Consider the following 57671-nt stretch of genomic DNA (forward strand, 5'->3'; position numbering starts at 1 on the left):
AAATCCAAAAAGGAAATAAGGAGATTTGGTTAATTGGAGAGCGGGAGGACCAAGCTGAAGATAATGGGTATTTCTTCTTTAAATATTGCCGAGAAAATCATACACGACAAAAAGTGTATTACATTATTAATAAAGATTCACCTCACGTAGAAAAGGTTAAGAAATATGGGAACGTCATTTATCATTCCTCTTTAAAACATAAAGTATATATGTTAGCAGCAGATATGTATTTAAGTGCTTGGGTGTTTGAAGAATGTTCTTATCCAAAACCAAACGATAAATTTATTAGATTGTTTAAGAAAAACATTGCTAATAAACGTAATATTTGTTTACAGCATGGGGTTATTATTCAAAATATTTCCCCGTACCTGCGTAAGGATAAGTACAATCAAGATTTTATTATTTCTAGTTCGGAAGCCGAGAAAAAAATTATTATGCAAACATTAGGATACGAAGATGAGGACGTTTTGGTAACAGGACTAGCAAGGTTTGATAATTTACAAAATAGAAAAACAAAAAAGCAAATATTAATTATGCCAACATGGCGTAGGGAATTATCTAATGTAAGTAGGGCACAATTTGTACAATCGGAATATTATCAAACATATAGAAATTTACTTACAAGAAAATCATTTTTAGACATGATAGAACAACACAATATTTCAGTGAAATTTTATGTGCATAGCCAAATGCAAAAGTTTATGAGTGAATTTGAAGTCGATCATCCTAATATAGAATTTTTAATAAAGGCCAATTCTATAGTATCGGAATTGTTGAAGGAAAGTGCACTATTAATTACAGATTATTCATCTGTATCATTGGATTTCTTGTATATGGATAAACCAGTTGTGTTGTATCAATTTGATCCTCACAATAATCACCATGTGCCAACTAAGGAAATAAAGTACAGTGATATCGGTAAAATTGTTTCAACGGAAGATGATTTAATCAAAAATGTAAAGGAAATAGTGGATAATAAATTTAAAACAAATAAGCAGTATCTTAAAAATTCTAATAGAATTTTTAAGTATAAAGATGGTCATAATAGTGAAAGAATTTATGAGTTAATTAAACAAAAAAAATCTTAAGGGAAAAAGTGTATATGGACAAACCAGTTACAATATCAGTTTTAGGCCCTTGTGTAACGAGAGATAATTTTAATAGCAAGTTTAATTATGATTATAAGCGTTACTATAATTGCATATCATTACAAAAACAAACTTCGATTATTAGTTTGATGGCTGAACCAACTCCTTTTTCAGCTGATAAATTGAGTAACTTAAATGAGTGGGACACTAAAGAAGTTAAAGCGGATTTTGAAAAAATTATTTAGATGTTTTAGAAGAACAAAAAACAGATTATGTAATTATAGATTTTTTTAGTGATGTTTATTTTGGATGTATAGATTTAGGGGGGACTTTCTTAACAAATAATCATTGGAAAATAGGGAGAACACAGTATTTCAAAGAACTTAAAAATTATAAAAACATTAGCCTTATGAATCAAACAGAAGCATATTTTCGATATGGAAAGGTGCTATTCATAGATTGTTTGAATTTTTAAGAACGAAATTACCAAGTTGTAAAATTATTTTGCATAAAGCTAGGTTTACAAATTTTTATTATAATAAGGAAGATGAATTACAAAGAATAGGCTCTAGTTTAGATGTGGAAAGATTGAATGAAGATTGGGAAATGTTAGATAGGTATGTGTTGGAAAACTTTGATTTACAGTATATAGATTTAGGTTATAAGAATTATGCTGCATATGAAGACCATCCATGGGGATTATTTGGTGTTCATTATGAACTGAAATATTATAATGAATTCTTAAATAATTTACATCAAATTGTATTAACAAATTATCTTTCGAACCATGCACCAGTGTATAAAAATATTTTAGAGGCTTTAAAGAAATAGAGCGTAAAGTTTATTAATGATGTATATGGAGAGGATACAATCTATGAAAGTTTGTGTAATAGGACTAGGCTATATCGGTCTCCCTACTTCCGCCATGTTTGCGAAACATGGTGCTGAAGTAGTGGGGGTTGATATTAATCCAGAAGTTGTAGATAAGCTAAATCAAGGAGAAATTCATATTGAAGAGCCAGGTCTTGGGGAAGTTGTAAAAAGAGTAGTAAATGAAGGGAAGTTACGTGCTTCACTTACTCCAGAAATGGCAGATGTTTTTATTATTTCTGTTCCAACGCCAAATCATGAAGATGAATATAAATCATGTGATTTAAGTGGAGTATTGATGGCGGTAGAAAAAATGCTTCCGCATGTTAAACGTGGGAACATACTAATTGTAGAATCAACAATTGCCCCACGTAGCATGGATGATTATATAAGGCCTTTAGTTGAAGAGGCTGGTTTTATAGTTGGGAAAGATATATATTTAGTACATTGTCCAGAGCGTGTACTTCCGGGTAAAATTATGGAAGAAATTGTTTTTAATAATAGAATTGTAGGTGGAATCACACCAGCTTGTGCTCGGATGGGTGCAAAGGTATATGAAATGTTTGTACAAGGTGAAATAGTTGAAACAGATGCAAAAACAGCAGAGATGTCTAAGTTAATGGAAAATACGTTTAGAGATGTTAATATTGCACTGTCAAATGAATTAGCAAAGGTGTGTAATAGACTAGAAATTAATGTATTGGATGTTATTGAAATGGCAAATAAACACCCTCGTGTAAACTTACATCAGCCGGGACCAGGTGTAGGAGGACATTGCTTAGCTGTTGATCCATATTTTATTGTGGCGAAGGCACCAGAGTTGACAAATATTATTCGGATGTCCCGGGATACAAATATTTCTATGCCTTTTTATGTCGTAGAAAAGGTAAGAAAATTACTTAAGGGGATTGAAAAACCAAAAGTTGCTGTATTTGGTGTAACTTATAAAGGAAATACAGATGACATGAGAGAAAGCCCAGCACTAGAAATTCTGGATTTACTTCGTCATCAAAGATACACGGTTACAATCCATGATCCATATATTCAATCAAATTTCTTTAACACATTATCTGCAGAAGAAGCGGTAGAAGAAGCTGACTTAATCCTTATATTAGCAGATCATGATGAATTTAAGAATATGGATTATAATCGGTTAGCTCCTAAAATGAGACAACCATTTCTTTTTGATACGCGTAACTGTATAAAAGAAAATCCAGAAAGTAAGATGAAAATTATTCATTTTGGGAACTTATACAAGGTATTGCAGGAAAATGGGGTTACTGTATGAACGCAATAAAGAGTGTTTTTCATGAACAATTAGATAATTTATATTTAATGGGCAGGCTTTCTTTGTATGAGATTAAGCAACAATATGCGGCAAGTACGTTAGGTATCATATGGGTATTTTTAAATCCATTAACGCAAATTTTAGTATATTGGTTAGTATTTGGTTTAGGCATTCGGGGTGGAGCGCCTGTAGAAGAGGTTCCTTTCTTTGTTTGGATGATATGTGGAATTATTCCGTGGTTTTTCATTAATGGTTCCATTATTCAAGGTTCAAACTCTATTTATGCTAAACTGAGTACAGTTTCTAAAATGAATTTTCCGTTGAGTGTAATCCCAACTTATGTCATACTGTCGCAATTATATACACATATAATTTTACTTGGCGTGTTATTAATTATTATTTTATTTATTAAAGGGCTAAGTTTTCTTAGTATCGTTGGATTGATATATTGTATATTTTCTACTTTTTGTTTTTTAATTGCATTAGCTTTTATTACTTCCACAATTTCTACTATTTCAAGAGATATACATTTATTTATTCAATCAATTACAAGAATGTTATTTTATTTAACACCAGTATTATGGAAACCAAGTGAGCATATGAGTGGAATTTTTGCGTACTTAATGAAAGTAAACCCTTTTTACTATGTGGTGGAAGGGTATAGACTATCGTTATTACACGGCGATACTAGCTTTATATGGTCACTATACACATTATACTTCTGGGGAATCGCTATTGTTTTGTTTGTGGTTGGATCAATGTTTCATATAAGATTCCGCAAACAGTTTGTTGACTACTTATAAAAGGTGAATGATTCAATGAATTATAAAGTGAAGTTCGAACATGTTACAAAAAAATATAAGATGTACAAAAAGTCTTCTGATAAGTTAAAAGACTTATTTTTTAAGAGTGAAGATGGTGAGTACCATTATGCGTTAAATAATATATCATTTGAGGTTCCAGAGGGAGAAATTGTTGGAATTATAGGTTTAAATGGTTCTGGTAAGAGTACATTATCAAATTTAATTGCGGGCGTGACAATTCCAAATAAAGGAAAAGTGAATGTTAATGGTTCAGCAGCACTAATTGCTATTTCTTCAGGGCTAAATAACCAACTAACAGGGATTGAGAATATTGAGTTAAAAGGTTTAATGATGGGACTTACGAAAGAGCAGATTCGAGAAATTACGCCTAAGGTTATTGAATTTGCTGATATTGGAAAATTTATATATCAACCTGTTAAAACATATTCAAGTGGGATGAAGTCAAGGATTGGGTTTGCTATTTCGGTTCATATTAATCCAGATATTTTAGTAATTGATGAGGCGCTTTCGGTTGGGGATCAGACATTTACTCAAAAGTGTTTAGATAAAATGAATGAATTTAAAGAGAAGGGGAAAACTATCTTCTTTATTAGTCATTCGCTTTCTCAAGTACAAAATTTCTGTACAAAAGCCCTTTGGCTACATTATGGTCAGGTAAAAGAGTACGGCGATGTAAAAGAAGTGGTTGGTAATTATGGGGGATTTTTGAAACGGTATAATCAAATGAATGCAGAAGAAAGGAGGAAATTAAGGGAAGAACAGACTTTGCAATTTCAACATGGCTTACTACAGGAACAACAATTTAAAGTACCAAAGGGCTATTATAGAAGGAAATCAAATTTTCATAAAGTAAAAAAGAAAAATTTTATAATTTTAGGTGTTTGCATAGCCGTTGTTGTAGGAATGTTGACAACAGGAACTTATTATAAGGATTTAATTCCAGTCAACAAAGGTAATAGAGAGATAGGAAAGACTGTTTCAAGTAAGATGGAGACTGAGGATAAGCGAGTAGCAAAAGCAAAGAAAAAAGAAGAGAAATATATAGTAACAAGCAATGAAATTAGTATTCGTAAAGAAGCAAGTAAAAGTAGTGAGCGCATAGTTATAGCAAACTTTGGAGATATCTTTACTATATCTGATCGTAGTAAAAAGGATGCGGAAGCAAATAATGAATGGGTACAAGTTAAATTGCTAAGTGGTGAAACGGGATGGATGAGTGCACAATATATTACACCATTTACACAACAGAAAAGTACAATTGAAGATTCGAAATTAGATGATTTACTTTCGTTGCTAAAGCGTGTGTATGGGGCACAATTTCAGAATGCACCTTCTTATTTAGGAAAGACAGAAAATGAGTTGCAGACAACATATCCGAATGCATTAAATCCATTACAGACAGTAGCAGGAAAAAGAATTATTAAAGATGGAAATATTCAATTTGGCATTTTAAAAGAGAATGTAGTAGATGTTACGTTCCAAAATATCTCACTATCTGTTAAAAAGCTTCATGAGTTATTAGGAAAAGAAGGTATAAGCAATAAGGAAGAAAATAATTACTTCTATGAAACCAATAGTTATTATATTGCTGCACGTTCAGATCAAACACATATGGAGATTCAATCTATAGCAATTATGAAGAAATGATTGTATTTTTCTTTAGAGATTTATCTTTCTTAGTAATAAAGATAAATCTCTTTTTTATGAGGTATGTGAGAAGACAATAGTTAAGTATTACAAGTTGAATTATATTGTTCCGCCATCTTGTTAGCGATGGCATTTGCTAACTTTTTTATTATTCAGTAATGAATTTGAGTCAATATTTTGGACAAAAAAAATTAAGTTTATGCTACCTCTTTAGCTGGATCTTCTATTGCTTGGGGAGTTTTATAACCAATGCTACTATGAATTCTCTTGCGGTTATACTATCCCTCGATGTATTGAAATAGTGTCAATTTGGCTTGTTCAAATGTAATATATTTTGTAAAATATACTTCTTCTTTATTTAAAATAGCATGAAACGACTCGATACATGCAATATCTTGCTGAAATAAGATTTGATTATATAATTTGTAAGTAAGCTTTAAAATTCCTGACTTGTATATTATGTTCCTAAGCCAGTATGTAGAATGAGATCCTTTGGTGGCTTTTGTGTATAGTAAGCGTTCTCTAACGCTTTTACCACAAGATTTGTTTTTATATTTCGTGAAAATGAATACCCAACTATTTTTTAGAATACAAATCCACCAAAGACGCTAGGTAACACCAACTATCTTTTGGTATATGAATATAGGTGATATCCGCTACCCACTCTTCATTGTAGTTGTAAAGAAATTTTGTTTTAATAGATTTGTCCGCTTCTCTACAGTTGACTCTGATGAATGTGGTTTGTATTTTTTTAAGATAATGGAACGGATATATTTTTTTGAGCCGCCCTACACGTCTTATACTTAATGGTAATCCTTGCTCTAAAAGTGGTTGTTGAATCTTTGTCGTACCATAACGTGCTCTGCTATCTTGATGAATTTGTTTAATTTTTGGGGTTAATTCTTTATTTTCTCGCGAATATGGCCATAGCCTTTTTTAATATTTCATTTTCTTTTTTTAACGAAGCATTTCTTTTTTCATTCGTTTTAAATCTTCTAGCGTCGCTTCTTCTTTATCAACTGATGTGATAAGAAAATGTGTTTTTATTCATTTATAAACTTTTATTTCTGATACGCTATACTTACTGCTTCATTCTTTTACAGATCGCCTTGAACGATATGATTTAACCATTTTTTTGAATTTTTCATTAGATTTTTTTATTATCATATGGAAACTTCCTCCTTGAAATTGATTGTAGGAAGGAAGCATCCATATGACTATACTAACTTCATTAGCGGTATAAGGACTTGCCTTAAATATATAATCGAATGCTGTATTTTTTATTAAAATTATAATTTCAAAATATAACATTTAAGAAAACGGAAGGAAAATAAAGAAATATATACTAAAAACAAGAAATAAATAGAAAAACGAGTGTAAATTGGATTTTTCTTTCTTATTTTTGTCATATATAATAAATTGTGAATACGACACTTAAGGCAACCAATGTTTTGGTACATATATTGCCTTTCCCTAACTTGGGCACACACTCCTTTCTACCTCCGTGTCAGCTGTAATTATTTTTATTATAAGAAGCTTGTTATTGAGAGAAGAGTGTGTGCATTTTTTTTGAAATCAATGGCGTTTCTTTTTTTATAATGACAAACCACTGGCAAAATGGGATAATAACATATATCCTAGTGGTAAGACCAATATGGAAGAAGGAGCGATATTTTCATGTTAAATATAGAACAAATTAAAGAAATCATTCCGCACCGTTACCCATTCTTGCTAGTTGATAAAGTACTAGAAGTAGAAGAGGGAAAGCGCGCAGTTGGTATTAAAAATGTATCTGCAAATGAAGAATTCTTTAATGGGCATTTTCCTGACTATGCAGTCATGCCGGGAGTGTTAATTGTGGAAGCATTGGCTCAAGTCGGAGCAATTGCGATATTAAAGAAAGAAGAAAATCGTGGACGCCTTGCTTTCTTTGGAGGTATTGATCATTGCCGTTTTAAAAAGCAAGTACGCCCAGGAGATCAACTCCGATTAGAAGTAGAAATGACACGCGTACGCGGTCCAATTGGAAAAGGAAAAGCTGTTGCAACAGTAGATGGCGAAATTGCTTGTGAAGCAGAAATTACATTTGCTCTTGGAGAAAAGAAGGAATAAGAGATAATAATAAATTTAAATAGACGAATAACGAAAAATATTTTTGTTATTCGTCTATTTTTTTAGATGAAACTATTAGTGTAGTGGAAGAGGAATGTTTTGAGGTTAAATGATAAAAAGGCAAATATATCGTATAATAGGTATGGTCTTAAATTTGGGGACTGAATCCTTATAATTATGGAGTTATTGTTGGTTAAAGAAAGAAAGGTGAAAGAATGAAAAAGAAGATTTTATTATGGATATTAGGAGTTATAGGAATCATGATTATAGGCGGAGGAATTTATGCCTACAACATTTATTCCTCAGTTTCAAAAACATTAGATGAAGTTCATAAACCCTTAAAACGTGACGAAAACAATAAACAGGAAGAAAAAATTAGTAAATCTAAACCTATTTCAATTTTATTACTAGGAGCAGATGAGCGTGGAGCTGATAAAGGGCGTTCAGACTCTCTTATGGTTATTACACTCAATCCACAAACGAACTCTATGAAAACGCTAAGTATTCCTCGTGATACGTACACAGAGATTGTGGGAAAAGGAAAGAAAGATAAGATTAACCATGCTTATGCGTTCGGTGGAGTAGATATGTCTGTTGCGACAGTAGAGAAGTTCTTAAACATTCCTATTAACTACTATATAGAAGTGAACATGGAAGGATTTAAGGATATTGTTGATGCGGTTGATGGAGTAGATGTAAATAATGATTTAGAATTTACACAGGATAAGCATCATTTTGCGAAAGGAAACATCCACTTAACAGGTGATGAGGCTCTAGCTTATACACGTATGCGTAAAGCGGATCCACGTGGGGACTTTGGGCGTCAAATGCGTCAGCGCCAAGTGATGCAAGCGGTTGTTAAAAAAGGAGCAAGCTTCTCTTCACTTACAAGCTATGGTGATGTGCTAAATGCGATTCAAAAGAACGTGAAGACGAATTTAACACAGGATCAAATGTTTGATATGCAGAAAAACTATAAAGATTGTTTGAAAAATAGCGAGGATATTCAAATCCCAGGTGATGGACATAAAGCTGCTGATGGTATTTGGTACTATTATGTTACAGATCATGCAAAACAAGAGTTAACAAATAAATTAAAAGCGCATCTTGAATTAACACAATGATGAAAAAAGAGAAGCGATCATCGACAAAATATGTTCGATGATCGCCTCTCTTTTTTTGTAGGATATTTGCTATACTAAAATATGCGATGAAAGGAGGAGACAGATGAAAATTCTCGTGGTGGATGATGAATCGAGCATTCGGAATTTGATTCGGATGCAGCTGGAGATCGAAGGATATGAGGTACTGACGGCAGCTAGTGGGAAAGAGGCGCTAGAGAGATGGGAAGATGGGCCGGATGTGCTCATTTTAGATGTGATGCTTCCGGATACGGATGGGTATGAGTTGCTTCGTTTGTTTCGGGAGAGGGACCATGATATTCCGGTGCTGATGTTGACAGCGAAGAGTCAGATGAATGATAAGTTGCTTGGGCTTCAGCTTGGCGCTGATGATTATGTGACGAAGCCATTTAATTATGCCGAGCTCATTCTTCGAGTGAAGAATATGGCGCGGCGTGTGACGAAGAGGGAAGTGCCTCAGAATCATGAGGTGATTCGTGCTGGCGAGATTGTCGTTTGTCCAAAGGAACGGAAGGTGCATGTGAATGGAGAGGAAGTGCAGCTGACGTACCGGGAGTTTAATTTATGTAAGTTGTTTGTTTCGAATCCGCAGCGCGTATTTATGAGGGATGAATTGCTTGAGAAGGTGTGGGGCTTTGAGTATATCGGAAATACAAGAGCGGTGGATATTATGGTGCAGCGCCTGAGAAAGAAACTTAAGGCGAGCGGTGAGCATATTAAGACAATTTACGGCGTTGGATATAAGCTGGATTGTTAGGTGATGAGATGTCGTTAAAACGAAATATGGTGTTTGGCATTGTCGGATTGTTGATTCCGATTCTTTGTCTTTTATATACAGTGATTTATATTGCGCTTGAGAAGAATATGTATCGTAATGCAGCGGCTTCTTTAGAGAAGTTAAGTGTAGAAGCGCAAATGTATACGATGAATTATGTAGAGAAGGAAGCAGAAGTCGAGAAAATTGGACAGAGCTCTCTTCTAGTTGCTTCTTATTTAGCAAAGCGCATGGATGTTCGCGTTCAGATGATCGGGAGAAATGGAGATGTTGTGGCAGATACGGAGAAAGGGGCATTGCTTCATAAGAACGTCGATATTGAGAAGTCATTACAAGGAAAGAAAGCGTATGTGTTTGAAGAGAATGAACCAGCGCCGCTCCTTTTATTTTCAAGTCCAGTTTATTATGGAAACGATGTCATTGGCTCCATTCGCTTTATTAGTGAGCTGAAGGATGAGAAAGAGATTTTAACAAATGTGAGCTGGACGTTTTTGGTGACATCGCTTTGTTTAGTTGCAGGAGGAATTTTCTTTGCGATTCGATTAGCGAATTCACTTCATAAGCCAATTGATCAGTTAAGACAAATGGCGCAGCGACTCGCAAATGGTGATTATCAAAGTAAGATTGAGCTGAGTGAATATGTGGAAATTGCGCAGCTTTCTGCGTCTTTTAATGCGATGGCGGATGGGATTGAGCTTCATATTTCACAGCTGAAGGAAGAGAAAGAAAAGCAAAAGGACTTTTTAGATCGAATTACGCATGAGTTAAAAACACCTCTTACAGCGATTATTGGATATGTAGATTTAATTCCAAAGCTAAAGGAAAGGGAAGATATAAAGGAAAGTCTCCGTTATATTTCGGTGGAAAGTCAGCGATTATTATCGCTTGTGGAGGAACTCCTGCAATCTTCAAAATATGGCACGAGTACGTTTGAAGTGTCGCCAACGATTGTGAATATAAGGGAGTTAGCAGACGAAGCCATTTCCATTGTTACGCCGCGCTTACAGCAATTTGAGATTAAGGCGATGAATGAGTTATCGGAAATACATGTTGTGGCGGATTTTGATAAGACAAAGCAAATCTTCTTAAATGTGCTTGATAATGCGATTAAGTATAGCGATGCTTCAAAGGTAAGTTTGAATGTTACGATGAATGAACGGGAAGCAAACGTAATGATTTATGATGACGGAATTGGCATGGATGAAGAAGTACTAGCTGAATGGAATCGTTCTTCAAAAGGGACAAAGCTTACTTCTAGTTATGGAAATGGTTATGGCTTATCCATTTGCCAAGAGATTATGAATAAGCAAGGCGGAAGTATGCAGATTAAAAGCAGCGCGGAAGAGGGAACGATTGTGACGCTGACATTTTTATTGCCAAGGCACATGGAAGATATAAAAAGTTTGAAAGCGGTTGAATGATACATTTATGAAACAATTATGCGATATTTTCGAAACAACGTTTTTTTATCTTGGAGGTAGGCAGAAATGAAAAGGCTATCATTTCAAATTCTTTTCTTTGTCTTTTGTATAATCGCTTCTCTCATATTGTTTTATGTGTTAGAAGAACAGTTATATAACCGCGTTACAATTGTGGATGACAAAGAAGCCGTTTTAGAAAAATCGAATGAATCCCTTCCAACTGAAGTGAGAGTAAAGCATGAGAAGTGGGGAGAAGTCGTTGTAACGGATGAAGTTCGTCTACATGCGATTGTTTCATTCTTCGATCGAATGAAAGTACAGCAAACGGAAGCGAAGATCCAGGAACAAGTATTTACTGGAGAAGTAACGTACTTGAATGGACATAAGCTTACTTTTGCAGTAGGTGACTTGTTCCAGTATGGGGCCGAAGTATACGGGAAGAAAGGTATGGATACGATGGTTTCCGCGTTTCAAACGTATTTATTAAGCCTTTATTATACGCCGGAGATGATTCACCATTTCTTTGCATCGGCGCAAGAAGTTGTGGTAAGGCAAGGCGAAAGAGTGCGTACGATGGATCTTCCGCCGATTTTGGATTCGATTCGGCAGGCAAAGCAAATGACAGATTATGGAGAAATTCAGAAGTTATTGCAATCGCAGAATGAACCGATTGCTTATGTGACCGCTTATCACAGAGGAAAGCGCGTTACGAATGATCGCGAGGATATATTGACGATTTCTGTCTATCCTTCGTACTTCGTTGTGCAATATCTTGGTGATAATAATGGGAATGTCATGTATATGAAAGGCTCCCTAGCTGATTTGCTTGTAAAGGAGAATGTTTTATGAGAAAGATAGCCTTTTTTCTTTTCTTGCTTGTAATAGGAGGAGCGATGTCTAGTTGCTCTCGAGATACAACCTCTATTCCATATTATAAAAATGGTCTTCCGAATTTAAAGGACCGTCATCTTGTTGCGTATGTAGCGGCTCGTGAAGAAGTAGGTGAAGCACTTCTTTCATCATTTTGTAAGCCGCGCGGGTGTACGTATGAGTTTATTCGTTTGTCGACAGAAGAGATCCTGCGGAGAGTAGAAGAGGAATCGAAAAGTCCGAAGGCGGATATTATTATTGGCGGTACACTAGATGCGCATCAAACGATGAAGCGAAAAAAGCTATCAATTCCAGTTACAAGTCAGCATGCAAGTCGTCTTTCTACAGCTGTTAAAGATAAAGATGACTTTTGGTATGGCTATGAAGTAGAACAACTTGCGATTATGGTGAATAAGGAGCGGTGGAATGAGGAAATTGCGCCCCTCGGACTTTCTTATCCGAAGGAGTGGAAAGATTTATTACACCCTGCCTATGCCCAGAAAATTGTCATGCCGAATCCAAATATTTCAGGAACTGCCTACACGTTGTTCCAATCATTTATTGATACATTTGGTGAAGAAGAAGCAAAAGGGTATGTGAAGAACCTTGCCCATCAAGTTGCGAAAGTGACAATCAATGGATATATGCCGGCTGAGTATGTAGCAAGTGGGGAATATTTGATCGGAATTAACTTTATAGGAGATCAGCGAATGCTTCAAAAACAGGGCTTTCCAATTGTAAGTCAAGTGCCGGGGCAGACAGGGTTATCTGTTAACGCCGTTTCGAAACTAAAAGATGCACCAAGTGGTATTATAGCGGATTTATTTATTGATTATTGTTTATCGGAAGAAGCGGGGCATATTTTAGAGAAAGTTTCGTTTGGCGTACCGACTATGCTTGCGAAGAATCAGAAAGAAATAGAAGGTCAGCCTGTTAGAAGAACAAATAAAGATATATCAAATAGTGGTCTTATCGAGATTTGGAATAGACAGCGTCTCTCTCAAAGTAGATAAAGGAGAAGATGGTATGTTTAAGTGGTTAAAGCCAGCACCAATTATAGAACGATTACCAGCGGATATGATTGATAAAGTATACACACTGTTACGTATCCGTGTGTTAATTGGGATTTCAGTTGGATATGCAGCGTATTATTTAGTTCGTAGTAACTTTACGTTATCAAGTACGTATTTAATGAAAGAATACGGTTTTAGCGCCTCTCAAATTGGATTATTAGGTTCAGTGATGGCAATTGTCTATGGATTTAGTAAATTCTTTATGGGAAACTTGTCGGATAAAGCTTTTGCGCAGCGATTTATCGCAGTTGGTTTATTCTTATCAGGGCTTGTAAATATTTGCTTTGGTTTTGCGAATTCATTTGGATTAATTATTACGTTACTTGTACTGAACGGTATTGTACAAGGTATGGGGGCACCACCTTGTAGTATTGTTATGACAAAGTGGTTCTCAAAGAAAGAGCGCGGTACAAAGACAGGGATTTGGAATATTTCACATAACGTCGGCGGAATGCTTGTACCACCACTTGTTGGTATCGGTGTAGGTATTTTCGGTGAAAGTCATTGGCAAGGCGGCGTCTTTATTTTCCCAGCGATTATTGCGATGGTAATTGCTGTTCTTGTTTGGATCAATGCGAAGGATACACCAGAATCTGCTGGTCTTCCGCCAATTGATGAATATCGTAATGACTATGAAAATCTTGAAAAAGCAGATAATGCAAACAAAATGTCACCAAAAGAGATTTTGATGAAATATGTTGTGAAAAATAAATTTGTTTGGTACTTATGTATTGCAAATGCATTCGTATACTTAATTCGCTTTGGTGTTATTAACTGGGTACCAATTTACTTAACGACTGTAAAAGGATTTACGCAAGCGCAGTCTCATGCAGCGTATTCTATTTTTGAAGGAATGGCAATTCCAAGTTCCTTACTAGTTGGTTTTTTAAGTGATAAATTATTTAAAGGAAAACGTATGCCGCTATGTGTAATTAGTATGGCGGGTGTTGTTATCGGAACGCTTGTATATTGGCAAGCAACTAGCATGCTTGTTGTAAGTATTGCCGTTTCTGTTATCGGTTGCTTAATTTATGTACCACAGTTCTTAATTGGTTTAAGTGCAATGGAATTAGTACCGAAATTTGCAGTAGGTACAACAGTTGGTATGTGCGGTCTATTTGCTTATGTAGGAGGAAGCTTAACAGCGAACTTAATCATCGGTTTCATCGTTGATCACTCTGGTTGGGATGGTTGCTTTATCTTACTACTTGCAGGTGGTATTCTATCAACATTATTCCTATTAATCGTACAACTTGGACACGAAAGAAAAAGTCCAGCAAACAAAACAGCATAATGATGTATAGAAAAGAGCAATCCAAAAACGAACTGTTTTTGGATTGCTCTTTTTATAATGGTGTAAGATTTATATGAATGAATATGACTCTACTCGTGAATTTTTAAGTTATATTTCATTCTTAGCGTATATAGGCTGACTTAGTAATAAGCAGACATGTTATGGCCTTTCCATTCATAGTAATCTAGAATACCCGCATAGATGGCTTCAGCTGCGCGTTGTCTCCACTCAGGTGAAGCTAATTTTTTTCCGTCTGCTTCATTATCTACAAAGCCAAGCTCTGTTAATACAGCTGGCATTGTATTTTCGCGAAGGACGTATAAATTTCCTACTTTTGTACCTCTGTCACGCGTTTTAAGAGCTGCTATCAGACGGTTTTGAATTTTTTCAGCGAGTACACGACTATCACTTACATATGGATTTGCTTCTTTTGTTGGAGCTTTGTAGTAGAAAGTTTCTGTACCATGTGCGTTACCGTTGAAACCATTTGCATGAATACTTACAAAGATATCACCTTTATTTTTTTGAGCAAATTCCACTCGTTTTGCTAGAGAGTCTTTTGAATTGTTTCCTGGTCTTGAATGTGCATCACGTGTCAGCAGTGCAGTAAACGGTGTTTTTTGAGCAAATAGTTTTTGCACGCGTACTGCTGTGTCATATACAACTGGGCTTTCATTCATATAAATTCCTTTATGGCCGCCATCGATCCCGCCATGACCTGGATCAATAATAATTGCTTTTCCTTCTAAGAAATTATTTTGTTTGTCTTGTTTATTTTGTTTATCTTGTTTATTTTGAGGGGTTAATTGATTTTTATCTACCCATTGGAAACCAGCATTTGTACGAATACGAATCCAACTTCCCTTTTCCTCAATAACAGTTACTGTTTGCGCAGTATATGTACCTAATACTCTAGATGAATGCGATGCTTCTTGATACGTGGTAAATGTACGATGAATCGTTTCTTTCTTTTCATGTAACGGTGTCCATTTTTCTCCTTTAGACGTTACAATCTTTAGCCAACCATCTGTACGCTGTTCTTTTACCACGATGATTTGCGGTGCATGCTGATTCGCTGTAATCCCTGAGGATAAGGATGGCTGGTGATATGTAATGAAATATCTGTTCATATACATTCTTTTTGCTGTGTCTGCTTTTTTCATATCTGTTTGTGCAATAAATTGCGCTGCTTCTGCACGAGTCACAATACCACGTGGTTTCCAGCCGTCACCAGTACCTTTTGAGATTTCTAGTGCAACTAATGTATTCGCCAACTTTTCGCCCCAATGTCCTTTTAAATCACTAAACTGCGTTGGTAAATCACCAATAATTTTATTGTTTAATTTATAAGCTTCAACAAGCATAGAGGCCATAGAAGCACGATCAATGTGTTTAGACGGGTTAAAGTTACCGCTCCCATCTCCTTTAATGACACCAGCTTTCTCAACCGCTGCAATATACGGAGCTGCCCAATGATTTTTCGCATCCTGGAACGACGGTTTTGCTTCTTTGTTAACCTGTAAACCTAGTACCATAGCCATTAACTTTGCTGCTGAACCACGGTCAATTTGTTCAGATGGTGAAAACGTTCCATCTGGTTTTCCATCAAGTGCTTTTTTCTCCACTAAGTAGTTAACGGATTGTTTCGCCCAGTCTGGTACATCTGGAAAGGTCTTTTTTGCTGCTGAAGTACTTGCTGGAGAAATGAGTAAGTTCGCTGCCAAAATTCCTACTGTAAGTTTTGCTGTAATTCCCTTATAGTTCACTTGATTCGCTTCCTTTCTAAAATATTAGTAAATGTATTTTGTTATATTGTAATAGTTGCGGTAAATCTATTTTTTATTATCTTCTATAAATTGATAGATAAAAAGAGAGAAAAGTTCCTTTAATAAAGGGAGATTCATGCAATGAGCTGGAACTGAGGAAACTTACATATCAAAAGATTCCCCCCATGCATAGATGAAGAAAACCTCTGTTTTATGATCTACCTTTCAAGCATATAAGTGTTTCATGGCTTCTACATATAAACTTAATGTATACTTTACAAATTCTTCAAAAATAAATGTTAAAATTTAGTAGGATATGAAAGGCAAATTATATGTATAAAGGAGATGCAGGCGTTGGGGATTTTTGTATCGGAAGTTGAGACGTTCTATTTTTGTTCAGCAACTGTCACAGAAGAGGATTGTACATTTGATTTTGTCGTTCGTAGCACACCGGTTGGGATTTCAATTTGTTTCGTGGAGAATGGTTATGAGGATGAGTGGTTTCCGATGAATGTGGAGACTTATTTAAGAGTAAATGAAGGGATGTTTCCAAATGAGAAAGCAAAAGAAGAGTTCCGGAGACAATTAAAGAGTGAAACAGGCTGGATGCTTGATAAACAAGGGGAAAGCGAAGGGTGTACGATTCAAAGAGCAATGAATGCTGCTGAATATGAAGCCTTTCAGCTTGTGAAAAGGAATATACCTAAAAAAATGAGAAAAGATGATTCGAGATTTTTAGTGGAAGATGAGCCGAGAAATCATCTTTTTAAAAATCGCTCAGGTCACCTTATGTAAGGTGACTTTTTTACGCGATTCTTCCTTAAAACTTGCTTAAATGATAAGATGTCATATTTCTAAACATTACTATTTTTGTTACAATAGAATTGTTAGTGTAAAACTTTGTAAAAAAAGCGTAATAGTAGGAGAGGGTTCATTGCGTTTTTCTGAAAGTTTTGTATAATGATACGATTATTATATCAATATAAAAAGGAGAGAAAATATGTTACCAAACACGGTTCGTACTCCAAACAAAAAAAAGAAATGGATTATCATTGGGGTTATTGCATTAATTGTTGTCGTTGCAGCGATTAACATTTTCGTCATGCAAAATAAGAAGAAGGGCGAGGCGAAGGCGGATGCTGTTAGTTTCGAAAAAGTAACAGAGCGTAAGCTAAATAATACGAAACTAATTGCAGGACAAGTAAAGCCCGGAAATATTGAAAGTTTCTATGCAGATCCAACAAAAGGGAAAGTGAAAGATATTGCAGTAAAAGAAGGGCAAGAAGTTGAAAAGGGAACGAAGTTATTCTCTTATGATAATGAAGAAATCAATTTACAAATGAAACAAGTCGAGCTTGAGCAAAAAATGGCAACGATGCGTTATGATCAAGCGAAGAAGAAAATAGATTCATTGAAGAAAGAGATTAAGAAAGCGAAAGATAGCGGCGCTGGAAAAGAAGTGACAGAGCCGATGGAAGAGCAAGTAAGTGAATTAGAATTACAGCAAAAAACAACGGATCTTGAAAAAGAAAAAGGTCAGTTGCAGGTAGAAGAATTACAGAAAAAACAGAAAGAACTTACGATTTATAGCAATTTTGCAGGTGTTGTGCAAAAGCTAGATAAAGATGCAGCACAAAGTTCCGCACAAGCGATGGGTGGGCAAGGAAAAGCGTTTTTACAAATTGCTTCTAAAGATCCATTCCAAATTCAAGGAACATTAACTGAGCTTCAAAAATCACAAATTCAAAAAGATCAAACATTTACTGTAACAGCAAAAGCAAACAGTAAGAAAAAATGGACAGGTAAGATTATAGAGGTAAGTGAGTTCCCAACAAGTGCAGAGATGGCACAAGCGGCAGGAGCGGGTGAAGCGACTCAAAGTATGTCTCAATATACATATAAAGCAAGTCTTGATAGTCAAGATGGTTTATCTCCAGGTTATCATGTGTCACTTCAAGTAAATTTAGAAAATAAGAAAATGATTGCTGTTCCGACTAAGAGCATTGTTGAAAAAGGTGACGACGCATTTGTATACATAGAAGAAAAAGGAAAGCTTCGTAAGCAAAATGTGAAGAAAGGGTCTACTGATGGAGACTGGACAGAAGTTCTTGAAGGCGTAACAGTGGGACAAAAGGTGGTTAAAAATCCTTCCGACAAAGTGTATGACGGAATGGAAGTGAAAGAAAAATGATTACACTAAATAATATTCAAAAAACGTATTATCAAGGAAAATTGGCAGTACCCATTTTACACGGCATTAGTTTAACGATTCAAAATGGTGAATTTGTATCGATTATGGGCCCGTCTGGTTCTGGTAAATCGACACTTATGAATATTATTGGTTGTTTAGATCGTCCGACAGAAGGTGAATATATGTTGAACGATGTGAATATCTTAACAGCAGACGAGTCAAAACTTGCTCTCATTCGCAATGAGTATATTGGCTTTGTCTTTCAACATTTTAACTTATTGCCGCGTCTTTCAGCGGTGGAAAATGTTGAGCTTCCACTCGTGTACGGTGGTGTGAAGAAAGCTGAGCGTCGTAAGCGTGCCCTTGAGGCCCTTAGCAAGGTAGGATTAGCAGATCGAGTGCACCATTTACCGAATGAATTGTCAGGTGGACAAAAGCAGCGTGTCGCAATTGCAAGGGCAATTGCGAATGACCCAACGTTTATTATGGCCGATGAGCCAACGGGTGCTCTTGATACGAAATCTGGCGAACAAGTGATGGATATCTTCACAAAATTAAATGCAGAAGGTACAACAATTGTTATGGTTACACATGAAGAAGAAGTAGCGGCATATTCTTCACGCCGCATTGTGCTGCGAGATGGAAAAATTACAGAAGATAGAAGGTGTGCGGTATGAGTTTATTAGATAGTATAAAAATCGCCCTATCTTCTATCCTAGCGCATAAACTTCGTTCCGCACTTACGATGCTTGGTATTATTATCGGTGTCGGTTCTATTATTACCGTTGTTGCCATTGGGCAGGGCGGGGAAGCGATGTTAAAGTCGAAAATTGCGGGTTCTGGTAATAACTTGATGCCGATTCACTTTGTTCCTGATATCAATGATCCATTTGGGGCAGAACAAGAAGCACCGAAAATTACAGATGAAGATATTTTTGAAGTGAAAAATATTAAAGAAGTTTCACATGTCATTACAACGAATAATACGATGGAACCACTTGAGATGAATGATAAAAAAGAAATGGTTACAGTTATAGGGCTAGACAGCGAATACTTTTCGGTCAATAAAGTAAAGGTTGTGAAAGGGCGCTCGTTAAATGAAGCGGATATTTCACAAGGAAATAACGCGGTCATGATTAGTACAAAGACAGAAGAAGTATTATTCAAAGATGAAAATCCTGTTGGGAAAATTCTCGAGATGAAAGGTCAGCCAATGCAAGTTATTGGTGTATATAAAACCGATAATGAAATTATGGGATTTGAAAATTCAGAAGTGTTAATTCCGATTACATTGTGGCCAATCTTATATGGAACAGATGAAATTCAAAGTATTGCGATTCAATCTAAAAACGTAGATGACCTAGAAGAAGCAGGTAAAAAGGCTGTTGAAGTATTAAATAGTCGTAAGCCAAGTGAAAGTTCAGGTAAGTATGAGATGTTGAACTTAAAAGAATTCCAAGAAGGAGTTTCTAAAGTAACCAATATCATGACAATGATTATTGGAGGAATCGCTGGTATTTCTCTAGTTGTTGGTGGTATTGGTGTGATGAACATTATGCTTGTATCTGTCACAGAGCGTACGCGTGAAATTGGTATACGTAAGGCGCTTGGAGCAACGCGCAGCAAAATTTTGCTACAATTCTTAATTGAAGCTGTTATGTTAACGTTGCTTGGTGGATTAATTGGGATTTGTCTTGGCTATGGCGGGGCATATATTGTTTCTACATTCGCGAAATGGCCACCGCTTGTCTCATGGGAAGTTGTCGTTGGCGGCGTCGTATTCTCCATGACACTCGGTATCATTTTCGGATTAATTCCGGCGAACAAGGCTGCGAAATTAGACCCAATTGAAGCACTTCGTTACGAGTAGTTTGCTAGTGTAGTAGAGAGGTACTCTCTACTACACATATATTGTTCTAGTGGGCGGTTCGTAGTCTCTTAAGTAGAGAAGGTGAACCGCCCGGTAGAACGGGTGATATACATTATAAGGAGGCGTTACAATGGAGCCAAATATTAATACGCAAGATGTAAGTGGGAAAAAGCCATCATTATTCGGAATGATTACATCTCCTAGCGTACAGTTTGAACGAATGAAAACGAAGAGTCCGGTTTGGGGAGCATTCTTTCTTTTCGTTATCATAACGGCGATTGTAGCTAGTGTTACTACGTATCAAGCGATGACTAGTCCAGAAGTATTGGCAAATGTTCCGGATCCAGAAGCTGCTAAAATGGCAGGGTATTTTGGGATTGGACTTGGAGCTATCGGAGGAATAATTGGTACAGCATTTTGGTTTTTTGTTGCAGCAGGGGTTTATAAAATTATTATGATGTTTATGAGCAATGATACACCATATATGAAGGTATTATCTATTTACTTATATACGTATACCATTGCAATTTTAGGAGCTATTGTAAATCTTATTTTAAAATTGATAATTGGTGGATCTGCAGAAACTTCTTACACAAGTTTAGCACCTTTATTTGAACCAGGTACGTATCTTCATGGTGCTGCTTCAGCGTTTGAGGTTTTCAATATTTGGGGATTAGTTGTTATGGGATTAGGGTTACAAATTGTAGCAGGATTAAGCAAGAAACAAGCAACAATACTGATTGTAATCTTCTTTATCCTTTCTGTTGCATTTAGTAGTTTAAGTGGTATTGGTTCTAGCTTCTCTAACTTAGGTCAATAAGATTATGAAAGCGGCTCTTTTTAGGGTCGCTTTTTTTATTTGCACTTACTTCATATAGCGGTATGGAAATTTCAAATTTAGCTTGTCTAAATTTGAAATTTGCGAGATAGAACTTGAAATAACCTGCCATGAAATTCCCTTTTTCTTTTTATATTGTAAAAGTACCGCGGAATAACAAAAAGGTATACCTTTTAGAAATGGGTATGAGATGAAGCCGGTCACTTTTACTGAGGCAGTTACTTTGTATGAGAAAATGATTAAGAATCAAATGAAGCGGCTCTGTTTATATAAGGATTATGAGGAGTTTTATCAGTGCGGTTTAATTGGATTATGGAGGGCATATGAAAGATATGAGGAAGAGAAAGGAAGTTTTTCGAATTATGCATTTGTGACAGTGCGTGGGTATTTACTAGAGAAATTAAAGAAGGAGAATCGATTTCAAACATACCACACTTGCTTTGAACAAGAGCATTTAGAACATGTATGTGGAGTAGTAGAGGGATCATCGGAGGTTCACGAGTATATGAGTTTGTTAAATGAACGGGAAAAGTATGTGATTACCGAATCTTTTTTTGGGGGAAAGACCATGAATGAAATTGCAGACGAGATGGAGTTAACGTACTATCAAGTGAGGTGGATATATCGGCAGGCGCTCAAAAAGATGCGTACAGAGGTGTAGTGGGCAGAAAGTGGAGGCAGGTTAAACAGACTGACTCCACTTTCGTATCCATTTTAAAAATCGTTATGAAAATCTTCAAGCATCATTTGAGCTAAAAGATTACCAGCTTTTCTCCATTGTAATTTCATTTGATAAGCACTAATGGAGAGAGTGGTACTGTCTCCATTGCAAAAATATACGATAGCCCGGTTGTTAGCACCTTTTTCTATGTATGCGATGTTTTTATAAAATAACCATGTGCAGTCCCAAGTATGAGGAGAATGAGTAGGAATGGCGCAGATGAAACGGCGGTGATCAATAGGAATTGGTGTGTTTTGATATAATTTCCATTTTGCAACGATTGCCTTTCGTCTTCCCTCGTATGTAGAATAATTGTGTGAGATAATGAGTTCCTTTATGATTTCAAACGGTGTTTTTGGTGAGTAAAAAATTTCATCCGTAGTATAGATTTGAGTGCGAAAAAAAAGATCCCTATGCGGTAACAGCATCATTATCATATTCGAAATAGTATGAATCTTTGCTATCTCCAGCAATGGAAGACCTCCTTTAAAATTAAGATGGTTTACACATTTTATAATAAAGACCAAATATAAAATTAGATTTAAAATAATGTAAAAAATTGTAAAGTTATAGAGATTTTTAGAGAATTTCTTCTATAATCATTTTTATAATTTGCATCGCTTGGACATATATATGAGAATAGAAAGTGTTAGGCGGGTGATAAACGTATGAAAAAGAAATATATCATTGCGGCTCTCATTGTTCTTTTGTTTGTTTATTTAGCCAATAGTAATCCGAGCAAAGGAGAATATACAGAGTGGGCAGCAAAGCAATTTATGAATCGAAATGATATTAGTAAAAAGCTTACAGAAGTTGAAAAAGAGGATCCAGATGGATTGATCGGGGAACTTGCAACAATCGGTAAGAAATTAGCGAACAAATATGTACAACCTCAAGTAGGAGTGTTAATTGATCATTATACAAAACGAAATGATTATCTGTTCTTCTCGACGTATACAACGGAGTTTACGCTTGGAAAGGAACAGTATAAATATGTTTCAGTTGGCTTTTCCCATATTTTCATTCCAATTGAAATGCCGAAGAAAAAAGACGAAGCCGCAGCGTAAGGCAGCTTCGTCTTTTTTGTATTAAGGAGCAATATTTACTTCTGTTACTGTCTTTTCAACAAGTCGTGCTCCTTTTTTTTGTGCATTTTCTCCAAGTGATAAGAAGATGGAAGAAGAAAGAATTGTATCCATCACTTGACCAATGGTTTGCTCATTGACAGGCGTAACGGGATGATCGAGAGAGAAAACAACCGTTTTCCCATCTTCTTTCGAAAAAATTAATTCTAGCGTTTGCATAAGTTATACCTCCTTTATAGGTTTGAAAGATCAGCTGTGCTGACAACTTGTACAGCGTGAAGTTTTAATTCTTGTAAGGAAGAAAGCGCGCGTGCAACGTCATGTACTTTTTCTAAATCAGCGTTTGGCTTAACTTGTTTCAACTGTTTGTTTTTAAATACTGTTTTTCCATTTTTGTCTAGACCAGCGTTTAGAACAAGTCGTAAAGTTAAATCCGTTACAATTGTTTCCACTGCCATGTTCTCACCCCCTTTTCACCATATATATAGGAGGTAATAGTAAGATTTTGGCGTGAATTTTTTTATTTTTTTTGGTACGCTTAGGAGAAGAAGAGAGGGGTTACAAAAATGAAGAGAAAGTGGTTATTTTGGATTCCCGTTTTATTATGGATGGGAATTATTTTTTATTCTTCAGCACAACCGTATAAGAAGCAAGATATGCGTTCAGATATTGAGCAGTACGTGAATGTGGAGTTTGTGAAAGAGCACTTTTCATGGGTATCGATTGATTATGGCGGAGGAACCCCAGTTAGTATTGCGAACAAAGGGGTCGGTGGTTTTATTGAATTTTTCCTTCGCAAAGGTGCCCATTTCATGGTTTTCTTTATGCTTGGTGCATTGACATATTACGCGCTTTATCGCTCTGGTTATTCAAGGAAGCGATCGTTTCTTTTTGCGCTACTTTTTGTTGCTGGTTATGCAACATTTGATGAGATTCATCAGTGGTTTACAGGGGACCGTACACCGATGTGGCAAGATTCCTTGTTAGATACGTGTGGTGGGCTGACAGGTATTCTGATTAGCAATTGGTTTTGGCATAGAAAAAGGAGCTCATCCTATTAAGGATGGCTCCTTTTTCTGTTTTATACGCCAAGAAGTGTTTTCAGTTCGTCTGTAGATAGCTCTGTTATCCAATTGTCGCTTGTGATAACAGCATTGTTGAGCGATTGTTTACGTTCCAGCATTTCATCAATCTTTTCTTCCAGTGTTCCTGTTGTGATCAGTTTATGCACATGGACGAATCGTTTTTGACCGATGCGATAAGCTCGGTCTGTTGCTTGATTTTCTACAGCTGGATTCCACCAGCGATCATAGTGAATGACATGGTTAGCTGCAGTTAAGTTTAGTCCTGTCCCCCCAGCTTTTAAGGATAGAATAAAGATATCATATGTTCTATTTTGGAATTGTTCAATCATTTTATCGCGCTCTTTCTTTGGTACACTTCCATTTAAGTAAAGAACGCGCTGACCAAATGTTTCTTCTAATACAGTCTGTAACATGTGCCCCATCCCGATATATTGTGTGAAAATAAGGCAGCTTTCATTTTGATTCTTTATATTTTCAATTAAATCCATTAATGTTTGCATTTTCATGGAACGCTGTACAATATCTTTTGGTACATCTTCTTTTAAATAGAGAGCAGGATGATTACAAATTTGTTTTAGCTTATTTAGCATAAGTAAAATAAAGCCACGTCTTTCGATTCCATTTAAGTTTTCTACATTTTTTAATGTATCTTGTACAAGTTGTTCATATAGTGATGCTTGCTCACCAGTTAATGGACAGTATGCTTTTTGTTCTTGTTTATCCGGTAAGTTCAATGAGACTGTTTGATCTTGTTTTGTACGACGTAGTAAGAATGGTGAAATGAATCGCTGTACTTGCTGGATTTTGGCTTCATCTCGATCCTTTTCAATCGGTGTAACGAAGCGGCGCTGGAATTGTCCAAGGCTTCCAAGGTATCCATGATTTAAAAAGTCAAAGATCGACCATAGCTCAGCAAGACGATTCTCCATCGGTGTTCCTGTTAACGCAATTTTATGGTTCGCCTTTAAATTGCGAACTGCTTTCGATTGCTTCGTATGTGGATTCTTAATATTTTGTGCTTCATCTAAAATAATAGAATCCCAACATAATGTGCTTAATTCTTCTTCATCAAGTTGCGATAGTGCATAAGAAGTTAGTACAACATCTGCATCTTGTAGAAATTCTTTAAAAGCTTCTCCTTTCGCGCGATTGCTACCATAATGTAATGTTACTTTTAAATGGGGGGCGAAGCGCTCGAATTCTTTCTGCCAATTCCCAAGAACAGATGTTGGTGCAACAATTAAAGCGGGACCTGTTTGAAGCTTGTTTTCTTTTACATAGAGTAAGTAAGTAATTGTTTGGATACTTTTCCCAAGACCCATATCATCTGCCAATAATGCTCCAAATCCAAGCTGGCGTAAATATAATAGCCAACTAACGCCATGTTCTTGATACGGGCGAAGTGTTGCTTGTAAGGAGGATGGTATTTCAATTTTTGGAATGTCACCGATATGCAGCAATTTTTGGAAAAGCTCTTCATAATAGTCATCTAGCTCAATTTCCATATCAGCAAATGGACTCTCTTCTTGGTCCATTTCTATTTCGGCTGAACTAGATAAGTGCTGCTGCAACACATCTTTCATTTCCAGTCCGTATTTGTCCGCATGTTTCATCAGTTTTTTTACTTCTTCAATAAAGGCAGGATCAAGCCTCATCCATTGTCCATTTAAATTGAACAGTCGTTTATTTTGCTCGACAAGTTCAAAAAATTCGCTTTCTGAAAGATCAATTCCTTGTGTAGAAACACGCCAATCAAAATTCACGAGTGTGTTCATACCAAAGAATGATTGTGTTTGCGCTTTATTTTGCTTTAATTGGATGCGCAGTTTTGGTTTCGTTGCTTTTAAATTTTGCCACCAAGATGGTAATAAAATCGTAACACCAGCGGCTAATAATTCATTACTTGCTTCCGTTAAAAAGTTCCAAGCCTCTGTTTCATAGAGTTCATCTCGAAAATGATCCTCTTCTTTCAGCCAGGGAACGAGCTTGCTGAACCCTTCCTGCGTTTCTTTAATTCGGTCTTCATAGCCTTTCCATCTCTTTGGCAATGATTGAGTGTCCGTATATATATAGATGCGATGTGCTCCGCGTTTTGGCGTAAGAATTGTTTCCAATTTCCACATTTCAAAGTCATCATGTGGCTCTTGTAAACGAAGACCGATTGTGAAGGGAAGGTCGTCTTCCATATAACCAATTTTGCGGAGCCAGTCTTCTTCATGAAGTGCCGTCTCTAGTTGTTTTTTTGAAAACTCATAATGCTCATATAATCGCTTCGCATTTTCCCATCCGTCCCCTGAGCGAGTATCTTGTAAAATACTTTCATTAACAGCTTCGGAGAATAAGGTTGCTAGCGTGCGATCTTCAATAGAATGTTTTGCTACCTTCCAGGATGGAGAATGAGCCCATCGCTCCATATCAGGGAGGAAATCTCCGGTTAAAAAGGCATCCCATAGTTCTTTTGCATCTGGCGTTAGTAGGGTAGTTGGTCCATTCCATTGCAGATTGGCAAAGGAGTTCATCGGTTTATTTGCAATGTATTCAAATGCCTGGAGGTTCGTTAAGATAAACCCATGTCGTCCGTCATAACTTGCTTCTTTTAAAAAAGTACCGTAAAAGGAAGTTGAGTGCCATGTAAAGGCATTTTGTCTCCAAGCCACCTCAGATAATGGATGCCCGGTTTCATTCTCTCCCCAAAGGAACCAACCTTGATTGACATATTGGAGCCGAATTGTTACTTCAATTTGTTTGATCATCGATTAATTTTCCTTTCCGCAATTCCTCTTGTAGGGCTCGTAAGCGTGAATGTAAATTGGCAATTTGAATGATGAAGGCACTCCATTCCTCTGTTCGCTTTAGACGTTTATACAGCATGCGTAATTTTTTTAAATAACGAACAGCGCGGCGATAAGACTTTCGATTTCGTTCCTCAATTGCTTGTACTGTGGCAAGATGATAAAGAGGGAGCGCTGCTTCAGGTGCTTCTTTTTCAATTTCTTTTAGCGGCTCCTTCAATAATTCAATGGCCTCAAGACCATGCAGGAGGTGTAATTCCGTCCAGGTGCGATACTGTTTTTTTGCCAATGCATATTGTTCATAATTCGCGAAGCTGTACGGTAATAAATCTTGCAAAATCATTTCCAGCCCAGCTTGTTCATTCATTTGTGTCGCATATGTTTCATACATCATGACAAATAAACGAACGATATCTCTCACAAACATCGTACCGGGTTGCTCTTGGATTGTTTTTTTCACTTGTTTATATGTGAAAGACAGCCAATTTTTTGCACGATCCCACTGCATCGTACTTAGCAATTCCTCTAGCCAATCAAAATAAAGACTAACGACTAACGCGGGTTGTTTTTCTAATCGTTCCATAGCCCCTTCATCATTTCGCTGTAGAAAGAGTAGGTGTGAAGATGCGAGTGCTTTTGAGAGCGGGTGCATCTTTGTATCAATACGTTCCTTCTCTTCCTCAAGGAGAAGGTTCTCTGTTAAGAGTTCTCCCCATATATGACGATAAATAAAGAATCTTTCTTGTGTATAGGAGTCTACTGAGAAGAACATAGTATGTACGAGCTGGGCCGTTTCCTGCAAAATGGGTTTACATTCAGCAGGTGCAGGTTCTGATTTGAAATCTCGTACAATGGACTCCACTTTATCTACAAATAGATGAATGACGTTAACGGGTTGATGATAAGAATAGATTTTTCGTGTTTCAAACTCTTCAATTTCTTCTAATAGTTTTTGAAAAGAATATAGCGCACCATGCAGTTTATATAACTCATGGATCGCAACAACGCGCGGAGCTTTCCGTTCCAATTTCATATAAAAATCTGTAAAAATGCTCATTAGAAAATACATTTGTTTATAAGTAAGACGCGCTTGTTCTTTCTTAAACGTTTCATATTCAGAGTCAAAGTATGAATACCAACTTGTATAATCCGTTTCTGCAAAAGAGGAGGATTGTAGCAGTTGTCGTGCCGTTCGAATGGGTGTCTGCGATGGTTTCGTTTTATTTTTAAATAATTTTAATACATCTCCCACTTTTCCAAAACTAGAAGCAGCTGATAATAAGACGGCAAGCATATGCTCGCATTGTGTTGGTGCGAAACAATCGCAATAACTGTCTGATACATTGCGAATGGGAATATGAACGCTATATATGTTTCTTTCAGCTTCTACCGTTCCTGATAGCGTATACCCATCAAAATCTACATTATAGACAACACCGCTGCGATATAAATGACGAGCATTCGCAACATGTTCTTGATCAGCCGCTTGCTGCGGATCTAATCCTTGAACAAATTCACTTGCAATCATCATAATTTCATCTTTTGTAATTGAATGTTGCAGCATAATTTTCCTCCGTACAAAAATTTTCGTTCCTTTACCATTATAAACAAAAATGTAGGAAAACAGAAAAAAAGGAATTACAGAAGAATGATTCATAATAGATGTCCGCAATGTAGAAAGGCAAAGTGCTACGAAGTATAGTAATGACGTATGAGGAATATCATATTCGTTATGGTGATGGGTCAGTGAAGTTTAAAAGCCTTAGTAATGACCATATGGTTACGGTAAATGAAGATGGAAAAGTACTATATCATTCACTTGTAGTAAATAATACGTGAAAGTCTGAGGAAATTGCTGGTCCGATGCATGAACTAGAAAAGAAACGATCTCGTTAACGGGATCGTTTCTTTTCATAAGGTTGATTTTAGGATAATACGGCTTGTACATAAGGATCTTGTAGAATTTTGTTAATGAATGGAAGCATGTCCGTGCGGAAGGGAATATCGATTGGAAATGGTTTTTGTGACCCGGGCTTAACACCGTATTGGACCATTTTATAATGTGTCTTTTCCTCATGCTTCAGCATGATGAATTTATAGCGGTTGTCATCTTGTTCAATCGAGAAATCAATGGAGATTGCATCATATGTCACACCACCATCTTTATATATGTAAGACTTTGGAGTTCCAATCCAGTCTATTTTTGCTTGTAAGTTCATATTTCTACCTCCTTACTGTCATTATAGAAAAATAAAAGCCAGCTCTCAAATATAAGAGAACTGGCTTATTATTTAGCAGTTATTGATTATTTTAAAATTTTCACTTTTACCGTTTTACGTCCCCATTTGTTAGCAACACTATCTGAACCAACTAGAACGTCGATACGGTTTCCTTTAATTGCACCGCCAGTATCACCAGCGATTGCTTCTCCATAACCTTCTACCCATACTTTTGATCCTAATGGAATCACTTTTGGGTCAACAGCAATCATTTTCATATTTGGATTCGCTGTTAGGTCATGACCCATTGCAGTTAATACACGGCCACCATATGTGCCGCCGTTTTCACTTGGATGAGCTGTATATGCTGTCGCTACAACCGTTAACTCACGGCCGCCAGCAGGCGCACTTGTAGCAGCTGCTTTTACTTGCATGGCAGGTTTTGCTTGCGCAGCTGATTTAGCAGGAGCTTGTGTTTCTTGTTTTTCTATTACAGGAGCTTTACCTGTTAAGAAAGGAACATGAACATAAGCTGTTTTCCCGTTATATTCAAATTGTAACCATCCATTTTGTACTTGGTTCGTCGTTTCGATTTTATCATCTTTCTTTAACGTACCAAGAATTTCTGAATTTGTGTTTGCTTCTGCACGTACATTTAATACGTTAGCAGTTACATAGTAGATGCTTTTTGTGAACTCTGCACTTACGAATACGTCTTTATCATTAAATTTGATTTGTGACCATCCGTTTTCTGTATTTATAACATCTAGTTTATGACCATTTAATACTTTTCCTACAACTTTTGATTCCGTAGTTGGGTTTTCTCGTACATTTAGTACGTCTGTTGTTACAACAGTTTCTGCACTAGCAGAAGTAGTGAAAATCCCAAGACCAAAAACTGCTGCTGTTGCTATACCAATTAATTTTTTCATGATAGCCTCCATTGCGTTTGTTTTCGTGTCCTCATTATAGCAACAGATTTTTTTAGAATTGGGGAAATCACAGAATTACAAACCATTCGTAAAGAATCATTAATACTTTGTAACATAGCAAAAAAGAATAGAAAGCGTTTTTCATTCCTTATTTTTAAGTAGTTTATATTATATATCCTTCATTTTTGATATAGTAGCTATTTTTCGGTAGAGATAAAAATATTACAAGGATATTACGAAAGTTTTACTAATAGGTTACATTCCTTGAGTATTTTACTAATTTATGACTAATATAGTTATATAAACATAAATATTTTATGTGTAGATTTAAAAATACGTAATATATCTCAACAAAAAACCGCATAATTGTTACAAAAAGAAAGAGTAAACATCCATGCATTTTCTCTTTTTTTACAACTGTAACACATCTTTTTTTAGGGAAGTAAATTCCTATCCGCATTTATCTCGCATCATTTGACATTGTAATCTTTACCTTTTGCTTTTCAAGGAAGTAAAAGATGATTTAAGGAGATACAAATTGTCTATAAGAATTCTAATTGGTGGCAATTATTTTACACATTTGTAGAAAGATATCGGCAGTATTACTGTAATTTATCCGATTTAACACATTGGAATTAATGTCATTTACAAAGCGAAAGAAACCTACGAAGGGGGATTTGATGAGGAAACTGACGAAAACATTTATTGTCTCATTGGTATTATGTCTTGCATTTACGATTTGGGGGATTATTCCTGAATCAATAATTGGAAAAGGAAGTTTAGGAAATGTCACAACCGCTATCCAGAATGTGTTAGTTAGTAAGTTTGGTTGGTTTTATATTATTTCTGTTTCTATTTTCCTAGGGATTTCTATCTTTTTAATTGTTTCAAAATACGGTTCGATCCGTTTAGGGAAAGATGATGATGAACCTGATTATAGTTATTTAACATGGTTTGCCATGTTATTTAGTGCTGGTATGGGAATTGGACTGATTTTCTGGGGCGTTGCGGAACCATTAAATCATTTATATGCACCACCATATGGAGAAAGTGCTACAGAACAAAGTGCACGTCTGGCGCTTCGCTTCTCATTTTTCCATTGGGGATTACATCCGTGGGGGCTATATGCGCTTGTAGCGCTTTGTATTGCGTATTTTACATTCCGAAAAGGAAAACCAAGTACCATTAGTGCGACCGTAGGCTCTTTATTTAAGAGTGGAGAGCATGGGCGCGTTGCACATATATTTGATGTATTAGCTGTCTTTGCAACAGTGTTTGGTGTTGCAACTTCGTTAGGACTTGGTGCACAACAAATCGCGGGCGGTATTGGGTATTTAACTCCTATACCGAATTCATTAACAACACAACTCGTGATTATTGGAATTGTAACAGTTCTGTTTATGTTATCTGCCCAAACAGGTTTGGATAAAGGGATTAAATATTTAAGTAATACGAATATTATTTTAGCTTTTGCACTGATGGCAATTTTATTATTTGCAGGTCCAACGAACTTTATTATGAATTATTTTACTTCGACAATTGGAGCCTACATTCAGGAGTTACCAAGCATGAGTTTCCGATTAAGTCCATTAGATAAAAGCGGAAATCAATGGATTCAATCATGGACAATTTTCTATTGGGCATGGTGGATTGCATGGTCACCATTCGTTGGGACTTTTATTGCTCGTGTATCGCGCGGACGTACGATTCGAGAGTTTGTAATTGGTGTACTGCTCGTTCCAACATTAATTGGGGCACTTTGGTTCTCTGTTTTTGGTGGTACTGGTATTCATATGGAATTATTTGACCATGCAAATATTTATGAACAAATTAAAGAGATGGGAACAGAAGTTGGATTATTCGCTGTGTTCGATCATATGGGTAGTATCGGTCCTGTGTTATCGGTACTTGCAATTCTGCTGATTTCAACGTTCTTTATTACATCGGCGGATTCTGCGACATTTGTTCTTGGTATGCTAACAACACATGGTAGTTTGAATCCACCAAATCGCATTAAGTTGATTTGGGGTATTGTTCAAGCAGCATTAGCAGCAATTTTACTCTATGTCGGTGGTTTAGCTGCATTACAGACAGCTTCCATTATTGCGGCGTTTCCATTTGCATTTGTTATCTTCTTTATGGTAGCCTCATTATTTAAAGAGTTGCAAAAAGAAGGGCGAAATCGCCAACGTAAATGATTGGAAAAAGAGCTGATTGGATCAGCTCTTTTTTTACGGAAAATAATATCGATAATTCGACAGAGAAGGTCGATCAGCTAATGAATTTTTTGTTTTTTTGCATTATTTTCATAAGTTATTCATGTTTTTGACAAAAAATTGTCAGAAATGTGTTGTCACTTTTCCATATATATGTTATATTATTTCCTGTAAGCGATTTCAATAAAGTTTTAAGCGTATTCAAGGGGGACAACTAGAACAATGAAACGTTACGAAAGAAAGTGGAAGCATATTTGTTTGAAACGTGTAGCACATCGCAATGTGCAAGAAAGCACGGAACCAAAGACGCAAGTAGTGAAAGAGCAACAAGACAAGCAATTGGTTTTACAAAAATAGCAGTCACTTTTTCGTATATAAATGAAAGTAGATCGTTCGTTGGGGGATGGACGTGAAACTTACTTTCGGCTAAGGGGTATTTGTCCGATATATAGACTTTTGGTCAAAAAATAAGCACAGAGCATACGGCGCTCTGTGCTTATTTTTTAATCAAACGTTTGTTTAAATAGGGCTACTTCTCTTTTTTGAACCGAACCGTTTTATCCCAACCGATGACTTGTTTTTTACTTTTTGCACGCAAATAAAGAATAAGGCTACGAATAAATAAGTAAGTAAAGAGCTGTGCATAGGTAAAGTACATCATGATACTAATGAAAATATTTATTGGTGTAAATGTTCTTTCAACACTTTGCGAACTAAATAGTTGGGCAGTATACGTAATATATGCGACATACCACATAAATAGTAACGGAATCGTATATTGAATGTGAAATAGACCAAGTAATCCTACAATGAACCAAACATTCGAGATGATTAGAAATAACCAAAAGACAAGGTACACGAGTACTTGCTGTAAGGAATGGACAAGCAACTTTCCTTTAAAGAAACTGAATGAAGAAAGTATCTTTTCTAAAATGTATAAGTTTCCTTGTAGCCAGCGTGTTCGTTGTTTAATCAAAATTTTTAAGTGCTCTGGTTCTTGTTCCCAGGTAACAGATTCAGGGACGATCGGTAATACATAGCCCTTTTGCGTAATTCGTAATGTCAGTTCCGCATCTTCTGCAATTGCATATGGATCATAGCCGCCGAGTTCTTCTACAGCAGACCGGCGAAGGAGCATATTTGTCCCTGTAAGAGAGCCAGTTTGAAATAACAGCCAGCGTCCGGATTGCATGAGCAGCTGGAAAATTTGAAATTCTAGCGAAATCATTCGGGTTAACCAATTTCGTTTCTCATTTATCGTTCGAACATGTCCCACTGCACCAACTGCATCCTCGGTTGTTTCAGCATATTCTACAAGCATTCGTAATGCATGTGGTTCGGGTTGATTGTCGGCATCATATACACAAAAATATTTACCATTAGAAATGCTAAGGCCATAATTTAATACGCGTGATTTCCCTTTTGGTTCGCCTGGAGGAACGCGAATATGACGAATATGAGCATAAGCTTTATCGAATGCATCTCCAATCTCGGGTGTTTCGTCTTTTGAGTTATCATTTAATAGATAAATGGTTAGTTGACCCGGATATTCAATCTTTGCCATTGCTTCTAGCGTATCTTTCATAACGATTCCTTCGTTATGTGCTGGAATGAAAATATCGACACTCGGATAATGTTCCAATACACGTTCTTTCTTCCTTCTATTTCGATGAATCAGCCCTGCAATCGTTAATAATGAATAATAAGCAAGTAGGGCTGAAAATAAGAAAGCAGTACAAATTAAAACATATTTAATAGAGAAGACGATGCTAATGAAAAGGGCAAGTATGCAAAATAGGAGAAAGAATAGCAAAATAATGAGTGTCATCATAAGGTTCTAGACTCCTGTCCATTCACTTGCTTTTGTGTGATTTGAATTTGTTGTATTGCATCGTCGGTTAGCCATTCTTTCATTTTCGGATGCAGTCGATTTATGACAATTTCAGCGCCAGCTATATCTGTATTTTGAAGTAAAGTCACGAAAGTATTATGATCATATTTTCCCACAAGGTCAAAATCTTGTCGTACAGTAGAAAGTAATAAAGAAGCGATGCGATCCATAACACTTTTCTTTGTATGTTTACTAAAAGATGTGAAATCGAAATAGATAATCATTCCTGTTTCTCTGCGACGTTTCATGGCAGCAATTAACAAAGTTTGGCGTCTTTCAAATTCTGTTCTTGTTAGGAGCTTTGATTCACCGATGTACTGTTCTAACACTTGTATTCGTTCGGTTAATTTTTTATTTTCCAGAATCACTTGTTTTAACATATAAGTTGAAATATATACAAAGAAGAAGTTAGCTACCATAAGGAAATGTGTAATCATATACTCCAATTGTAGGGGTGTGCTCCATAAGTAAACCCATGACTGGTAGAATAAATAGAATACAGAAAGAATCGTCCCAAGTATAAAGAGTACAAAAGCCTGTTTGTCTGGTATAAATAAAAACAGTATGTGAACAAGGACGTAGGAAATTGTAAAGAGTATAGCGTGTTTATATGTTGTTATATATATGGTTGTAAAATAAAATAAAATTTGTACAATCCAGAGTAGTAATACTTTTATAGAGTTATGCTTCATTTGATTCCTCCTAAGGCTCGTATTTGTAATATGCACAGTTATATAAGAATGAATCGTAGTTATTTTAATTTATACATACGGATATAGTGAAGGTTGTTCGTTTAGAAGTTTTCATATGAAAGGGGAGTGTATGAATCAAAAATAAAAGCCCATTCCAATGAGTTGGAATGGGCTTATCATTTTATAAGAACATCATACCTGCAACTGCTGCATTTAAGAAGTTCGCTAATGTACCAGCGATAACTGCTTTAATCCCTAATTGTGCAATTTGTTTTCGGCGCGTTGGAGCAAGTGTTCCTGTTACACCTAATTGAATTGCAATAGAAGAGAAGTTTGCAAAACCACAGATTGCAAATGTTAAGATCATAACAGTCTTATCAGAGAGCTCCGATATATGTGGTCCTAAGCTTGCATAAGCAACGAATTCGTTAATTGCAAGTTTCTGACCGATGAAACCAGCTGCTTGTACAGCTTCGTTTGGTGAAATCCCAATTAAGATAGCGAATGGTGATAATAAATAGCCAAAGATTAAATCTAGGCTTAATTTAATATGGAACCAAGAACCAATCCATCCTAATAGGCCGTTTAGTACAGCAATTAATGCGATGAAAGCCATCAACATTGCCGCTACGTTAATCACGAGTTGCATCCCTTCAGATGCACCACGTGCAGCTGCATCAATAACGTTTGCATCTTCACGTTCGGTAGAAAGCTTTACGTTGTTATCTGGTGTTTCTGTTTCCGGCATGATTAATTTTGCAATTAATAAGCTTGAAGGTGCTGCCATGATTGCCGCTGCTAATAAATGCTCAAGCGGAATTCCCATAGCTGCATAGCCGACAAGAACGGATCCAGCAACTGCTGTCATACCGCTTACCATAACGGTAAAGAATTCACTATTTGTTAAGCGTGCTAAGTACGGTTTAATTAAAATTGGTGCTTCTGTTTGTCCTAAGAAAACAGTTGTTACAGCATTTAAACTTTCGGCTTTAGAAGTTCCAAGAAGTTTGCTTAATGCGCCACCAACGATACCTACAAATTTTTGCATAATACCAAAGTAATATAAAATTGCTACTAATGAACTAATAAATACAATTGGAAGTAGTGCTTGAATTACGAATACAAATCCCCAAGGGCCTTTTGCGTTTACTAAGTCCCCAGCGACAAATTTAATCCCCTCATAAGAAAAGTTAATAAGACCTTGGACGCCTTCAGAAGCGATCTTTAATCCAGCTTTTCCAGCATCCCATCGTAATACGATGAAGGAAAATGTAATTTGTAGCGCTAGCGCAATTAAGATTGTGCGCCAATTAATAGCTCTGCGATTGGAAGATAATAAAAATGCGATTGCTAATACTCCAATCACACCGCCAATTCCCCATAAAAAATTCATGCAGTGTAAATCTCCTTTCTCATAGTAAAAAAGTATAAATAACGGATGTCTATACTGCTAGAAACATAACATCTTAAGTAACTTACCATACCGGACCTCTGAGGTCAAACATCCATATAAAAGTTTAAATAAAAAGAAAATTCATGAAGAAAACACATATAAACAGGAGAAAGGAGAAATAGGTTATATCTTTTCATGAGGAGAGATTTATTATGGTAACGTTATGAAATATTTTCATAGAATATAGTATATGAAATGAAGAGGAAGCGACATATTTTTAAAACAAGAAAAGAGCCTTCTAGCAATCTAGAAGGCTCTGAAACTATCAATTAAGGTGCTTTCGTATAACCTAAGAAATGACTCTTCCAATAAGAGTTACTTAATGAAGCAACAGCTACACCTTTATCTCCAGCTTGGATAAATGATCCACCACCAAGATAAATGCCCATGTGGGAAGGGCCTGATTTATAAGTGTTTTGGAAATAAATTAAGTCGCCAGGCTGTGGATTTGAAGTCTTTGGTAGGCTGCTCCAATATCCCGCCACACTTTGACGGCTAATGTTATGACCGAATTTTTTATATACATGGAAAATATAACCGCTACAATCCACACCATTAGCAGAAGTTCCGCCCCATACGTATGGAACACCTGCCATTGATTTTGCATATGCAAGGATAGATGAGTTATTACCACTATTATTTGTATTGTTATTATTATTGTTTTGCATGTTAGATGGTGTATTAGGTTTTGTTTCTACTGCACCACCAACTGGTGTTTTAGATAAGAACCGAGTTCCGATATAACCAGTTTGTCCATTATAGTTAATTTTACTCCAGCCTGCGTTTTCAGAGAGTACTTGAACTTTATGACCGTGAGGAAGAGCACCGATAATTCGGTAGTTTGTACCTTCGCCGCTACGTACATTTAATGCGGAGGCATTTACATAATAATCTCCAATAGCTCCCTGTGATTGTGGTGCCTGTTGTTTAGGTGGTTCTGGCTGAGCCGTTCCGCCCTTAACAAATTTTACAAATTCACTACTCACATACCCAGTTTGACCTTGGTGATTAATTTTAAACCAACCATTTTCGCTACCAGTTACGTGCAATGTTTGTCCGTTTAATACACCACCGATTACGCTATGGTATGTAGCTGGACCCGTACGAACGCGTAAAGATGTTGCATTTACAACGTAAGTTCCGCCAGTTTGGACAGTTACATGACTACCACTTTGATATTTTGGCTCTTCTTGATTTCCTTGAATGACATTTTCGTTAGAGCCGCCTTTTGTTACATAGTCTTTACTAATGTAAGCTGATTGGCCAGCATAGTTAATTTTAAACCAATCTTGCACTTCGCCAACAACTTGTACAACTTGTCCTTTACGAACAGATCCTAAAATAGTGTGAGAAGTGCTAGGTCCTGTACGAACGCGAAGGGAAGATACGTTTATCGTATAGTTTCCGCTTGCTGCTTGTACAGTTGCATGATTACTATTGTTATTTGCAGGGCTAGCGCTTGGAGAAGCACCAGATACAAATTGGCTGCTTACGTAACCAGTTTGTCCATTATGGTTAATTTTAAGCCAGCCATTCTCTTGACCGATTACGTTTAATGTTTGCCCTTCGTATACACGGCCTATAATAGAACTAGAAGTGTTAGGACTTGTGCGTACACGCAATACATCAGCCGTTACTTTGTTCTTTCCACCTGTGCTTACATTTGGTTTTGTTGCATTGCCTTGTGAAACGAACTCACTGCTCACATAACCAGTTTTTCCATTTAAGTTAATTTTGAACCAACCGTTTTCTTGACCAATGACATTTAACTTCTGCCCGTTGTACACGCGAGAGATAATGTGATGAGAAGTACCAGATCCTGAACGAACGTGTAACACATCAGCGGTTACAGTGTAATTTGAACTATTTGGTGTTGCGACTTGAACAGATCGTGTAGCAGGGTTTTGTGGATTTTGCTCTGGGGCAGCTTGAACACTATCAAGTGTTGGAGCTGCTCCTCCTGCTACAGACACCGCCGCAAGACCGGCAAGATATTTTTTCATGTTTTGTCGATTCCTTTCTGTCTGTAGTATAGTGAAGAAATATTTACCAACTGTTAAAAATTCTAAAAGGCATGTCGATTACTGTCAAGACTTATGAAGGAATCTGAATATGACAAAAAGGTTACAAGACAGAAACAAAGGTAGATTCTTTACATTGATTTTTATTTGAAATACATATATTTGAAAAAAATGAGCGGAACATTATTCGTATTTATGGAAAAGAAATGTCAGAAGTTGTGAAGCTCTGGACGAACGATTTTTGTAATAATTTCGTAATTGGTCCCACATGTCCATTTTGAATTGCGGTTCCATCAAGATGCGTCATCGGTAAAATTTCTATCGTGGTTCCTGTAAAAAAACATTCATCTGCATGGTAGACATCGCGAATACTAAAGAGCTCTTCCTGTACAGGAATCTTTAATTTATTTGCTAAAGATAGCGTATATTGGCGTACAATTCCATTTAAGATTAAGTGATTCGCAGGGTGTGTATAAAGAGTACCATTTTTTATAAGAAAGAAATTAGAGTGACTTCCTTCTGTAACGATACCGTTTCGAACGAGAAGAGCTTCTTTGCAACCTTTACGTTCGGCTTTTGTATAGGCTAATACGTTCGGTAATAAATTAAGGGATTTAATATCGCAACGTAACCAGCGCACATCAGGTTCTGATATAGCGCGTACTCCATATTCAATCCATAGGGAAGGTCGTTCTTTTTTCGATATATAAGCATAGATTGTTGGAGGTAAATCAAAGGGAAATGCATGTGCACGTGCTTGGATACCGCGGGAAACTTGAAGATAAATCGTCCCATCTTCGTGAAAGTGATTCTTTTCGATTAATTTGTAAAGTAATACAATGAGCTCCGCTTTCGAAAAGGGAAGTGATAATTCAATTTCTTCCATTGAGCGATAGAGCCTTGTTAAATGTGGCTCTAATAAATGAAAGTTGCCTTTATAGAGCCGAATGACTTCATAGACACCATCGCCAAATTGTAATCCTCGTTCTTCTAAACCTATGTATGGATTTTTTTTGTGTGCATCAATAATCGTCTCGTTCCACAGTATAAATCTTTCATATGCCAAATTACATCCCATCCTTTCCAAATCACATACGTGATGAGGCGTTTTTCTCATCCTGTATAGTAAATGTTATGAAATATATTTGTATGTTGTGATTTAGGAGTGACCAATATTTTATATATAAGCCAGTATTGTTATTGTATTTTGTATATACAAATTCGAAAATAAGAAATAAGAATCCTGCTTTTTCAATTAAAAAAAGCAACATTCATACGGAATGTTGCCAAGGAGGGTAGCTATATTTCATAGGGACATTGTCTTATGAAAGGCTTGGTGAGTGACAAAGCAAAATGCCTTTTACAGACAATTCGTGTCACTTCTGTAACACTAGAAAGTTGTGAACAAAATTCCAGTCATTTCTCATGGGGATGTATCGAACAAAATACGAGAGAAGAGAATGGTTTGGAATGTTGTTTACAAATTCAATTATAAAGATGTTTCGTGAATTTAATGTAAATATTTAGTGAAGATTATGTAATTTTAGTATAAAAAAAGGGCTGAGATTACTCAGCACCTTTTTTGTCTTCTTTAATAATTGTTTTAACTTCACCTGTTTTAATTTTGTTGCTTTCTGAGAATCGAAGTAAGTCTCCCTCGATGAGTTGATCGGACATGCGGAGCTCATTTTGTGCACGATCAATTAACGCTTGCGATTCCTCTTTTGGTAATTGTACAACTTCACCTGTCATACGGTCGTAGAATGTATTGTTTGCATACATATATTTATCCGTAACGAAACTACCATCGCGGAGAACAACGAATCCTTTATAATCTGGTGAGAATACGTCATGACCAAAGCGTACATCTTTACTTGAATCAACACCAAGTAAATTTAGGATGGTTGGTTTAATGTCAATTTCACCAGTTGGTTTTGAGATTGTTTTCCCTTCTTTTTGACCTGGAACGTGAATAAACATCGGTGTCTTTTGTAAGTTCATATGGTCAAATGTTGTAATTTCTTCTTTTCCTAAGAACTGTGCCATAGCACGGTTATGGTTTTCAGAAATACCATAGTGGTCACCGTAGAATACAATAACAGAATTGTCATAAATACCTTCTGCTTTTAGACGTTCAATAAAATGTTTCATTGCTTCGTCTAAGTAGCGAGCTGTTACCATATAGCGGTCAAATACTCCATCACCAGAATTGTAAGGTTCAATTAATTTCGTACCTTCATCATATGTGAATGGGTAATGGTTTGTTAACGTTAGGAAGCGAGTATAGAATGGTTGCTTCACTTGCTTTAACATATCAATGGATTGATCAAAGTATTCGATATCTTTTAATCCCCAGTTTAATTTCGTTTCTGGTGTAATCTTATAATCAAGTTCGTTGTAGTAACGATCATATCCTAATGCTGGATACATCATGTTACGGTTCCAGAATGTTGCGTTGTTTGCATGGAATACAGCTGTGTAATATCCTTGCTGACGTAGAATTTCTGGAGTCGCTGTATATTCGTTGTTACCGTGTGTGAAGAATACAGCACCGCGATCAAGTGGATACAATGATGTATCTACTAAAAATTCAGCATCTGATGTTTTTCCTTGCCCAGTTTGATGGAAGAAGTTATCAAAGTAATAACTTTCTTTTACAAATTGGTTTAAAAATGGCGTAACTTCTTGATCGTTTACTTTTGCCCCGATTAAAAACGTTTGTAAGGATTCAAGAGAGACAACGATTACGTTTTTCCCTTTTGCAATCCCAAACATGTTTGGATCCGGTTTGCTTTGTGTTGTTTTCACGTAGTTTTCTGTTTCTTGCAGCTTGCTACCATCAGCGAATGCTTTTTGGGAGCTTGATTTTGCTTGCAACCCAAGGTCATACACTTGGTGAGCATATAAACCTAAGTTTTTAACAAGCATAACGCGGTCAAATGAGCGTGTTAATAGTTCTGGACGTTCTGTTTCTGCCAGACCTAAGTTTGCAAAGAAAATGGCGATCGTTGATACAAAATATAAAGAACGCATTGGACGTGATACACGTTCTGTTTTTGCGAAATCTTGCTTTTTCTTAAGCAGTACGAAGAAAAGTATAATGTCAACAAAAGCAACGACGATTTTGTAGTTAAGAAGTTCTTTTACACTAGATCCTAACTGTCCGAAGTTAGATGTTTGCCCAAGAACTGGTAAAGTAACAAAGTCGTTATAGAATCCATAAAACATTACGTTACCAACTAGAATGATTGTTAACACAAAATCAATTCCAAGTGCTATATAGTTGCGTTTCTTTCCTTTTGCAAATAATGCAAGACCTACAAGCAGTAATGATGCTGCTAGTGGGCTAATAAATAAGATAAACTCTTGCATGAAAGATTCAAGTTTCAAATCAAAACTTGTACGTGTAATGATGTAAGTTTTCAGCCATAAAGCTAAAGCAACGAACAAAGTAAAACGTACATTATGAAATTGTGATTTTAAAGATTCCTTCATCCATTCCACCCTTTCTCTGTCAGGCTTGGTCGATTTTGGAGCGAAAAATGCTAAAATAAAAAATACATAGTTTCTTTTGTTATGAGCAGTATTTTCTATTTACTCATATACGACTTTAACTATGCATACCCTTTTTGGTTTCTTTTGTTAAATCATAAGTATAACGTCATTTTTGTATTATACAACAAAATTCAATTCTGAGAAACACTATAACATTTGACATTTTTTTGTATTTTTCATTGTGACTGCCAAAAAAACTTTAACATTGGTTTATATGTTCGTCAACTAGAAAATATAACAAAGGTAAAAGGAGATGTTAAGAGAATTTTAACATTTTATATTGAGAAATATAAGGGAAGACATACGATATAATCTATTAGAAAATGATTATATGAGAACAAGCATATGAAAACAACTAGAACACTTGTTCTTTTTGGGGTTGTCTGTTAAAATACAATTTGATTGGTAAAATCTATGTATATGCGATGAATGTTTTGAAATGCAAGAAGATCGTTCGTTGGAAGTATAACAAGATATGGAGGCTTTTATATGGAAAGAAAATTTTCAGTGGAAGCATTTTGGAAGAAAATAAAGCATGTGGCGAAACAAGCAGGTCAATCTGTCATTTATGCAAGTTTATTGCTGTTTTACGTGTTGCAAAGACAAGATGTTCCGAAACGAGTGAAGGCGACAATTATTGGAGCGCTTGCTTATTTTATTGCGCCGATTGATGCGATTCCTGATTTTATAGCCGGCATTGGTTATACGGATGATTTAGGTGCACTAACGGCTGCATTATTGCAGGCATCCATGTATGTAGACGAAGATGTAAAGGAAAAAGCAAAAATGAAATTAGCCAATTGGTTTGGTTCAGGCATAGATACATCGTTTATCGATCAACATTTAAATCAATAGGTAAGAATTGTCCTGTACTTAGAGGGCGAACATAAGCGAGGAGTGCATTATGCCATCAGGAAAAACACATACGAAGATCAATTTACTTTCTCTTCCGATTGTTTTGTTTCTACTTGTTTCGTATGGTCTAACAAATTTTGATTTTCTCTTAACGTTTGCCATTGGCTTTTTAGTAGGTACATTTTTTTTAACACCGGATTTAGATATCCATAGTAGTGCTTATAATAAATGGGGGTTACTTCGAATTTTTTGGTACCCGTACCAATGTATTATGCCTCATCGTTCTTTTTTGACACATACAATTATAATCGGTGATCTCATTCGGATATTGTACATGTTACTCGTTTTCTCTCCACTTTTATACATATTCAATCAAACTGTATTGGATGGAAAATTAGTCGATATAGCGAAAGAACATGAAGTAGGATTGATAACATTTGTACTAGGAATTATTGCAGCTAGCACATTGCATATTATAGCGGATCAATTCAATACACGGCGAAAAAAACTGATGAGAAGAAAAAAGAGAAGACGAAGAAGATAGAACCTGTGCCAAAAGGTCGTAAAAAATGCCTTTTTGACACAGGTTTTTCTTTTGTACTAAAAGCATAAACTCATATCATAGTAGCGATTTTTTTACTATATATCGCCGATAATCTGACAAATTTTTTTGAATTACAAAAAGTGAGTGAAGCTGAAGAAGCAAGGAGAAAAACATCAACTCGTGTGCATAATGAAACATATAATCAAACGTTTGTTTAAAATGAATCAACTATACTCTCATTTAAATAATAAAATTTTCAAAAAATGTTTTTAAAATAAAAAATGATGTGGTAAAGTATAAATATAAAAAAATGAAAACGTTTTCTTAAATGTTTTTATTTTTACCTTAAAGGTATGATGACCATACAGTATGCTGATAAGGTTACAGAGATGTAAAAAGGGGATTACAGAAAGGGAGAGGGACAATGAACACATGGACACAAGTTTATGATCCGTTCGGGAACATTTGGATTTCCGCAGCGGTGGCACTTATTCCAATTATCTTTTTTTTCTTGGCTTTAGCTGTTTTTCGTATGAAGGGGTATGTAGCAGGGTTTATTACCGTTGTATTAACAATTTTGGTAGCGCTATTTGCATATAAAATGCCATTTACAATGGCGATGGCGGCAACTGGATATGGTTTTCTATATGGGTTATGGCCAATTGCTTGGATTATCATCATGTCGGTATTTTTATATAAAATTTCTGTAAAAACAGGACAGTTTGACATGATTCGTGCATCTGTATTATCAATTACAAATGATCATCGTTTACTTGTCATTTTAATTGGTTTTTCATTTGGAGCATTTTTGGAAGGGGCAGCAGGATTTGGAGCACCAGTAGCCATCACATCAGCGCTTCTAGCAGGACTTGGCTTAAATCCTTTATATGCAGCAGGGCTTTGTTTAATTGCAAATACAGCACCAGTAGCATTTGGAGCAATGGGAATACCGATTACAGTTGCAGGGCAAGTAACAGGTATTGATCCTCATAAGATTGGGCAAATGGCTGGGCACCAATTGCCATTCTTATCGCTATTTGTTCCGTTCTTTATTGTATTTTTAATGGATGGTTTCAAGGGAATTAAACAAACATGGCCGGCGTTATTTGTAGCAGGTGGTTCTTTTGCCATTACACAGTTTATTACAGCGACATTTTTAGGACCAGAACTTCCGGATATTACATCAGCGCTTGTCAGCTTAGTATGTTTATCGCTATTTTTAAAAGTGTGGCAGCCAAAAGAAGTGTATCAATCGAATCAAGCAAATGTGGAAGCCGCAGCAACAACAGAAGCTTCATCTATGCCAAATTTAACAGGTAGAAAAGTTGTGAAAGCTTGGTCGCCATTTATTATTTTGACTGCTATGGTAGTGATTTGGAGTCAAGATTTCTTTAAAGCATTATTTGCTCCAGGCGGGGCGTTAGAAAGTTTAGTTATGAAGTTTGAAATTCCGGGTCTGCACAATTTAGTTATGAAGGCAGAACCGATTGTAAATAAACCAACACCATATGAGGCTGTATTAAAATTTGATATTGTATCAGCAACAGGAACAGCCATTTTAATCGCATGTATCATTTCCATTTTTGTATTAAAAATGAGTGCAAAACAAGCAGTTGAAACATTGAAAGAAACATTACAAGAATTAAAAATGCCAATTTTATCTATTGGATTTGTATTAGGATTTGCATTTATTGCGAATTATTCTGGTTTATCATCTACACTTGCATTAGCATTAGCTGGAACAGGAGGATTATTCCCATTCTTCTCACCACTCCTTGGCTGGATTGGCGTATTCTTAACAGGATCAGATACATCGGCAAATGCGCTATTCTCGAACTTACAATCGATTACAGCACAGCAAGTGGGTGTAAAAGAAGTATTACTTGTTGCGGCAAATACGACAGGTGGTGTAACGGGTAAAATGATTTCTCCGCAATCGATTGCAATTGCATGCGCAGCAGTAGGACTTGCAGGAAAAGAATCCGACTTATTCCGCTTTACAGTAAAACATAGTCTGTTCTTTGTTATTATCGTTGGAATTATGACGTATGTACAAGCCTATTATTTAACGTGGATGATTCCGTAAAAGTATAAATAGATTTGCATTTTTCAGATTATGGTGTATGATAGAAAAGTATTGAAAATTAAATCAGTGATAAACTAGGGGTGCCCAATGTATGTGTGGGCTGAGAGAGAAGTACGTAAACTTCTTAACCCTTTGGACCTGATCTGGCTCGTACCAGCGTAGGGAAGTTAATGGCTTTACATAATGATGACTTTTATGAGCCAGGTCCTTATTTTTTTATGGACCTGGCTCTTTTTCATTTGGCGTGCGCTGGCCACAAGTTGAATCTCGTCCTTGTCACACATGTAAGGCGGAGCCGACTGTTTCGTCCCGGCGTATAAAGTTCTTCCGCACAGAAAGTGTTTTTTTACTTTCTTATGTGGCAGGTTTTTAGACGTGAGGGGCTAGAAGGTGAAGCTGGATTCAAGAAACGCGGAGCTGTCTGTTTAGCAGCTGAAGGGAGAATCGAATTTCCTAGAAGAGGGGTTGGAGTTTCTAGGTAAGGTAGATTTCTTGAAATGATAAAGGGGAGGAAACAAAAAATCATGAAACAATCTGTTTCAGCTGAGCAAATTGAATTGAAGTCGAGTTTACCAGGGAGTAAGAAAGTGTATGTGGATGGATCACGTGAAGGTATGAAAGTGCCGATGCGTGAGATTGAATTAAGTGACACAAACGGAGTGCCAAATCCCCCGATTCGTGTATATGACACGAGCGGTCCCTACACGGATCCAGCATATAAAGTGGAACTAGAAAAAGGGATTCCAACTCCTCGTCGCAATTGGATTATGGAACGCGGAGATGTAGAGGAGTATGAGGGCCGCGAAATCAAACCGGAAGATGATGGTGTGAAAGCTACTTCGAACCATACGTCTGTGTTCCCGCAAATGGGTCGTAAACCTCTTAGAGCGAAGAAAGGTGCGAATGTCACGCAGATGCATTATGCTCGTAAAGGCATTATTACATCTGAGATGGAATATGTTGCAATTCGTGAAGGGGTAGAACCGGAGTTTGTTCGTAAAGAAATTGCAGAAGGACGCGCCATTTTACCAGCAAATATTAACCATCCAGAAGCAGAACCAATGATTATCGGCCGTAATTTCCATGTGAAAGTAAATGCGAATATCGGAAATTCTGCTGTTTCATCTTCGATTGCCGAAGAGGTAGAAAAGATGACATGGGCAACGCGCTGGGGTGCGGATACCATTATGGATTTATCAACGGGGAAAAATATTCATACGACGCGCGAATGGATTATTCGTAATGCCCCTGTACCAGTTGGGACAGTACCGATTTACCAAGCGTTAGAAAAGGTAAATGGGATTGCTGAAAACTTAACTTGGGAAGTATATCGCGATACATTAATTGAACAAGCGGAACAAGGTGTGGATTATTTTACAATTCACGCGGGCGTATTATTGCGCTACATCCCGCTCACAGCAAAACGTATGACGGGAATTGTTTCACGCGGCGGTTCGATTATGGCGCAGTGGTGTCTATATCATCATAAAGAAAACTTCTTGTATACTCATTTTGAAGAAATTTGTGAGATTATGAAACAGTATGATGTTTCCTTCTCTTTAGGAGACGGGTTACGCCCAGGATCTATTGCAGATGCAAACGATGAATCTCAGTTTGCAGAGCTTGAAACGTTAGGTGAGTTAACAAAAATTGCTTGGAAGCATGATGTACAAGTCATGATTGAGGGACCAGGGCACGTACCGATGCATTTAATTAAAGAAAATATGGAGAAAGAAATAGATATTTGTCAAGGTGCGCCTTTTTATACGCTCGGGCCTTTAACGACAGATATTGCACCAGGTTATGACCATATTACTTCTGCAATTGGTGCAGCGATGATTGGTTGGTTTGGGACTGCGATGCTTTGTTATGTAACACCGAAAGAGCATTTAGGATTGCCAAATAAAGATGATGTCCGAGAAGGTGTGATTACTTACAAAATTGCAGCGCATGCAGCTGACCTTGCAAAAGGACATAAAACAGCGCAACAAAGAGATGATGCGTTATCAAAAGCGCGTTTTGAATTCCGTTGGCGCGATCAATTCAATTTATCGTTAGACCCTGAAAGAGCAATGGAATTTCATGATGAAACATTGCCAGCAGAAGGAGCGAAAACAGCTCATTTCTGTTCGATGTGTGGCCCGAAATTTTGTAGTATGAAAATTTCACATGATATTCGGGAATATGCAAAAGAAAATGATTTAGAAACGACAGAAGCAATTGAAAAAGGAATGAAAGAAAAGGCGAAAGAATTTAAAGAGGCTGGTAGTCACTTATATCAATAATGACTTTTGAGAGTTGTTTGTCGCAACATTCTCATGTATGCAAATAGAAATATGTACGATTTTGAACACCTTTTCCTTAATTGATCACATGTACCTAGCTTTATAATAGAGAAGCCCCCCTTGCTAAGACGGTAGCAAAGGGGGGTATTTTGTTTTACTTCTCCTTTAAAAATGTACGATCCTTTAGGAAGAGGTTCCAGAAGAAGATAAAGCCTGGAAGTAAGATTGCGATACCAATCGCATAAAGGATAAGCAAAGCATAGAATGTTTCTTTCGTTGTAAAGCTTGTGAACACGGTGATATCTGGATAAATAATATATGGTAAATGAGCAACGCCATAGGCATAACTTGCGAAAGCATATTGAGCAACGACTGCTAACACAGCAATGCGAGGCCAACCGAGAGAACCGTGCTTTTTATTTGACCACCATAGAGAGGAATAACCGATAACAAATAAAATAATAGATATCGTGAACCATGGGAATTGTTTAATTAATCCTTGCATAAGCCAATGTGTTTCTGGATCCATGACCACAAGAGCAATGATAGCCGTAACAAGAGTAGCTGGTCCAAGTATGATGGCATTCCGTCTATAAAGACGGTATGTATCTTCTGAGCGGCGTTCTCTAGCAAAATCAGCTAGGAAAAGTGAAGATAAAAATAGCTCAGAAGTTAATCCAAATAGCATATAACAATAAATAACAGGGCTTGATAAAAGTTTACTATATAAGAGAACTTCTTTGCCTCCGCTCGTTGAAATATAGGCACCTTCTGTTACTGGTAAAACAGTGATCAGTAAGGCGGGAATAAGTAGCCCCGTAATACCGGAAATAAAGCGTAAAGTATGTTCATACTTCGGAACAGAATAGGCAAATACCATAAATGTACTACGAATAGAGACGAGAACTAAAATGAGTGTAACAGGTACAAACATGACGGTAGCGAGTGTAAAAGCTGCTTTAGGAAAAAAACCAAGAAAGGCAACGACAACAAATACGAGAAACGTATTCGTCACTTCCCAAGTTGGTGATAAATAACGATTCGCAAGCTTAGCAGCAAGCGTTGGATGTTTTGCATACACCATGCCCCAAAATCCCGCTCCGAAATCAATGGAACCTAAAATGCTGTATACGAAAATAAGAGCCCATAAGATGATGATGGCAATACTAGCTTCATGCATGCGAGTCTCCTCCTTGCGGGTGTAAATCATTTTTTAATGGATGTCTTTTAAAGAATGTTCGAAGTACAACAACAGTTAAAAGGCCGAGTCCAATGTATAAAATAATAAATAAGATGAATAACGGTCCAACGAAATCGGCGCGTGTAGCCGCGTCAACGGTCCGCTGCATACCGTAAATGGTCCAAGGTTGTCGGCCGCTACAGCTAAAGATCCATCCAAATTCAATGCCAAGCATCATAATGGGTCCGCATGCAACAGTAGCCCATAGTAACCATCTTGGTAACTGTGCTCCTTTCTTTCGGTAAATAAAGTACCAGTAAAGAAGTGCAATGACCGCAACGGCAAAAGTAAATACAGCTGAGCCTACCATTAAGTTGAAAAAGGTGTGCGTATAAAATGGTGGCCATGTTTCCTGTGGGAATTCATTTAACCCTTTTACAACCGTGTTAGGATCTAGGCCAACTAATAAGCTCAGCATATTTGGAATTTCTAACGCATATTGCAACTTATTGGTTGCGGAATCTACAAATCCACCAATCGCAAGGGGCGCATGTGATGTCGTTTCAAATAAAGCTTCTGCCGCTGCTAATTTTTCTGGTGAATGGTTATGTAAGGCAATCGCAGATTCGTGCCCAGAAACCCACATAATAGCTCCTGTTATACACGTGACGACAAGTCCTAAAAATAATCCTTTTTTATGATAGGCAATTTCTCGCTTGCTCGTATTTCTTTTTAATAATTTAAAAGCCCCAATCGCCGCAATAACAGCTGCCCCTGTTGCGTAAGCTGTAATGACAACATGAAAGGAACTTGTGAAAAAGCTTGGGTTAAAGAAAGCTTTCCAAGGGTTTACATTGTAGACAGAACCATCTGGATTCATAGAAAATCCCGCTGGTGTATTCATCCATGTATTTGCCGATGTAATTAATACAGCGGAAGCAGTCGCGCCAAGCATGACAAAAAAGAGCGAAACAAGTCTCATCATTGGAGGTAATTTATCCGCTGCGTATACGTAAATAGACATAAATAATGCCTCTAAAAAGAAGGCGAAAATTTCAATCTGAAAGGGAACAGAAATTACTTGGCCGACAATTTTCGCGAATCCAGGCCAAAGAAGTGAAATTTGTACACCTACAATTGTTCCAGTTGGGATCGCCACGCCAAGAAGAATAGCGAAAGCTTTTGTCCAACGCTTTGCCATGATGGCATAATCTGAATCTTTTTTTAAGTGGTATAATACTTCGCTGATGAAAATCATTAAAGAAAGTCCGATTCCAAGTGTTGCAAAAATGATATGGAATGCTAATGATGATCCAAAGAAAGCCCGTGATAATGTAACAGTATCCATAATTCTACTCCTCTACATTTTTGCCATTATTTTCTGATTGGATTGGTAAATTTATTCAAAAAATCTTAGAATATATCTGTGTTTTAAAAAATGAATATGATAGTATTATGTTGAAAAATTCAGAAAAGTAAAAAGTACATGAGAACATTTCGTTTGTATTTTAGAACAAAATCTTTTATAATTCTTTTTGCGAACATGAGTTCTGTTTTTAGGGTCAACTGAAGCGAATAGAAGAAAGAAGTTCATATGAAACGGAGGGGATGTTTTATGTATCCTGAGGTCATTAATAAAATGGCATTTTCAAAAAAACATAAAGACTTGTTGCTAAAATTATATAATAAAGAGATTACCCGGAAGGAATATGACCATCTTGTCCAATTATTATATAGACCTACAAAAAAAGGGTAAGGAAGAGCCTGTCTAAAAGTATAACTTTTGGACGGGCTTTTTTTATAAGTGTTTCGTCGGTTCATGAATACCTCTGGTTGAATTGCAAAAATATGATATAAAGATTCTTCATTTATGTATGTTCTCATACAATTACGGTTAATCTGATTGAGGAGGTGAGAGAATGTGAACAAACGCCTGTACATTTGGACTGGAATGATTGTGTTATTTTTGTTAGGGGGATTGGTTTTTTTGACTGCATTTCAAGGAAACCGGACTGAGCACTTTATTTTAAGGCATATGTTTAACGAAAATGGTTCACTTGCAACACATCGAATATCCGATCCAAAAGAGGGGAAGAATGAGGCCGCTGGTCGCGAAGCATTGTCAGAATCAGCGGGTCTTTGGTTACAATATGCTCTTGATCAAGATGACCAATCGTTGTTTGACGAGCAATTAAAGGTACTTCAAAATTATTTTATACAGAAAGACTATATTGTTTTATGGAAAATTTCTGAAGTGGGGAAGAAGCAATCCGCAACAAATGCACTTATTGATGATTTACGCATTATTGAACAGTTATATCGTGCGTATGATATGTATAAAGAAAAACGCTATAAACGTCTTGCTGATCAATTGAGTGATGCCGTACTTCGTTTCAATAAAAGAGGAAAGCAGTATGTTGATTATTATGATGCAGACAATCGCATACAAAATAATTTTTTAACGACATCTTATATAAATCCACATGCTTTTTATTATATGAAGAAAAATGGGAAAATTTCAGCGAAGCATTATGAAGAAATCATTCAATTTTTAGCAGATTACCCGCGACAGAATTGGGCATTTCCAAAGGAATATAAAGAAGATGGTACATTTCGATATGACAAGATCGTAAACTTAATTGATCAATCTTATGTAGCATATCACCGTAGTTTGGGAGGACTTACATCAGAGGCTTACTTTGCGTTTATTAAGAAGAAGTTCCAGCAAGATGGAAAGTTATACGGTCGTTATCATTTAGAAACAGGAGAGCCAGCAGTTGACTATGAATCACCAGCTGTATATGGATTAACAATTTTATATGTATTAAAAACAGGGGACATAGAGTTTGCGAAAACATTATATGCGCGGATGAATGAATTTCGAAATGATAGTGTATTCAGCAGATTTTATGGTGGATATGTAACTGGAAAAGATAACAATACTCATATTTTTGATAATATATTACCATTATTGGCTGAGACGGAATTGAATAAGAAGAAGTAAAAGACAATGGCATCTGAAAAGGTGGCATTGTCTTTCTTGTTGTAATAAGGAATTTTGTAAAACAACAGCTAAAAAAGCAGAGGCCTGTTGCCTCTGCTTTTTGTTATATATTATGCAAATTTATTTTTTATCCAGTTCTTTCCTTCAACAAGACGAGCTGTCATTACGGCACAAGCGTTGTCTGCTGTTACGTTTAACATTGTTGCTGGTGGATCGATGATTGTACTAATTGCTGCAATAATCGGAAGAGCTTCTGGTGGAAAGCCATATAGAGAAACAATTAACATTTCACCAATCATACCGCCACCAGGAATTGCGCCCATTACGGTTCCTACTAATAGGGAAACAACAAGTGCAATCGCTAATGTCTTTGGACTTGAGAAGTCCATATTGAAAATCCCAAATAAGAATGAGATTTTTAACACACCGCCTAAAACAGAGCCATCTTTATGAAGTGTAGATCCAAGAAGGACAACTGTTTCACGAACATCAGAAGAAATACCCATTTTTTTCGTGGCTTCTAAGTTTGCTGGAATACTCGCGGCACTACTACAAGTTGCAAGTGATGTCACTGTAGGAGAGACCATGTTCTTCCAAAAAATTTGTACACCTTGTTTGCGGCCTGCAAGGTAGGCATAAAATGTAAATGCAATAAAGAAGTACACGAGAGAAGATGGATAATATACCATTGCAGCTCGGAAGTACGTTCCGAGAAGCTGTGGTCCAAATTCACCAACTAACGCGGCGAAGTAAGCACCGAGTCCAATTGGAGCGTAATACATAATGAAAGATACAACTTTCATTGAGATTTCAGCACCAGCTTGTAAGAATGTTGCAAATGGTTTTCCTTTTTCACCAACTGCTGAAGTTGCAATCCCCATTAAAATAGAGAAGAAAATAAGAGCTAACATATTTTCGCGAGATAGCAACTTAGAAAAGTCTGATACTGTAAGAATACCAACGATTTGATCAGCAACACTAACACCTTTTTCAACTTTATCAGGCTGTGTTAGTTCTAATACAACACCTTGTGCCGGCGGGAAGATTTTCACAACAATGATCATAAAAATTGCAGCGATAATACTTGTAAATAAGAAGGTCCCAGCCATGCTAGACATAATTTTTCCAAAGCGTTTTAAGCCATCCATATTGGCAATTGAGGATGCGATACTAAAGAACACGAGAGGTACGACAATCGTAAACATTAAGTTTAAGAAAATGTCACCAAGCGGCTTTAAAGCAACCGCATCAGCGCCCATGAAATACCCAATGAAACCACCAATTAGGATGGAAGATAATAAAATAATGGGAAAGCGATAAGCTTTCATATTCATACCCTCCTATCAAATAAAAAAAATCATACTGAACCATTATAGCGAGTTGTAGCTCTCTTTACTAGGAAAATACAGATAGATAGAATAGCGTGAAAACAGGGAAATTTTTGTTTTTATGCTTGGTATAACGTATGAAATCTAGACATATATATTGGTAACTTAGTAGCTACTTAGGTTTATCATAAGAAAGGGGGAGTATGATGCATATTTTACTTTGCTGTGCAGCTGGAATGTCCACTAGTTTACTCGTTACAAAAATGGAGAAAGTAGCGCAAGAAAAAGGAATCAAAGTAAAGATTTCAGCCGTATCAGGAGCGGAAGTACGAAGTTATATAGATGAGGTAGATGTGCTGTTACTTGGTCCGCAAGTGCGTTATTTACTGCCAAAAATGAAGAAAATGTGTAATGAAAGAGGAATACCTGTTGATGTCATTCACTCTGTACATTACGGACTTTGTAATGGAGAAGCTGTTTTAGAAGCAGCGCTGTCAATGAAAGCATGAGGAGAGTGGGGTAAATGATCCAGCTTTTAGAGAAGTACGTTATGCCAGTGGCGGGGAGAATTGCAGAGCAGCGTCATTTACAAGCTGTTCGTGACGGGATTATTTTAACAATGCCCTTTTTAATTATTGGTTCCTTTTTTCTTATTGTTAGTGCTTTGCCAATTCCAGGATACAGTGAGTTCATGGCAAGTTTATTCGGAGAAAATTGGCAAAAGGCATTAGGGTATCCAGTTGGAGCAACATTTAATATAATGTCTTTAATAGCAAGTTTTGGAATCGCTTACAGATTAGGTGAGCAGTATAAAGTAGATGCATTGGCGGCAGGGACGTTATCACTTGTTTCTTTTTTACTCGCAACGCCGTATCAGGTGATACATATTATACCTAATACACAAGAGAGTGTATTAGTGGAGGGTGTAATTCCTACGGCGCTAATGGGGAGTCAAGGATTATTTGTAGCGATGATTATCGCGCTTATTTCTGCGGAAATGTATCGCTTTATGGTACAGAAGAAGATGATTATTAAAATGCCAGAAACAGTTCCGCCAGCTGTTATACGCTCATTTGCGGCGCTTGTTCCAGGTTTTATTGTTGTAACAGTGATTTGGATCATTCGTTTAATTTTAGAACAAACAAGTTTCCAAAGCATTCATAGTATAGTAGGAGAGATTTTGCAAGCACCGCTGAGTGCACTGGGAGCAAGTCTATTTGGAGCAGTAGTAGCAATAATTCTTATTCATGTTCTTTGGGCATGCGGTATTCATGGGGCGACTATCGTAGGCGGTGTGATGAGTCCCATTTGGTTATCGCTAATGGATCAAAACCGCATTGCGTTTCAGGAAGGAAACGAGCTTCCAAATACGATAACAGCACAATTTTTTGATCTATGGATTTATATTGGGGGCTCTGGTGCGACGCTTGCTCTTGTTGTGGCAATGTTATTATTTGCAAGAAGTCAGCAATTAAAGAGTTTAAGTAGATTATCAGTTGTCCCTGGCTTATTTAATATTAATGAAATGGTTACGTTTGGAATGCCGATTGTTTTGAACCCACTACTGCTTGTTCCGTTTATACTTGTGCCAGTTGTGTTAACTATTATCTCCTATTTTGCAATGGAGTGGGGAATTGTGGCGAGACCAAGCGGTGCAGCTGTACCGTGGACGACACCGATTCTTTTTAGCGGATATTTAGGGGCAGGAGGAAAAGTTTCAGGGGTTGTCTTACAAATTGTGAACTTTGTACTCGCGTTTTTCATTTATTTACCGTTCTTGAAAATGTGGGACAAACAAAAAATAGCTGAAGAAAAAGGGGAGTAGGGAATTCAAATGGATACGTTAGAAACGCAAGCTTTTCATTTAATTTTACACGGAGGAAATGCAAGAAGTTATGCGATGGAAGCAATCAGTCATGCTAAGCATGGAGAGTTTGAGGAGGCAGAAGCTAAAATACAAAAGGCGCTTCAAGAGTTACAGAAAGCTCATAGCTTGCAGACGGATTTAATTCAAAGAGAAGCTGGCGGAGATCAAACAAAGGTTACATTGCTTATGGTTCATGCGCAAGATCATTTAATGAATGCAATTACAGTGAAAGAATTAGCTAGTGAGTTTATTGCATTATATAAGAAAATAGCGGAAGAATAGAAAAACCTGTGCCTTTGGCACAGGTTTTTCTATTCTTCCTAACATCAAATATATCGGCGATTCTTCCTCTTTTATCGACGCAAGTTAAAATATATCGGCGGTTCGACACGAGATATCGACCAGTCGACATATTTCAACACCTCTTGCCATCTCGCCACCTTTTATGTTCGAAAACGAGTCGGTTATGACGAAAACAACACCACTTATACACCTGTTCATTCCTTTTTTTGAAATATATGTAACAATAGAAGCGTAAGGAGGTGGAGCAATTGAAGATTCACCTTGAATTAAATCCATCACAAGATGAGGTAGAGGTTATTGTGAAAGCAAAAGAAGTGACTGATGAAGTTCAGCAACTTTTAAAAAGGATAGAAGGGGGGAATATGAAGCAAATTGTGGGGATATTTGAACAACAATATTATGTGTTGGAACCGAAAGATATTTATTGGTTTTATGCAGAGGATCGCAAAGTAATGGCTCAAACAATAAAGGGCATTCTGGAAGTGAAATCGCGCTTGTATGAATTAGAAATAAAATTACAAGGGGACCATTTTGTTAGATTCTCCAAATCTATATTAGCAAATCTAAAACATGTAACGAGTTTTGAAATGTCTTTTAGTGGCACGATGTGTGCGCGCTTCTCAAATGGGATGAAGGAGTATGTTTCAAGAAAATATGTACCGCTTATTAAAGAAACTTTAAATATGGGAGGAGGATAGGGATATGGTTACATTGTTTGAGAGAGTGTGGAGTAAAGTGCTTACAGGGATAGCGATGGCGATGATGTATAGTCTATTATTTTTATGGATTGGCTATGCGAATGGAATGGATGTACTAGAGACAAAGACGTTACTTTTTCATCTTGGGATCGCGAATATAGTCGGGGTAATTTTTTCTTTTGCTTCTTTTGTATTTGAGAAAGAACAGTGGGGGATATTAACACAAACGATTGTGCATTTTATCATTTTGCTAGGTACATTTTTACCGATTGCAATCTGGATGGGATGGGTTCCAGCTCGTCCTATTCCAATCGTAATTTGTATAAGTAGTTTCATTCTTATTTACTTCATTATATGGTATGTAATGGCGATCTATTGGAGGAAAAAAATTCAGGAATTGAATAAGCTGCTTAAATAAAGGATGAAAATGTAGGCTAGTAAGCCCCCACCTTAAACTCATATAGAGGAGGTGGGGGTAGTTTTATTTTTAAACAGTAAATTCTTTTTCTACCGTTATGTGTTAAAAGTGTGTTATTTCATAACACACTATACATATTTTGGTGACACACTGAATGAAAGCGGCAACACACAATGAGAATACATATAAAAAGTGCTGGTTTTTAGCTGTTTATAAAAGTTGGCACGGTAATTGCATTAATAAAAGGCGTAAAGAAAAATAAAAAATAATTTACAATCATAGGGGGACTTATTTATGAATATTTTACTTTGCTGTTCAGCAGGAATGTCTACAAGTTTACTAGTTACAAAAATGGAAGCCGCTGCAAAAGCCCGTGGTCTAGAAGGAAAGATTTGGGCTGTATCTGGTGATGCAGTAAAAAACAATATTGATGAAGCGGATGTATTATTACTGGGACCACAAGTTCGTTACATGCTCTCTTCTTTGAAACCGCTTGCAGATGAAAGAAATGTAGGAATCGATGTAATTAATCCAATGCATTACGGCATGATGAATGGAGAAGCAGTATTAGATCATGCGTTAACACTTAAAAAATAATTAGGGAGGGAAATGAAATGCAAAAGTTTATTGCATTTATGGAGAAGTATATTGTTCCAGTTGCTGGTAGAATCGGATCGCAACGTCATTTAGCGGCGATTCGTGATGGATTTATTGCGGTTATGCCATTGATTTTAGTGGGGGCGCTTGCATCACTTGTGAATGGTTTTCCATCTGAAGTTTTCCAAAATTTTATGAAAGATACATTTGGTGAAGTTTGGAAAGATGTTGGAGGCGGAATGTGGACTGGTTCATTTGCCATTTTGGCGCTGAGTGTAGCATTTACGACAGCTTATAACTTAGGGAAATCTTATAATGTTGATGGATTGTCAGCAGGTCTTATCTCATTTTGTTCTTTAATTATTCTGACTCCAGTAACTCCAAAAGAAGGCGGTTTGAACTTCCTTTGGACAGGTGCTCAAGGTTTATTCGTAGCAATTATTGTTGCACTTCTTGTGACGGAAGTATTTCGCTTTTTTGTACAAAGAGAAATCACTCTTAAAATGCCAGATGGGGTACCACCAGCGGTTATTCGATCTTTTGCAGCATTAGTTCCAGCGTTTGTTATTTTAACAGTTGTATCATTTATTACATTAGCAGTGAAATTAGCAGGTACAAGTGTTCATGAGTTCATCTTTCATACACTTCAAGTACCATTACAAAACTTAGCGGGTTCATTACCAAGTGCAATTATTGTTGTTTTATTTGTTCATGTACTTTGGTTCTTTGGATTACATGGTCCAAATATTGTGGCAGGTATTATTGAGCCATTATA

General features: G+C 36.6%; 54 protein-coding genes, 2 pseudogenes and 1 riboswitch (2 of these 57 cut by a window edge). Of the genes and pseudogenes, 38 read left to right on the forward strand and 18 right to left on the reverse strand.

Features of this window, described 5'->3' with window-relative positions:
- The 6 genes from MR058_RS15445 to tagH form a co-directional block, all read left to right on the forward strand.
- Positions 1-1088, forward strand: partial view of a bifunctional glycosyltransferase/CDP-glycerol:glycerophosphate glycerophosphotransferase gene (locus tag MR058_RS15445; protein ID WP_242144836.1) — the 3' portion only. Its footprint begins 1063 nt before the window's first position; the window shows 1088 of its 2151 coding nt (coding positions 1064-2151); its start codon lies off the left edge, out of view; the stop codon is at positions 1086-1088.
- Positions 1089-1102: 14 nt separating this feature from the next.
- On the forward strand, positions 1103-1333 hold the full coding sequence (locus MR058_RS15450; RefSeq protein ID WP_242144837.1) for a hypothetical protein: 231 nt from the start codon (positions 1103-1105) through the stop codon (positions 1331-1333).
- 190 nt (positions 1334-1523) lie between these two features.
- Positions 1524-1919, forward strand: a complete 396-nt coding sequence (locus MR058_RS15455; protein WP_313949175.1) for a DUF6270 domain-containing protein — start codon at positions 1524-1526, stop codon at positions 1917-1919.
- A 43-nt stretch (positions 1920-1962) separates the two neighbouring features.
- A complete protein-coding gene (locus MR058_RS15460) occupies positions 1963-3246 on the forward strand; it encodes a nucleotide sugar dehydrogenase (protein WP_242144839.1) in 1284 nt (427 codons plus the stop codon).
- A complete protein-coding gene (locus MR058_RS15465) occupies positions 3243-4049 on the forward strand; it encodes an ABC transporter permease (protein ID WP_242144840.1) in 807 nt (268 codons plus the stop codon). Before MR058_RS15460 ends, MR058_RS15465 begins: the two co-directional genes overlap by 4 nt.
- A 15-nt stretch (positions 4050-4064) precedes the next feature.
- Positions 4065-5717 (forward strand): teichoic acids export ABC transporter ATP-binding subunit TagH, encoded by a 1653-nt coding sequence (gene tagH / locus MR058_RS15470; RefSeq protein WP_242144841.1) that lies wholly within the window; start codon positions 4065-4067, stop codon positions 5715-5717.
- A gap of 197 nt (positions 5718-5914) precedes the next feature.
- Here tagH and MR058_RS15475 read toward each other — a convergent pair.
- Positions 5915-6884, reverse strand: a pseudogene (locus MR058_RS15475) (IS3 family transposase).
- 510 nt (positions 6885-7394) lie between these two features.
- Here MR058_RS15475 and fabZ point away from each other — a divergent pair.
- The 7 genes from fabZ (at position 7395) to pgtP (ending at position 14404) form a co-directional block, all read left to right on the forward strand.
- Entirely contained in the window at positions 7395-7829 is a 435-nt protein-coding gene (fabZ, locus tag MR058_RS15480) for a 3-hydroxyacyl-ACP dehydratase FabZ (RefSeq protein ID WP_048723522.1), read from the forward strand.
- 215 nt (positions 7830-8044) lie between these two features.
- Positions 8045-8953: a polyisoprenyl-teichoic acid--peptidoglycan teichoic acid transferase TagU gene (gene tagU, locus MR058_RS15485; protein ID WP_242144842.1), complete on the forward strand. Its 909-nt coding sequence runs from the start codon at positions 8045-8047 to the stop codon at positions 8951-8953.
- 103 nt (positions 8954-9056) lie between these two features.
- Positions 9057-9728, forward strand: coding sequence for a response regulator transcription factor (locus MR058_RS15490; protein ID WP_242144843.1), 672 nt, complete (start codon positions 9057-9059; stop codon positions 9726-9728).
- 8 nt (positions 9729-9736) lie between these two features.
- Entirely contained in the window at positions 9737-11167 is a 1431-nt protein-coding gene (locus tag MR058_RS15495; RefSeq protein ID WP_242144844.1) for a HAMP domain-containing sensor histidine kinase, read from the forward strand.
- Positions 11168-11233: 66 nt separating this feature from the next.
- On the forward strand, positions 11234-12016 hold the full coding sequence (locus MR058_RS15500) for a DUF3919 family protein (RefSeq protein WP_242144845.1): 783 nt from the start codon (positions 11234-11236) through the stop codon (positions 12014-12016).
- Positions 12013-13050, forward strand: coding sequence for an ABC transporter substrate-binding protein (locus MR058_RS15505; protein ID WP_242144846.1), 1038 nt, complete (start codon positions 12013-12015; stop codon positions 13048-13050). The genes MR058_RS15500 and MR058_RS15505 overlap by 4 nt, the downstream gene beginning before the upstream one ends.
- A 13-nt stretch (positions 13051-13063) precedes the next feature.
- Positions 13064-14404: an MFS transporter gene (gene pgtP, locus MR058_RS15510; protein WP_242144847.1), complete on the forward strand. Its 1341-nt coding sequence runs from the start codon at positions 13064-13066 to the stop codon at positions 14402-14404.
- Between the two features lie 140 nt (positions 14405-14544).
- Here the strand turns inward: pgtP and MR058_RS15515 are convergent, their stop codons facing one another.
- Positions 14545-16170, reverse strand: a complete 1626-nt coding sequence (locus MR058_RS15515) for an N-acetylmuramoyl-L-alanine amidase (protein ID WP_242144848.1) — start codon at positions 16168-16170, stop codon at positions 14545-14547.
- A 345-nt stretch (positions 16171-16515) separates the two neighbouring features.
- On the opposite strand from MR058_RS15515, the gene MR058_RS15520 reads away from it, so the two are divergent.
- The 6 genes from MR058_RS15520 to MR058_RS15545 all read left to right on the forward strand — a co-directional run bounded on the left by MR058_RS15520 (position 16516) and on the right by MR058_RS15545 (position 21730).
- Positions 16516-16965: a hypothetical protein gene (locus MR058_RS15520; RefSeq protein WP_242144849.1), complete on the forward strand. Its 450-nt coding sequence runs from the start codon at positions 16516-16518 to the stop codon at positions 16963-16965.
- A 205-nt stretch (positions 16966-17170) separates the two neighbouring features.
- Positions 17171-18361 (forward strand): efflux RND transporter periplasmic adaptor subunit, encoded by a 1191-nt coding sequence (locus MR058_RS15525; RefSeq protein WP_242144850.1) that lies wholly within the window; start codon positions 17171-17173, stop codon positions 18359-18361.
- Positions 18358-19038 carry an ABC transporter ATP-binding protein gene (locus MR058_RS15530; protein ID WP_242144851.1) on the forward strand — a complete coding sequence of 227 codons (681 nt, stop codon included), beginning with the start codon at positions 18358-18360 and terminating at the stop codon, positions 19036-19038. Before MR058_RS15525 ends, MR058_RS15530 begins: the two co-directional genes overlap by 4 nt.
- On the forward strand, positions 19035-20231 hold the full coding sequence (locus tag MR058_RS15535; RefSeq protein ID WP_242144852.1) for an ABC transporter permease: 1197 nt from the start codon (positions 19035-19037) through the stop codon (positions 20229-20231). Before MR058_RS15530 ends, MR058_RS15535 begins: the two co-directional genes overlap by 4 nt.
- A gap of 130 nt (positions 20232-20361) precedes the next feature.
- Positions 20362-21051, forward strand: coding sequence for a YknW family membrane protein (yknW, locus tag MR058_RS15540; protein WP_242144853.1), 690 nt, complete (start codon positions 20362-20364; stop codon positions 21049-21051).
- 208 nt (positions 21052-21259) lie between these two features.
- Positions 21260-21730, forward strand: a complete 471-nt coding sequence (locus tag MR058_RS15545; RefSeq protein WP_242144854.1) for a sigma-70 family RNA polymerase sigma factor — start codon at positions 21260-21262, stop codon at positions 21728-21730.
- Positions 21731-21783: 53 nt separating this feature from the next.
- Here the strand turns inward: MR058_RS15545 and MR058_RS15550 are convergent, their stop codons facing one another.
- Positions 21784-22263, reverse strand: a complete 480-nt coding sequence (locus MR058_RS15550; RefSeq protein ID WP_242144855.1) for a competence protein ComK — start codon at positions 22261-22263, stop codon at positions 21784-21786.
- Between the two features lie 195 nt (positions 22264-22458).
- Between MR058_RS15550 and MR058_RS15555 the strand changes: the two genes are divergently transcribed.
- Positions 22459-22857, forward strand: coding sequence for a DUF4359 domain-containing protein (locus tag MR058_RS15555; protein WP_242144856.1), 399 nt, complete (start codon positions 22459-22461; stop codon positions 22855-22857).
- 21 nt (positions 22858-22878) lie between these two features.
- On the opposite strand, the gene MR058_RS15560 is transcribed toward MR058_RS15555, so the two are convergent.
- On the reverse strand, positions 22879-23094 hold the full coding sequence (locus MR058_RS15560; RefSeq protein WP_242144857.1) for a DUF2922 domain-containing protein: 216 nt from the start codon (positions 23092-23094) through the stop codon (positions 22879-22881).
- Between the two features lie 14 nt (positions 23095-23108).
- A complete protein-coding gene (locus MR058_RS15565) occupies positions 23109-23333 on the reverse strand; it encodes a DUF1659 domain-containing protein (protein ID WP_242144858.1) in 225 nt (74 codons plus the stop codon).
- Between the two features lie 108 nt (positions 23334-23441).
- Between MR058_RS15565 and MR058_RS15570 the strand changes: the two genes are divergently transcribed.
- On the forward strand, positions 23442-23936 hold the full coding sequence (locus MR058_RS15570; RefSeq protein ID WP_242144859.1) for a VanZ family protein: 495 nt from the start codon (positions 23442-23444) through the stop codon (positions 23934-23936).
- A gap of 20 nt (positions 23937-23956) precedes the next feature.
- Here the strand turns inward: MR058_RS15570 and MR058_RS15575 are convergent, their stop codons facing one another.
- Both MR058_RS15575 and MR058_RS15580 read right to left on the reverse strand, forming a co-directional pair.
- Positions 23957-26713, reverse strand: coding sequence for a DEAD/DEAH box helicase (locus MR058_RS15575; RefSeq protein WP_242144860.1), 2757 nt, complete (start codon positions 26711-26713; stop codon positions 23957-23959).
- Entirely contained in the window at positions 26697-28316 is a 1620-nt protein-coding gene (locus MR058_RS15580; RefSeq protein ID WP_242144861.1) for an SWIM zinc finger family protein, read from the reverse strand. Before MR058_RS15580 ends, MR058_RS15575 begins: the two co-directional genes overlap by 17 nt.
- Positions 28317-28380: 64 nt before the next feature.
- Between MR058_RS15580 and MR058_RS15585 the strand changes: the two are divergent.
- Positions 28381-28591 (forward strand): annotated as a pseudogene (locus tag MR058_RS15585) (TcaA NTF2-like domain-containing protein); the annotation flags it as partial.
- 86 nt (positions 28592-28677) lie between these two features.
- Here the strand turns inward: MR058_RS15585 and MR058_RS15590 are convergent.
- Positions 28678-28971 carry a DUF3910 family protein gene (locus tag MR058_RS15590; protein WP_242144862.1) on the reverse strand — a complete coding sequence of 98 codons (294 nt, stop codon included), beginning with the start codon at positions 28969-28971 and terminating at the stop codon, positions 28678-28680.
- Positions 28972-29057: 86 nt separating this feature from the next.
- Positions 29058-29903, reverse strand: coding sequence for a cell wall-binding protein EntA (locus MR058_RS15595; RefSeq protein WP_242144863.1), 846 nt, complete (start codon positions 29901-29903; stop codon positions 29058-29060).
- A gap of 680 nt (positions 29904-30583) precedes the next feature.
- Between MR058_RS15595 and opuD the strand changes: the two genes are divergently transcribed.
- Positions 30584-32101, forward strand: a complete 1518-nt coding sequence (opuD, locus tag MR058_RS15600; RefSeq protein WP_242144864.1) for a glycine betaine transporter OpuD — start codon at positions 30584-30586, stop codon at positions 32099-32101.
- Positions 32102-32341: 240 nt separating this feature from the next.
- The gene (locus tag MR058_RS23330) at positions 32342-32476 is read left to right on the forward strand and encodes a hypothetical protein (RefSeq protein WP_087095574.1); all 135 of its coding nucleotides are present in this window, start codon (positions 32342-32344) and stop codon (positions 32474-32476) included.
- A gap of 172 nt (positions 32477-32648) precedes the next feature.
- On the opposite strand, the gene MR058_RS15605 is transcribed toward MR058_RS23330, so the two are convergent.
- From MR058_RS15605 to MR058_RS15625, 5 genes are all read right to left on the reverse strand, one after another.
- Positions 32649-33950: a glycosyltransferase family 2 protein gene (locus MR058_RS15605; RefSeq protein WP_242144865.1), complete on the reverse strand. Its 1302-nt coding sequence runs from the start codon at positions 33948-33950 to the stop codon at positions 32649-32651.
- Positions 33947-34702 (reverse strand): GGDEF domain-containing protein, encoded by a 756-nt coding sequence (locus MR058_RS15610; protein ID WP_242144866.1) that lies wholly within the window; start codon positions 34700-34702, stop codon positions 33947-33949. Before MR058_RS15610 ends, MR058_RS15605 begins: the two co-directional genes overlap by 4 nt.
- 181 nt (positions 34703-34883) lie before the next feature.
- Positions 34884-36095 (reverse strand): NupC/NupG family nucleoside CNT transporter, encoded by a 1212-nt coding sequence (locus MR058_RS15615; RefSeq protein WP_242144867.1) that lies wholly within the window; start codon positions 36093-36095, stop codon positions 34884-34886.
- Between the two features lie 329 nt (positions 36096-36424).
- Positions 36425-38158 (reverse strand): SH3 domain-containing protein, encoded by a 1734-nt coding sequence (locus tag MR058_RS15620; protein WP_242144868.1) that lies wholly within the window; start codon positions 38156-38158, stop codon positions 36425-36427.
- A gap of 211 nt (positions 38159-38369) precedes the next feature.
- On the reverse strand, positions 38370-39254 hold the full coding sequence (locus tag MR058_RS15625) for a D-amino-acid transaminase (RefSeq protein ID WP_242144869.1): 885 nt from the start codon (positions 39252-39254) through the stop codon (positions 38370-38372).
- Positions 39255-39500: 246 nt separating this feature from the next.
- Between MR058_RS15625 and MR058_RS15630 the strand changes: the two genes are divergently transcribed.
- On the forward strand, positions 39501-39671 hold the full coding sequence (locus MR058_RS15630) for a hypothetical protein (protein ID WP_242144870.1): 171 nt from the start codon (positions 39501-39503) through the stop codon (positions 39669-39671).
- A gap of 71 nt (positions 39672-39742) precedes the next feature.
- Here the strand turns inward: MR058_RS15630 and MR058_RS15635 are convergent, their stop codons facing one another.
- Positions 39743-41671 carry an LTA synthase family protein gene (locus MR058_RS15635; RefSeq protein WP_242144871.1) on the reverse strand — a complete coding sequence of 643 codons (1929 nt, stop codon included), beginning with the start codon at positions 41669-41671 and terminating at the stop codon, positions 39743-39745.
- A 549-nt stretch (positions 41672-42220) separates the two neighbouring features.
- Here MR058_RS15635 and MR058_RS15640 point away from each other — a divergent pair.
- The 5 genes from MR058_RS15640 (at position 42221) to thiC (ending at position 47501) form a co-directional block, all read left to right on the forward strand.
- Positions 42221-42586 (forward strand): YkvA family protein, encoded by a 366-nt coding sequence (locus MR058_RS15640; protein ID WP_242144872.1) that lies wholly within the window; start codon positions 42221-42223, stop codon positions 42584-42586.
- Between the two features lie 49 nt (positions 42587-42635).
- Positions 42636-43130, forward strand: coding sequence for a metal-binding protein (locus MR058_RS15645; protein ID WP_242144873.1), 495 nt, complete (start codon positions 42636-42638; stop codon positions 43128-43130).
- A gap of 424 nt (positions 43131-43554) precedes the next feature.
- On the forward strand, positions 43555-45216 hold the full coding sequence (locus MR058_RS15650) for a lactate permease LctP family transporter (RefSeq protein WP_242144874.1): 1662 nt from the start codon (positions 43555-43557) through the stop codon (positions 45214-45216).
- A 66-nt stretch (positions 45217-45282) separates the two neighbouring features.
- A riboswitch (TPP riboswitch) is annotated at positions 45283-45398 on the forward strand.
- Positions 45399-45572: 174 nt separating this feature from the next.
- Entirely contained in the window at positions 45573-45698 is a 126-nt protein-coding gene (locus MR058_RS23335; protein WP_277927197.1) for a hypothetical protein, read from the forward strand.
- Positions 45699-45740: 42 nt separating this feature from the next.
- On the forward strand, positions 45741-47501 hold the full coding sequence (gene thiC / locus MR058_RS15655; protein ID WP_242144875.1) for a phosphomethylpyrimidine synthase ThiC: 1761 nt from the start codon (positions 45741-45743) through the stop codon (positions 47499-47501).
- A 154-nt stretch (positions 47502-47655) separates the two neighbouring features.
- Here thiC and MR058_RS15660 read toward each other — a convergent pair whose 3' ends face one another.
- On the reverse strand, positions 47656-48681 hold the full coding sequence (locus MR058_RS15660) for a cytochrome d ubiquinol oxidase subunit II (protein ID WP_242144876.1): 1026 nt from the start codon (positions 48679-48681) through the stop codon (positions 47656-47658).
- A complete protein-coding gene (locus MR058_RS15665; protein ID WP_242144877.1) occupies positions 48674-50029 on the reverse strand; it encodes a cytochrome ubiquinol oxidase subunit I in 1356 nt (451 codons plus the stop codon). Before MR058_RS15665 ends, MR058_RS15660 begins: the two co-directional genes overlap by 8 nt.
- 573 nt (positions 50030-50602) lie before the next feature.
- On the opposite strand from MR058_RS15665, the gene MR058_RS15670 reads away from it, so the two are divergent.
- Positions 50603-51685, forward strand: coding sequence for a transcriptional regulator (locus MR058_RS15670; RefSeq protein WP_242144878.1), 1083 nt, complete (start codon positions 50603-50605; stop codon positions 51683-51685).
- A gap of 110 nt (positions 51686-51795) precedes the next feature.
- Here the strand turns inward: MR058_RS15670 and MR058_RS15675 are convergent, their stop codons facing one another.
- Positions 51796-53013: a dicarboxylate/amino acid:cation symporter gene (locus MR058_RS15675; RefSeq protein WP_242144879.1), complete on the reverse strand. Its 1218-nt coding sequence runs from the start codon at positions 53011-53013 to the stop codon at positions 51796-51798.
- A 206-nt stretch (positions 53014-53219) separates the two neighbouring features.
- Between MR058_RS15675 and MR058_RS15680 the strand changes: the two genes are divergently transcribed.
- From MR058_RS15680 to celB (MR058_RS15710), 7 genes are all read left to right on the forward strand, one after another.
- On the forward strand, positions 53220-53522 hold the full coding sequence (locus MR058_RS15680; RefSeq protein WP_242144880.1) for a PTS sugar transporter subunit IIB: 303 nt from the start codon (positions 53220-53222) through the stop codon (positions 53520-53522).
- Positions 53523-53536: 14 nt separating this feature from the next.
- Entirely contained in the window at positions 53537-54838 is a 1302-nt protein-coding gene (gene celB, locus MR058_RS15685; RefSeq protein WP_242144881.1) for a PTS cellobiose transporter subunit IIC, read from the forward strand.
- A gap of 9 nt (positions 54839-54847) precedes the next feature.
- Positions 54848-55162, forward strand: coding sequence for a PTS lactose/cellobiose transporter subunit IIA (locus MR058_RS15690; RefSeq protein ID WP_242144882.1), 315 nt, complete (start codon positions 54848-54850; stop codon positions 55160-55162).
- 269 nt (positions 55163-55431) lie between these two features.
- Positions 55432-55881, forward strand: a complete 450-nt coding sequence (locus MR058_RS15695) for a LytTR family DNA-binding domain-containing protein (RefSeq protein WP_277926587.1) — start codon at positions 55432-55434, stop codon at positions 55879-55881.
- 4 nt (positions 55882-55885) lie between these two features.
- Entirely contained in the window at positions 55886-56299 is a 414-nt protein-coding gene (locus MR058_RS15700; protein WP_242144884.1) for a DUF3021 domain-containing protein, read from the forward strand.
- A gap of 294 nt (positions 56300-56593) precedes the next feature.
- Positions 56594-56896, forward strand: coding sequence for a PTS sugar transporter subunit IIB (locus tag MR058_RS15705; RefSeq protein ID WP_242144885.1), 303 nt, complete (start codon positions 56594-56596; stop codon positions 56894-56896).
- A gap of 17 nt (positions 56897-56913) precedes the next feature.
- Positions 56914-57671, forward strand: the 5' portion of a protein-coding gene (celB, locus tag MR058_RS15710; RefSeq protein ID WP_242144886.1) for a PTS cellobiose transporter subunit IIC. 550 nt of this gene lie beyond the right edge of the window; the window shows 758 of its 1308 coding nt (coding positions 1-758); its start codon is at positions 56914-56916; its stop codon lies beyond the right edge, outside the window.

It is taken from the genome of Bacillus cereus group sp. BfR-BA-01430 (assembly GCF_022663115.1).
GTDB lineage: Bacteria > Bacillota > Bacilli > Bacillales > Bacillaceae_G > Bacillus_A > Bacillus_A cereus_BD.

Coding starts and splice junctions, on each gene's coding strand:
- MR058_RS15450 (WP_242144837.1), top strand. CDS start 1,103: ATGGACAAACCAGTTACAATATCAGTTTTAGGCCCTTGTGTAACGAGA.
- MR058_RS15460 (WP_242144839.1), top strand. CDS start 1,963: ATGAAAGTTTGTGTAATAGGACTAGGCTATATCGGTCTCCCTACTTCC.
- MR058_RS15465 (WP_242144840.1), top strand. CDS start 3,243: ATGAACGCAATAAAGAGTGTTTTTCATGAACAATTAGATAATTTATAT.
- tagH (WP_242144841.1), top strand. CDS start 4,065: ATGAATTATAAAGTGAAGTTCGAACATGTTACAAAAAAATATAAGATG.
- fabZ (WP_048723522.1), top strand. CDS start 7,395: ATGTTAAATATAGAACAAATTAAAGAAATCATTCCGCACCGTTACCCA.
- tagU (WP_242144842.1), top strand. CDS start 8,045: ATGAAAAAGAAGATTTTATTATGGATATTAGGAGTTATAGGAATCATG.
- MR058_RS15490 (WP_242144843.1), top strand. CDS start 9,057: ATGAAAATTCTCGTGGTGGATGATGAATCGAGCATTCGGAATTTGATT.
- MR058_RS15495 (WP_242144844.1), top strand. CDS start 9,737: ATGTCGTTAAAACGAAATATGGTGTTTGGCATTGTCGGATTGTTGATT.
- MR058_RS15500 (WP_242144845.1), top strand. CDS start 11,234: ATGAAAAGGCTATCATTTCAAATTCTTTTCTTTGTCTTTTGTATAATC.
- MR058_RS15505 (WP_242144846.1), top strand. CDS start 12,013: ATGAGAAAGATAGCCTTTTTTCTTTTCTTGCTTGTAATAGGAGGAGCG.
- pgtP (WP_242144847.1), top strand. CDS start 13,064: ATGTTTAAGTGGTTAAAGCCAGCACCAATTATAGAACGATTACCAGCG.
- MR058_RS15520 (WP_242144849.1), top strand. CDS start 16,516: ATGCAGGCGTTGGGGATTTTTGTATCGGAAGTTGAGACGTTCTATTTT.
- MR058_RS15525 (WP_242144850.1), top strand. CDS start 17,171: ATGTTACCAAACACGGTTCGTACTCCAAACAAAAAAAAGAAATGGATT.
- MR058_RS15530 (WP_242144851.1), top strand. CDS start 18,358: ATGATTACACTAAATAATATTCAAAAAACGTATTATCAAGGAAAATTG.
- MR058_RS15535 (WP_242144852.1), top strand. CDS start 19,035: ATGAGTTTATTAGATAGTATAAAAATCGCCCTATCTTCTATCCTAGCG.
- yknW (WP_242144853.1), top strand. CDS start 20,362: ATGGAGCCAAATATTAATACGCAAGATGTAAGTGGGAAAAAGCCATCA.
- MR058_RS15545 (WP_242144854.1), top strand. CDS start 21,260: ATGAAGCCGGTCACTTTTACTGAGGCAGTTACTTTGTATGAGAAAATG.
- MR058_RS15555 (WP_242144856.1), top strand. CDS start 22,459: ATGAAAAAGAAATATATCATTGCGGCTCTCATTGTTCTTTTGTTTGTT.
- MR058_RS15560 (WP_242144857.1), bottom strand. CDS start 23,094: ATGCAAACGCTAGAATTAATTTTTTCGAAAGAAGATGGGAAAACGGTT.
- MR058_RS15565 (WP_242144858.1), bottom strand. CDS start 23,333: ATGGCAGTGGAAACAATTGTAACGGATTTAACTTTACGACTTGTTCTA.
- MR058_RS15570 (WP_242144859.1), top strand. CDS start 23,442: ATGAAGAGAAAGTGGTTATTTTGGATTCCCGTTTTATTATGGATGGGA.
- MR058_RS15575 (WP_242144860.1), bottom strand. CDS start 26,713: ATGATCAAACAAATTGAAGTAACAATTCGGCTCCAATATGTCAATCAA.
- MR058_RS15580 (WP_242144861.1), bottom strand. CDS start 28,316: ATGCTGCAACATTCAATTACAAAAGATGAAATTATGATGATTGCAAGT.
- MR058_RS15590 (WP_242144862.1), bottom strand. CDS start 28,971: ATGAACTTACAAGCAAAAATAGACTGGATTGGAACTCCAAAGTCTTAC.
- MR058_RS15595 (WP_242144863.1), bottom strand. CDS start 29,903: ATGAAAAAATTAATTGGTATAGCAACAGCAGCAGTTTTTGGTCTTGGG.
- opuD (WP_242144864.1), top strand. CDS start 30,584: ATGAGGAAACTGACGAAAACATTTATTGTCTCATTGGTATTATGTCTT.
- MR058_RS23330 (WP_087095574.1), top strand. CDS start 32,342: ATGAAACGTTACGAAAGAAAGTGGAAGCATATTTGTTTGAAACGTGTA.
- MR058_RS15605 (WP_242144865.1), bottom strand. CDS start 33,950: ATGATGACACTCATTATTTTGCTATTCTTTCTCCTATTTTGCATACTT.
- MR058_RS15610 (WP_242144866.1), bottom strand. CDS start 34,702: ATGAAGCATAACTCTATAAAAGTATTACTACTCTGGATTGTACAAATT.
- MR058_RS15615 (WP_242144867.1), bottom strand. CDS start 36,095: ATGAATTTTTTATGGGGAATTGGCGGTGTGATTGGAGTATTAGCAATC.
- MR058_RS15620 (WP_242144868.1), bottom strand. CDS start 38,158: ATGAAAAAATATCTTGCCGGTCTTGCGGCGGTGTCTGTAGCAGGAGGA.
- MR058_RS15625 (WP_242144869.1), bottom strand. CDS start 39,254: ATGGGATGTAATTTGGCATATGAAAGATTTATACTGTGGAACGAGACG.
- MR058_RS15630 (WP_242144870.1), top strand. CDS start 39,501: ATGAAAGGCTTGGTGAGTGACAAAGCAAAATGCCTTTTACAGACAATT.
- MR058_RS15635 (WP_242144871.1), bottom strand. CDS start 41,671: ATGAAGGAATCTTTAAAATCACAATTTCATAATGTACGTTTTACTTTG.
- MR058_RS15640 (WP_242144872.1), top strand. CDS start 42,221: ATGGAAAGAAAATTTTCAGTGGAAGCATTTTGGAAGAAAATAAAGCAT.
- MR058_RS15645 (WP_242144873.1), top strand. CDS start 42,636: ATGCCATCAGGAAAAACACATACGAAGATCAATTTACTTTCTCTTCCG.
- MR058_RS15650 (WP_242144874.1), top strand. CDS start 43,555: ATGAACACATGGACACAAGTTTATGATCCGTTCGGGAACATTTGGATT.
- MR058_RS23335 (WP_277927197.1), top strand. CDS start 45,573: ATGTGGCAGGTTTTTAGACGTGAGGGGCTAGAAGGTGAAGCTGGATTC.
- thiC (WP_242144875.1), top strand. CDS start 45,741: ATGAAACAATCTGTTTCAGCTGAGCAAATTGAATTGAAGTCGAGTTTA.
- MR058_RS15660 (WP_242144876.1), bottom strand. CDS start 48,681: ATGCATGAAGCTAGTATTGCCATCATCATCTTATGGGCTCTTATTTTC.
- MR058_RS15665 (WP_242144877.1), bottom strand. CDS start 50,029: ATGGATACTGTTACATTATCACGGGCTTTCTTTGGATCATCATTAGCA.
- MR058_RS15675 (WP_242144879.1), bottom strand. CDS start 53,013: ATGAAAGCTTATCGCTTTCCCATTATTTTATTATCTTCCATCCTAATT.
- MR058_RS15680 (WP_242144880.1), top strand. CDS start 53,220: ATGCATATTTTACTTTGCTGTGCAGCTGGAATGTCCACTAGTTTACTC.
- celB (WP_242144881.1), top strand. CDS start 53,537: ATGATCCAGCTTTTAGAGAAGTACGTTATGCCAGTGGCGGGGAGAATT.
- MR058_RS15690 (WP_242144882.1), top strand. CDS start 54,848: ATGGATACGTTAGAAACGCAAGCTTTTCATTTAATTTTACACGGAGGA.
- MR058_RS15700 (WP_242144884.1), top strand. CDS start 55,886: ATGGTTACATTGTTTGAGAGAGTGTGGAGTAAAGTGCTTACAGGGATA.
- MR058_RS15705 (WP_242144885.1), top strand. CDS start 56,594: ATGAATATTTTACTTTGCTGTTCAGCAGGAATGTCTACAAGTTTACTA.